General features: G+C 73.3%; 38 protein-coding genes and 1 pseudogene. 22 read left to right on the forward strand and 17 right to left on the reverse strand.

The features are described 5' to 3' along the window. Positions 1-32 precede the first annotated feature (32 nt). A complete protein-coding gene (locus tag E0W78_RS15780) occupies positions 33-293 on the reverse strand; it encodes a WhiB family transcriptional regulator (protein ID WP_049798078.1) in 261 nt (86 codons plus the stop codon). Positions 294-413: 120 nt separating this feature from the next. Here E0W78_RS15780 and E0W78_RS15785 point away from each other — a divergent pair, with 120 nt between their 5' ends. The 4 genes from E0W78_RS15785 (at position 414) to E0W78_RS15800 (ending at position 3471) form a co-directional block, all read left to right on the forward strand. After that, positions 414-1163, forward strand: a complete 750-nt coding sequence (locus E0W78_RS15785; RefSeq protein ID WP_165570541.1) for a 2-phospho-L-lactate transferase CofD family protein — start codon at positions 414-416, stop codon at positions 1161-1163. After that, the gene (locus E0W78_RS15790) at positions 1160-1831 is read left to right on the forward strand and encodes a TIGR03089 family protein (protein WP_131404897.1); all 672 of its coding nucleotides are present in this window, start codon (positions 1160-1162) and stop codon (positions 1829-1831) included. Before E0W78_RS15785 ends, E0W78_RS15790 begins: the two co-directional genes overlap by 4 nt. Before the next feature lie 70 nt (positions 1832-1901). Next, positions 1902-2753 carry an ABC transporter permease gene (locus tag E0W78_RS15795; RefSeq protein WP_131404898.1) on the forward strand — a complete coding sequence of 284 codons (852 nt, stop codon included), beginning with the start codon at positions 1902-1904 and terminating at the stop codon, positions 2751-2753. Then, the gene (locus E0W78_RS15800; RefSeq protein ID WP_131404899.1) at positions 2746-3471 is read left to right on the forward strand and encodes an ATP-binding cassette domain-containing protein; all 726 of its coding nucleotides are present in this window, start codon (positions 2746-2748) and stop codon (positions 3469-3471) included. Before E0W78_RS15795 ends, E0W78_RS15800 begins: the two co-directional genes overlap by 8 nt. A gap of 49 nt (positions 3472-3520) precedes the next feature. Here the strand turns inward: E0W78_RS15800 and E0W78_RS15805 are convergent, their stop codons facing one another. Beyond that, the gene (locus E0W78_RS15805; protein ID WP_131404900.1) at positions 3521-4975 is read right to left on the reverse strand and encodes an LCP family protein; all 1455 of its coding nucleotides are present in this window, start codon (positions 4973-4975) and stop codon (positions 3521-3523) included. 151 nt (positions 4976-5126) lie between these two features. On the opposite strand from E0W78_RS15805, the gene E0W78_RS15810 reads away from it, so the two are divergent. From E0W78_RS15810 to E0W78_RS15820, 3 genes are read left to right on the forward strand one after another with little or no spacing between them, the layout of a single operon-like run. Next, on the forward strand, positions 5127-6251 hold the full coding sequence (locus E0W78_RS15810; RefSeq protein ID WP_131404901.1) for an LCP family protein: 1125 nt from the start codon (positions 5127-5129) through the stop codon (positions 6249-6251). A gap of 43 nt (positions 6252-6294) precedes the next feature. Further along, a complete protein-coding gene (locus E0W78_RS15815) occupies positions 6295-7350 on the forward strand; it encodes an NAD-dependent epimerase/dehydratase family protein (RefSeq protein WP_131404902.1) in 1056 nt (351 codons plus the stop codon). Between the two features lie 48 nt (positions 7351-7398). Beyond that, positions 7399-8223: a hypothetical protein gene (locus E0W78_RS15820; RefSeq protein ID WP_131404903.1), complete on the forward strand. Its 825-nt coding sequence runs from the start codon at positions 7399-7401 to the stop codon at positions 8221-8223. Here E0W78_RS15820 and E0W78_RS15825 read toward each other — a convergent pair. Then, a complete protein-coding gene (locus E0W78_RS15825) occupies positions 8220-9158 on the reverse strand; it encodes a DMT family transporter (RefSeq protein ID WP_131404904.1) in 939 nt (312 codons plus the stop codon). The two genes, E0W78_RS15820 and E0W78_RS15825, sit on opposite strands and share 4 nt — an antisense overlap. 46 nt (positions 9159-9204) lie before the next feature. Here E0W78_RS15825 and E0W78_RS15830 point away from each other — a divergent pair, with 46 nt between their 5' ends. The 3 genes from E0W78_RS15830 to E0W78_RS15840 are packed head-to-tail and all read left to right on the forward strand — an operon-like array spanning position 9205 to position 10530. Next, complete coding sequence (locus tag E0W78_RS15830) at positions 9205-9786, forward strand: TetR/AcrR family transcriptional regulator (protein WP_131404905.1); 582 nt, start codon at positions 9205-9207, stop codon at positions 9784-9786. Between the two features lie 10 nt (positions 9787-9796). After that, on the forward strand, positions 9797-10099 hold the full coding sequence (locus tag E0W78_RS15835; RefSeq protein WP_131404906.1) for a hypothetical protein: 303 nt from the start codon (positions 9797-9799) through the stop codon (positions 10097-10099). Between the two features lie 26 nt (positions 10100-10125). After that, positions 10126-10530, forward strand: coding sequence for a hypothetical protein (locus E0W78_RS15840; protein WP_131404907.1), 405 nt, complete (start codon positions 10126-10128; stop codon positions 10528-10530). A 58-nt stretch (positions 10531-10588) separates the two neighbouring features. On the opposite strand, the gene E0W78_RS15845 is transcribed toward E0W78_RS15840, so the two are convergent. Continuing rightward, positions 10589-11749 carry an acyl-CoA dehydrogenase family protein gene (locus tag E0W78_RS15845; RefSeq protein ID WP_207392792.1) on the reverse strand — a complete coding sequence of 387 codons (1161 nt, stop codon included), beginning with the start codon at positions 11747-11749 and terminating at the stop codon, positions 10589-10591. A 107-nt stretch (positions 11750-11856) separates the two neighbouring features. Here E0W78_RS15845 and E0W78_RS15850 point away from each other — a divergent pair, with 107 nt between their 5' ends. The 3 genes from E0W78_RS15850 (at position 11857) to E0W78_RS15860 (ending at position 14648) form a co-directional block, all read left to right on the forward strand. After that, entirely contained in the window at positions 11857-12462 is a 606-nt protein-coding gene (locus tag E0W78_RS15850) for a hypothetical protein (RefSeq protein ID WP_131404909.1), read from the forward strand. A gap of 176 nt (positions 12463-12638) precedes the next feature. Continuing rightward, positions 12639-14150 carry a malate dehydrogenase (quinone) gene (gene mqo / locus E0W78_RS15855; RefSeq protein ID WP_242686388.1) on the forward strand — a complete coding sequence of 504 codons (1512 nt, stop codon included), beginning with the start codon at positions 12639-12641 and terminating at the stop codon, positions 14148-14150. A gap of 72 nt (positions 14151-14222) precedes the next feature. Next, on the forward strand, positions 14223-14648 hold the full coding sequence (locus E0W78_RS15860) for a VOC family protein (RefSeq protein ID WP_131404910.1): 426 nt from the start codon (positions 14223-14225) through the stop codon (positions 14646-14648). A gap of 121 nt (positions 14649-14769) precedes the next feature. Here the strand turns inward: E0W78_RS15860 and purE are convergent, their stop codons facing one another. Genes purE through E0W78_RS15885 form a run of 5 tightly spaced genes read right to left on the reverse strand, consistent with a single transcriptional unit; the run spans position 14770 to position 18816 of the window. Then, entirely contained in the window at positions 14770-15273 is a 504-nt protein-coding gene (purE, locus tag E0W78_RS15865; protein ID WP_131404911.1) for a 5-(carboxyamino)imidazole ribonucleotide mutase, read from the reverse strand. Next, positions 15266-16426, reverse strand: coding sequence for a 5-(carboxyamino)imidazole ribonucleotide synthase (locus tag E0W78_RS15870; RefSeq protein WP_131404912.1), 1161 nt, complete (start codon positions 16424-16426; stop codon positions 15266-15268). The genes purE and E0W78_RS15870 overlap by 8 nt, the downstream gene beginning before the upstream one ends. A 22-nt stretch (positions 16427-16448) precedes the next feature. Next, a complete protein-coding gene (locus tag E0W78_RS15875; protein WP_131404913.1) occupies positions 16449-17480 on the reverse strand; it encodes an adenylate/guanylate cyclase domain-containing protein in 1032 nt (343 codons plus the stop codon). Continuing rightward, positions 17467-17979 (reverse strand): PH domain-containing protein, encoded by a 513-nt coding sequence (locus E0W78_RS15880; RefSeq protein ID WP_131404914.1) that lies wholly within the window; start codon positions 17977-17979, stop codon positions 17467-17469. The genes E0W78_RS15875 and E0W78_RS15880 overlap by 14 nt, the downstream gene beginning before the upstream one ends. Positions 17980-18015: 36 nt before the next feature. Further along, positions 18016-18816 (reverse strand): biotin--[acetyl-CoA-carboxylase] ligase, encoded by an 801-nt coding sequence (locus E0W78_RS15885; RefSeq protein WP_131404915.1) that lies wholly within the window; start codon positions 18814-18816, stop codon positions 18016-18018. A gap of 49 nt (positions 18817-18865) precedes the next feature. Between E0W78_RS15885 and E0W78_RS15890 the strand changes: the two genes are divergently transcribed. Together E0W78_RS15890 and E0W78_RS15895 are read left to right on the forward strand one after the other, a co-directional pair. Next, positions 18866-20455 carry an acyl-CoA carboxylase subunit beta gene (locus E0W78_RS15890; protein WP_165570542.1) on the forward strand — a complete coding sequence of 530 codons (1590 nt, stop codon included), beginning with the start codon at positions 18866-18868 and terminating at the stop codon, positions 20453-20455. Further along, complete coding sequence (locus tag E0W78_RS15895) at positions 20452-20706, forward strand: acyl-CoA carboxylase epsilon subunit (RefSeq protein WP_165570543.1); 255 nt, start codon at positions 20452-20454, stop codon at positions 20704-20706. Before E0W78_RS15890 ends, E0W78_RS15895 begins: the two co-directional genes overlap by 4 nt. A gap of 118 nt (positions 20707-20824) precedes the next feature. Here the strand turns inward: E0W78_RS15895 and E0W78_RS15900 are convergent, their stop codons facing one another. Continuing rightward, positions 20825-23083 carry a bifunctional diguanylate cyclase/phosphodiesterase gene (locus E0W78_RS15900; RefSeq protein WP_131404916.1) on the reverse strand — a complete coding sequence of 753 codons (2259 nt, stop codon included), beginning with the start codon at positions 23081-23083 and terminating at the stop codon, positions 20825-20827. Positions 23084-23204: 121 nt separating this feature from the next. Between E0W78_RS15900 and E0W78_RS15905 the strand changes: the two genes are divergently transcribed. Beyond that, positions 23205-23801 carry a nucleoside triphosphate pyrophosphatase gene (locus E0W78_RS15905; protein WP_131404917.1) on the forward strand — a complete coding sequence of 199 codons (597 nt, stop codon included), beginning with the start codon at positions 23205-23207 and terminating at the stop codon, positions 23799-23801. 2 nt (positions 23802-23803) lie between these two features. Here E0W78_RS15905 and E0W78_RS16985 read toward each other — a convergent pair whose 3' ends face one another. The 3 genes from E0W78_RS16985 to E0W78_RS15920 form a co-directional block, all read right to left on the reverse strand. Further along, entirely contained in the window at positions 23804-24739 is a 936-nt protein-coding gene (locus E0W78_RS16985) for a methyl-accepting chemotaxis protein (protein ID WP_207392793.1), read from the reverse strand. Continuing rightward, positions 24736-25266 carry a PAS domain-containing protein gene (locus E0W78_RS15915; RefSeq protein WP_131404918.1) on the reverse strand — a complete coding sequence of 177 codons (531 nt, stop codon included), beginning with the start codon at positions 25264-25266 and terminating at the stop codon, positions 24736-24738. The genes E0W78_RS16985 and E0W78_RS15915 overlap by 4 nt, the downstream gene beginning before the upstream one ends. 86 nt (positions 25267-25352) lie before the next feature. Beyond that, positions 25353-26519, reverse strand: a complete 1167-nt coding sequence (locus E0W78_RS15920) for an acyl-CoA dehydrogenase family protein (protein WP_131404919.1) — start codon at positions 26517-26519, stop codon at positions 25353-25355. 113 nt (positions 26520-26632) lie between these two features. On the opposite strand from E0W78_RS15920, the gene E0W78_RS15925 reads away from it, so the two are divergent. Next, positions 26633-28414 carry a biotin carboxylase N-terminal domain-containing protein gene (locus E0W78_RS15925; RefSeq protein ID WP_131404920.1) on the forward strand — a complete coding sequence of 594 codons (1782 nt, stop codon included), beginning with the start codon at positions 26633-26635 and terminating at the stop codon, positions 28412-28414. 59 nt (positions 28415-28473) lie between these two features. Here E0W78_RS15925 and E0W78_RS15930 read toward each other — a convergent pair whose 3' ends face one another. The 4 genes from E0W78_RS15930 to E0W78_RS15960 all read right to left on the reverse strand — a co-directional run bounded on the left by E0W78_RS15930 (position 28474) and on the right by E0W78_RS15960 (position 34230). Then, positions 28474-28842 (reverse strand): phage holin family protein, encoded by a 369-nt coding sequence (locus tag E0W78_RS15930; RefSeq protein ID WP_131404921.1) that lies wholly within the window; start codon positions 28840-28842, stop codon positions 28474-28476. A 43-nt stretch (positions 28843-28885) separates the two neighbouring features. Next, entirely contained in the window at positions 28886-31999 is a 3114-nt protein-coding gene (locus tag E0W78_RS16655) for a SpoIID/LytB domain-containing protein (RefSeq protein WP_165570544.1), read from the reverse strand. A gap of 142 nt (positions 32000-32141) precedes the next feature. Beyond that, the gene (locus E0W78_RS15955) at positions 32142-33512 is read right to left on the reverse strand and encodes an NAD(P)H-quinone dehydrogenase (protein WP_207392794.1); all 1371 of its coding nucleotides are present in this window, start codon (positions 33510-33512) and stop codon (positions 32142-32144) included. Positions 33513-33564: 52 nt separating this feature from the next. Then, positions 33565-34230, reverse strand: a complete 666-nt coding sequence (locus E0W78_RS15960; protein ID WP_131404923.1) for a biliverdin-producing heme oxygenase — start codon at positions 34228-34230, stop codon at positions 33565-33567. 133 nt (positions 34231-34363) lie between these two features. Here E0W78_RS15960 and E0W78_RS15965 point away from each other — a divergent pair, with 133 nt between their 5' ends. From E0W78_RS15965 to E0W78_RS16660, 5 genes and pseudogenes are all read left to right on the forward strand, one after another. After that, positions 34364-35461: an ABC transporter substrate-binding protein gene (locus tag E0W78_RS15965; protein ID WP_131404924.1), complete on the forward strand. Its 1098-nt coding sequence runs from the start codon at positions 34364-34366 to the stop codon at positions 35459-35461. Further along, entirely contained in the window at positions 35458-36543 is a 1086-nt protein-coding gene (locus tag E0W78_RS15970) for an iron ABC transporter permease (protein ID WP_131404925.1), read from the forward strand. The genes E0W78_RS15965 and E0W78_RS15970 overlap by 4 nt, the downstream gene beginning before the upstream one ends. Continuing rightward, positions 36543-37349 (forward strand): heme ABC transporter ATP-binding protein, encoded by an 807-nt coding sequence (locus tag E0W78_RS15975; protein WP_165570546.1) that lies wholly within the window; start codon positions 36543-36545, stop codon positions 37347-37349. The genes E0W78_RS15970 and E0W78_RS15975 overlap by 1 nt, the downstream gene beginning before the upstream one ends. Further along, positions 37331-38389, forward strand: coding sequence for a hypothetical protein (locus E0W78_RS15980; protein WP_131404927.1), 1059 nt, complete (start codon positions 37331-37333; stop codon positions 38387-38389). Before E0W78_RS15975 ends, E0W78_RS15980 begins: the two co-directional genes overlap by 19 nt. Continuing rightward, a pseudogene (locus E0W78_RS16660) lies at positions 38382-40376 on the forward strand (hypothetical protein); the annotation flags it as partial. The gene E0W78_RS15980 and the pseudogene E0W78_RS16660, both read left to right, overlap by 8 nt.

The raw sequence follows: 40376 nt of genomic DNA on the forward strand, positions 1-40376 counted from the left end.
GGTCAGCACACCGGCAGCGCCGGCGGCGACGCTCAGGCGCGCTTCTTGAGCTTGCGCCGCTCACGCTCGGACAGACCGCCCCAGATGCCGAAGCGCTCGTCGTTCTCGAGCGCGTACTCCAGGCACTCCGTGCGGACCTCGCAGGTCGTGCAGACCTTCTTGGCCTCGCGCGTCGAGCCGCCCTTCTCGGGGAAGAACGCCTCGGGGTCGGTCTGGGCGCACAACGCACGCTCCTGCCAGGAGAGCTCTTCAGCGTCTTCCAGCGGCAGGTCCACACCCAGATCGAATGACATGGGTGAAATTACAGTCCTGCGAGACGGCCTGAGTCAAGCCGAACGCCGAAATATCACGACGACCCGCCGCAGAACCACCCCGACACGCCGGACGAGGACGTCTTTGGCACCATGGCGGCCATGCGCGTCACCGTCCTCGCCGGGGCCGAGTCGGCCCCCTTCGTGCGCGAGCTGGCCTCCCTCCTCCCCGCCCACGACCTCACCGTCGTGGCCTCCGTCGCCCGCGACCAGTGGGTGCACGGGCTCAAGCGGACGCCGGACGCCGACGCGCTGCTCGACGGCCTGCGGGCCGAGCCGTCGTCCGCGACCAGCCGGGTCGCAGAGGAGCTCGCCGCCCTGGGCGCCGAGCCGCGCTGGGCGCACGACGACGACGCCACGCTGGCCCGCCAGGTGCTGCGCACGGAGCTCTTGGCCGCCGGCTTCGGGCTGGCCGAGGTCACCGCGGCCCTCGCCGCCCGGCTCGCACTCCCGGCGACGGTCGTCCCGGTGTCCGAGCACCGCACCGAGCTGCACGTCGTGGTCACCGACGCCGGCGAGCGTCGCGCCGTCCACGTCGAGGAGCACCTCGCCACCGGCACCGCCGAGGCCGAGTCCCTGGTCGTGGTGAGCACCGACGACAGCGCCTCGGACGCCGCCCTGGCCGCGGTCCGCGACGCCGACGTGGTCGTGCTCGCCCCGGTCCGTCCCACCGTCACCCGGACGCCGCTGCTGCGGGCCGGCGGCCTGCGCGACGCCCTGGCCGCCCGCCCGGCGCCGCTGCTCGCCGCCCCCGAGGCCGACGACCCGCTCGCCGCGCTGGCCGACCCGCTCGAGCTGCCGGTCACCACGGTCGGCTCGCCCGCCGACGTCGCCGCGGCGGTGGGCGCATGACCACGCTGACCTCGCTGCTCGCCCGCCGTCGCGAGCCGGGCCGCCCCTTCGTCACCTTCTACGACCTGGGCAGCGGCGAGCGCGTCGAGCTCAGCACGGTCACCACCGCCAACTGGGTCGCCAAGACCTGCGGCCTGCTCGTGGACGACCTCGACGTCGAGCCCGGCACCCGGGTGCGCATCGGTCTGCCGACCCACTGGGAGCGCGTGGTCTGGGCGCTCGCCTGCTGGCAGGTCGGCGCCGTCGTCGTCGACACCGACGCCGAGGTCGGCGTGACCGGGCCCGACCTCGACGCGTCCGAGGACGTCCGCGTCGCGCTCTCGCTGCGTCCGCTCGGCCTGCCGTTCGAGTCCGCCCCCGCCGGCTTCGTCGACTACAACGGCGTCGTCGCCGGCCACCCCGACGTCTTCGTGCCGGTCGACGAGCCCGGCGAGGACGACCTCGCGCTCGGGCTCGGCGGCCTCGTGATCACCCACGCCGCCCTCGTCGCCGGGGCCGGCGCCGACCGGGCCCGCCGCCTGCTCGTGGACGCCGACCTGGCCGCCGAGTGCGCGGCCGTGGTGGCCGCGGCGGCCGGGGACGGCAGCCTGGTCCTGGTCACCGGCGGCACCCCCGCCGACGTCGAGCGGGTCGCCGCGCAGGAGCACGCCGAGCCGGTCCGGCCGTGACCCCATGCCCTAGACTCGCGTCGGTCCCGGCACCGTCCGGCGGCGCATCCCCTCGCACGAGTAGGAATCCATGAACCTGGCAGCGTACGCGGAGCAGCACGGCCTCGGCCGGGTCGGCGCCCGTCCCCCGCTCGGGGCCTACCTGCGCGAGACCTGGAACCGGCGCGAGTTCATGTGGCTGCTGGCCCTGTACCGCGTCCGCGCCGACAACCAGCGCAACCAGCTGGGCCTGGCCTGGGTCGTCCTCCGGCCGGTCATCAACGCGGTCGTCTACGGCACCGTCTTCGGCTTGATCATGGGCGGCGCGAAGCCCGACCGGTTCATCGAGTTCCTCATCGTCGGCGTCTTCTTCTTCGAGTTCTTCTCGCGGACGTTCACCAGCGGCGCGAAGTCGATCACCAGCAACCGGGCGCTCGTGCAGAGCCTGCGGTTCCCCCGCATCGTCCTGCCCATGGCGCGCGTGCTCGAGGAGCTCGTGCTCTTCATGCCCACGCTGGCGGTGCTGCTGATCTTCGTCACGGTCAAGGGCAACACCCCGCAGTGGCACTGGCTGCTGATCGTGCCGCTCGTGCTGCTCTACACGATGTTCAACGTGGGGCTCACGCTCATCACCTCGCGCCTGTCGGTGCACCTGAGCGACCTCAGCGAGATCCTGCCGTTCATCAGCCGGCTGCTGTTCTTCTCCACCGGCATCTTCTTCGACCTGTCCAGCCGGTTCGAGGGCAACGAGGTCGCCCTGCGCATCCTGGACTTCCAGCCGCTCCACGAGCTGCTGACCCTGGCCCGTGGCCTGCTGCTCGACGGGCAGTACACCGTCGACAACCCCTGGTACTGGCTGTACTTCGCGGTGTGGTCGCTCGTCCTGTTCGTGGTGGGCATCGTGTTCTTCTGGCAGGCCGAGGAGCGGTACGGACGTGACTGAACCCCAGCCGGGCCGCCGCCCGTCCGTCGTGGTCGAGCACGTCTCGGTCGACTACCACGTCAAGACCGGCCGCAAGGGCCCCGACGGCACGCGCGCGCCGCGCACCCGCGTCGTGAACGCGCTCAAGGACGTCTCGTTCGTGGCGTACGAGAACGACAGCATCGGCGTCATCGGCACCAACGGCTCGGGCAAGTCGACGCTCATGCGCGCGATCGTGGGCCTGACGCCGGTCTCGGCCGGCGCCATCCACGCCAGCGCGAACCCCAGCATGCTCGGCGTCGGCGCGTCCCTCATCAAGGACCTGTCCGGCGCGCAGAACATCATCCTGGGCGGCCTGGCCATGGGCTTCACCCGCGAGCAGATCGAGGCCGCCTACGACGACATCGTGGTGTTCTCGGGCCTGGGCGACTTCATCGAGCTGCCCATGCGCACGTACTCCTCGGGCATGACCGCGCGGCTCAAGTTCGCCATCGCGACGGCCCGCACCCACGAGATCCTCATCGTGGACGAGGCGCTGGCCGTCGGCGACAAGCAGTTCCGCGAGCGCAGCGAGGCGCGCATCCGCGACATCCGCGACCAGGCCGGCACGATCTTCCTGGTCAGCCACTCGATGACCTCGATCCTGGACACCTGCAACCGGGTGCTGTGGATCGAGAAGGGCGAGCTGCTCATGGACGGCGAGCCCGGCCCGGTCATCGAGGCCTACCGGGAGCGCTGAGCCGCTCCCCCGCCGGCGGTGGGTCCCGAGGGCCCGCCCGGCGCCTGCGTCAGCAGGCCTTCTCGAGGTCGTCGGACTGGTTCGCCCGGCGCGGGTCCTTGCGCGGGTCGGCCCCCTCGACGGTGATCTTCGGCTTGGCCAGCGGCGACAGCGTCGCGTTGCGGACGCCGTTGGAGGAGTAGGTGCCCTCGGACTTGGCCACGGCCTGCTGCACCATGCGGCGCACCTTGTCGAAGTCGGGGTCGCTGGTGTTCACCTGCGGCGGGACGATCGAGACCGACGAGACCTTCTCCTTGCGCGCCTTGAGCGCCAGGTCCAGGAACGCGCCCACGTCGCCCTGCGGGATGCTCGTCTCGAAGAACGACTCGGCCGAGTCGGCGATGGCGTCCAGCTTGGTGAGCACCTTCTGCGGGCTCAGCTGGCCGAGCATCTCGGTCATGATGCACTTCTGCCGGCCCATGCGGGAGTAGTCGTCGTTGTCGACGCGGCTGCGGGCGTACCAGGTGACCTGGCGGCCGGTGAGGTGGCGGCGCCCCTCCTTGATGTAGCCGGTGACCGGGGCGCCGATGCCGCCGATGGCGGTGCGCTCCTTGACGTCCAGCGTGACGCCGCCGAGGGCGTCCACGAGGTTGGCGAAGCCGTTCATGTTGATGATCGCGTAGTAGCCGATGTCCAGGCCGGTGGTCTCCTCGACCGCCTCGACCGTCGCGTCCATGCCGGGGTGCTTGGTGTCGAACAGGTCGGCGTGGTCGTTGGCCCACGTGTTGACGCCGTTGAGGTAGCAGTCGGTCTCGCACGAGAACCCGTCCGGGAACTGCTCGTGCATGACCGTGCCCTCGGGGAACGGGACGTTCTGCAGGTTGCGGGGCAGGCCGACGAGCACGGTGCGGCCGGTCTCGGCGTCGATCGAGGCGACGTTGATCGAGTCCGGGCGCAGGCCGACGCGGCCCTTGCCGGAGTCGCCGCCGAGCAGCAGCACGTTGTAGCGGCCGTCCGCCGCCGTGCCCTCGGCCGCCTTGCTGGCGGCGCCGGAGCCGGTGACCGAGCCGATGAGCTTCTGCTGGGCCGACACGGTCTGCGAGGCCAGGATCATGGTCGCGGCGACGCCGATGCACAGCGCGCCGTTGAGCCCGGCGACGACGGCCCGGTGGCCGCGGCGCAGGTCGTGCGGGGCGCCGAGGCGCCAGGCGTCGATGAGCAGCCCGGCCCAGGCCACGGCACCGACGATGAGCAGCAGGCGCAGCGGACGCATGACCCAGCCGTCGGTGAGCAGCGTGAACAGGGTGGCGCGCGAGAACAGGTAGACGATGACGGCGGCGACGGCCAGCGCGATGACCGTGAGCCAGACACGGATCGCGAGGCGCCCGACGCGGCGGTTGCCGGCCACGACCTGGGCCGAGCCCGGCATGACGAGCGTCATCGCGGTCAGGGTGAGCGCGCGGCGGAACCGGACGGCCGCCGAGCGGTCGGCCGTGTGGGCGCTGGAGCTGATGGCGTCGGGCATGGGTCCTCTGCGTGCGTGGGGAAGGTGTCGAGGTCGAGCCAGTATGGTCACGAACCCTCAACCCCGGGTCGAGGGCGCGCCGGGACACGCCGCACTTTTCCCGGGCCCGCGCTGCGCGGGGGCCCATCACCGGTCCGGTAGCCTCGGCGCCATGCCCAGCGGCCCCGACGAGAAGCGCTACGACTGGCTGTACGACGACGGAACCTCCCGTCCCGCGCCGCGTGCCGCCGACGAGCTCCCCCCGCCCGACCTGCCGCCGCCCGGCGGCCGTGGCGGCCGGGGTCGCGACCGTGACCGCGGCGACGGTGGCGGACGCCCGCGCAGGAAGCGCCGCTTCGGCGTCGGGAAGATCATCGCGCTGGTCGTCGTGGCCTGGATCGTCTTCCTGGTCGCCGTGCCCGTCTGGGCCTGGAACCAGGTCGCCCGGGTCGACGCCGACCCCGACGAGCGCCTGGCCGACCAGCCCGGCACGACCTACCTCGTCGTCGGCTCCGACAGCCGCAAGGGCCTGACCAAGGACGAGCGCAACAAGCTCAACACCGGCGGCGACTTCGGTGAGCGCACCGACACGATCATGCTGCTGCACGTCGGCGGCGGTCCGTCGCTGCTCATGTCGATCCCGCGCGACTCGATCGTCGACATCCCCGGCCGCGGCGAGAGCAAGATTAACGCGGCGTACGCCTACGGCGGCCCCGAGCTGCTGGTCAGCACCATCGAGGAGAACACCGGCATCCGGGTCGACGACTACGTCGAGATCGGTCTCGGCGGCCTGGTGAACCTGGTCGACTCCGTCGGCGGGGTCGAGATCTGTCCGAAGGAGCGCCTGCGGGACCGCGACTCGGGCCTGAACGTGAAGGCCGGGTGCCAGGAGGCCGACGGCGTCACCGCGCTGGCCTACTCACGCAACCGGCACGCGTACGCCACGGGCGACATCCAGCGCGTCCAGGCCCAGCGCGAGGTCATCGGCTCGATCGGCAGCAAGCTGCGCTCGCCGGCCACGGTGCTCAACCCCTTCCGCTACCTCTCGGTGGCGAAGGGCGGCTCGACGGCGCTGACCATCGGCGACAACGTCGGCCCGATCTCGCTGGCCCGCTTCGCGCTGTCGCTGTCGTCGGTCATGGGCGGCGACGGGCTCAACTGCACGGTCCCGCTGGCCGACTTCTCGGTGCGCTGGGACAAGAAGCGCTCCGAGGAGATGTTCGACCTCATCGCCAGCGACCGCACCGAGGACGTCGGCAGCCTCTGCACCAAGGACGGCCTGCCCGCCGGCGAGTGACCCGCACGGTTTGACGGCCCGGGGCGGCGGGCACCGCCCCGGCATGAAGATCGTCGTCACCGGTGCGACCGGCAACGTCGGCGGCGCGGTCGTCCGGGCGCTGGCCGCCGACGACCGCGTCACCGAGATCGTCGGCCTGGCCCGCCGCCTGCCCGACGCGGGCGTCCCCAAGACCACCTACGCCGTCGCCGACGTGGGCGAGGACGACCTCGAGCCGCACTTCGCCGGCGCCGACGTCGTCGTCCACACCGCGTGGCTGTTCCAGCCGACGCACTCGCCCACGGTGACCTGGCAGGCGAACGCCGTCGGCAGCGTCCGCGTCTTCGAGGCCGCGGCCCGGGCCGGCGTCGGCGCCCTCGTCCACACGTCCTCGGTCGGGGCCTACTCCCCCGCGCCGGGACGCACGGTGGACGAGTCGTGGCCCACGCACAGCCAGCCGCACGCCGCCTACGGGCGCGAGAAGGCGTACGCCGAGCGGGCGCTGGACACCCTGGAGGCAGCGCACCCGGACCTGCGCGTGGTGCGGATGCGCCCGTGCTTCATCCTGCAGCGCAGCTCGGCGTCGGCCCAGAAGCGGCTCATGGCGGGCCCGTTCGTGCCGACCGCGCTGGTGCGGCCCGGACGCCTGCCGGTGGTGCCGTGGCCGCGCGGCATGGTGCTGCAGACCATGCACACCGACGACGTCGCCGAGGCGTTCCGCCTGGTCTCCCTGGACGAGCGCGCCCACGGCGCCTACAACGTCGCGGCCGGGCCGGTCATCGACGCCGAGACGTTCGGACGGGTCATGGACGCCAAGGTCGTGCCGGTGCCGGACGTCCTGACCCGTTCGGCCCTGTCGGCGCTCTGGCACCTGCACGTCGTCCCCGCCGAGCCGGCGCTGTTCGACCTGCTGCGCAGCCTGCCCCTGCTGGACGCGTCGCGGCTGCGCTCGCTCGGCTGGTCGCCTCGGGTGCCGGCCGACGAGGCACTCCGCGAGGTGCTGCACGGCATGGCCGACCACGCCGGCGGCTCGTCGCCCTCGCAGGCCCCGGACTCGCCGTCGACGCGCGCCGACGAGGTGCGCACCGGCGTCGGCGAGGCGTCCAGCCCGCCGGAGTAGGTCGCCGGACCCGCCCGGTCGCCCCCGGGGTCGGCCTAGCCTCGCGAGATGAGCGAGGAGAGCACCGCACGCGACGCGCCCCTGTGGAGGCGGCCGTACCTGCTGGCCGCCCTGGTCTTCGGGCTCGGCTGCGTGGTCGCCGGCGGCGTCGCGGTCTTCGTCACCGACAACGAGCTCGGCTCGGCCTCCCTGGTGGCGGCGGGCGTGGCCGTGGCCGGCTTCGGCGTCTTCGGCGACCGCGTCCGCTCCGTCGAGGCGGGTGGCGTCAAGCTCGGCCTGGAGCAGCGGGCGGAGCAGGACTTCGTCGCCGCCGCCCAGGCCCGGGCGACCGGTGACGTCGAGCGGGCCGCCCGGCTCGAGCGCCGGGCGGCGATGCTGAGGACGACCGCCGCGGCGGTGGGCACGCGGTACGAGCACCTGCGGGCCTCCCAGCCGTCCGGCTGGGACCGGACCAAGCAGCTCGAGGCGGTCATGCAGAGCGCCCGCGACATGGACACCAGCGCACTCTCGCCGGCGGACGTGGAGGACGTCTTCGACACCGGCGGGGAGGGCAACCGCGTCGTCGCCCTCGCCCTGATCGAGCGCGACCCCCGGCTGGCCACGCTGGAGGTGCTCAAGCAGGCGACCGTCCACAGCCGGTCGTCCTTCGAGCAGTACCACGGCCTGTCGGCCGCGGAGGCCGCTCTGCCGTTCCTGAGTCCCGACGACCGGCTGCGGCTCCGGCGGGCGGTCGAGGCCCTGCTCATCGGCCCGTTGGGCGACAGCAGCTCGGACCGCCGCACGGTGGCGCGACGGATCCTGGACGCCACCCGGGCGGACGAGGAACGCGTCGGTGACGGCGTGGTCCCCGGCCCGCCTGAGGACCGGGGCTAGGCCGGCACCGGCTCCTGCCGCCGCCCGGTCGCCGTGGCCGCCGCCACGAGCGTCAGCGCCAGGCCGGCGACGGTCACCGCGGTCAGCGGCTCGCCGAACATGACCGCGCCCCAGACGCTCGTCACGGGCGCGACCAGGAACATGAGGCTGTTGACCGGGACGACGCCGATGCGCTCGACCAGCAGCCAGTACAGGCCGTAGCCGCCGAGCGTCGCCAGCACGACCAGCCAGGCCGTCGCGACCCAGAAGTCGCGCGAGGCCGGCGGCACGGCCGTGCCGGTCAGCACCGCGGCCGCCGTGAGCAGCACCGCGGACGTGGCCGCGTGCACGGCCAGCGCGGTGAGCGGCGGGGTGGCCAGGGCCGCCCGCCGCTCGACGATGGTGGACGCGAGCAGGCTCAGCATCCCGCCGAGCGGCACCGCGTAGGCCCAGACCGGGACGTCCCCCGCTCCCGCCGTGAAGTCCGCCCACGACACCAGCAGCACGCCGGCGAGGCCCAGGGCCAGGCCGACCCACTGCCGTCCGGACACCGCCGCGCCGAGCAGCGGGCCGACGAGCACGGCGGCGACCAGCGGCTGCACGCCGTCCACGAGCGCCGTGGTGCCGGAGCTGACCCCGAGGTCGATCGCGCCGTAGACGGTGAGCAGGTAGCAGGTCTGCGACAGGACGCCCACGACGACGTGCACCCGCACCGCGCGCCAGGACAGGCCAGCCCCGGGCCGGGCGCGACGTCGCCGTTCGAGCCACCAGGCCAGCGGCACGAGCAGCACGGCGGCCGGCAGGGCCCGCCACATGAGCAGCGTCGTCGGAGCCGCCTCGCCGGTGCCGAGCTTCGCGCCGACGAAGCCGGACGACCAGCAGACGACGAACAGCACCGCCAGCCCCGCCGAGGCCAGCCCGCCGGACGGAACAGATATACCGATCGGTCTACTCATGGCGTCGAATATACCGGTCGGTCTACCAGACGGCTATCCTGGAGCCATGACGATCGAGTGGACGCCGAAGGCGCGCGCCGTCCTGGACGCGGCGTCCGAGCTGTTCTACGCCCACGGCATCCACGCCGTCGGGGTCGACGCGATCGCCGAGCGGGCCGGCGTCACCAAGAAGACGCTCTACGACCGCTTCGGCTCCAAGGACCGGCTGGTCGCCGAGTACCTGGGTGCCCGCGACGCGCGCTGGCGCGAGCGCCTGGACGCCCGGCTCGCCGAGGCCGGGGACGACCCGTCGGACGGTCTGCGCGCGGTGTTCGACGCCGCCGCCACCTGGGCCGAGGCGGAGGGCACCCGGGGCTGCGCGATGGTCAACGCCCACGCCGAGATCGCCGAGGACCACCTGGCCCACGAGCCGACCGCCCGGCAGAAGGCCTGGACGCGCGAGCTGTTCGTCGGCCTTGCCACGGACGCGGGCGCCGCCGATCCCGAAGCGTTGGGCGAGCAGCTGATGCTGCTGCACGAGGGCGCGGTCGTGACCGCGGGCCTGCACGCGATGGGCGACCCGTTCGCCCGGGCCCTCGCCGCGGCCGAGACGCTGCTGGCCGCCGGCGGACGCGACGGCGCGCGATAGCCTGCGGCCCGTGACCGACCCCAGCGCCCCGGCCCACGACGTCTTCGCCCTCTCCCTGGAGCGGCACGAGCACCAGGGACTGCGCAAGCTGCGGCTGCTCGCCTGGTCCGCCCTCGCGCTCGTCTCCCTGGGCGCGGTCGACACCCCGTCGGTCGGCGAGTTCGTCCTGCGCCGCCGCTCCGACGGCGCCGAGGTGCTGCGCATGGACGCGGAGTCCCAGGAGGAGACGAGCATCCTTCAGCACGAGCTGGAGTCCCAGCTCCGGACCCTCACCGCCTTCGCGTTCGCCGAGCGCTGGAGCTTCGCGCTCTAGCCCGCCGGCGCTCGTAGCCTGGGTCGATGACGCGCTTCGCCATCGACGCGGCCACGCTGCTGCACGTCGTCGAGTCCGGCCTCGAGCTCTCCGCCGACCACCAGCTCGTCGCACCGCGCTCGGTGCGCACCGACGCGCTGCAGCTGCTGCTGGAGGACGTGCGGGCCGGACGCCGCACCGAGCGAGAGGCGCGGGCGTTGCACGACCCGGTCACCGAGCTGAAGTTCCGCGCCCTCGGCGACCGGGTGACCCGCGGGGTCGGCTGGCGCCTCGCCCTCGAGCACGACGGTCTCGGCGTCGCCGCCGCCGAGTACGTCGCCGTCGCCCGTCAGCAGGCCGACGTCCTCGTCACCACCGATCCGGCACTCGTGACCGCGGCCGAGGGCGTCGTCCCGGTCGTCGGCCCCGACGCCCTGCACGGCGCGACCTGACCCGGACGCACGAGGGCCCCGCGACCGGCTCGGTCGCGGGGCCCTCGTCGCGGGTGCGTCAGATCGACTGGATCCCGGCCAGGAGCTGGCGGGCCATGACGATGCGCTGCACCTGGTTGGTGCCCTCGTAGATCTGGGTGATCTTGGCGTCGCGCATCATCCGCTCGACCGGGTAGTCGGCGGTGAATCCGTAGCCGCCGAGCAGCTGCACGGCGTCCGTGGTCACCTGCATGGCCACGTCGGAGGCGAACGCCTTGGCCGCGGCACCGAAGAACGTCAGGTCCTTGTCGCCGCGCTCGGAGCGGCCGGCGGCGGCGTAGGTGATCTGGCGCGCGGCCTCCACCTTCATGCCCATGTCGGCGAGCATGAACTGGATGCCCTGGTTGTCGCTGATCGGCTTGCCGAACTGCTTGCGCTCCTGGACGTAGCCCAGCGCGTAGTCGAGCGCGCCCTGCGCGACGCCGACCGCCTGCGCGGCGATCGTCACGCGCGTGTGGTCGAGGGTCTGCATGGCGTAGGCGAAGCCCTTGCCCTCCTCGCCGATCAGCCGGTCGGCCGGGATGCGGACGTCGTCGAGGTAGACCTCACGCGTCGGCGAGCCCTTGATGCCGAGCTTGCGCTCCTTGGCGCCGAACGAGACGCCCGGGTCGGACTTCTCGACGACGAACGCGCTGATGCCCTTGCTGCGCTTCTCCGGTTCGGTCATCGCCAGGACGGTGTAGTACTCGGACTCGCCGGCGTTGGTGATCCACCGCTTGACGCCGTTGAGCACGTACTCGTCGCCGTCGCGGACCGCGCGGGTCCTCTGCGCCGCGGCGTCCGAGCCGGCGTCCGGCTCGCTGAGGCAGTACGAGAACCCTCCTTCGCCGCGGGCCAGCGCGCCGAGGTACTTGGCCTTGAGCTCCTCGTTGCCGCCGATCTGCACGGGCAGCGAGCCGAGCTTGTTCACCGCGGGGATGAGCGAGGCCGACACGTCGACCCGGGCGACCTCCTCGATGACCAGCACGGTGGCCAGCGCGTCGGCACCGGCGCCGCCGTACTGCTCGGGCACGTGCGGGGCGTGGAAGTCGGCGGCCAGCAGCGCGTCGGCGGCCTCCTGCGGGAAGCGGGCCTGCTCGTCGACGTCGGCGGCGTGCGGGGCGATCTTGGCCTCCGCGAGCGCGCGGACGGCCTCGCGGATCGCCTGGTGCTCCTCGGAGAGGGCGAAGAAGTCGGACACGGGTTCTCCCAAAAGGTAGGACGACCTAGTAATCGTATCCGCGCCGCCCACGGCGTCCGCAGCGCGTCCGGGGTGCGGGCCCGCCCGGTGGCCCGGAGGGTGGACGCATGACGCGCTCCTTCACCGGCCACATCGCCGGCCTCGGCACCACGAGCGGCACCCGGCTCGTGCTGGGCCACTGGCTGACCAGCCCGTTCGGCTCGTTCGCCGACGTCATGGTCGAGGAGCCCGACGGCATCCGGACGCTGGTGGCGCCGAGTGCGGAGCTGGGCGAGTTCGTGGCGTCCACGTACACCTTCGACCAGGTCGTCGTGGAGCCGGTCGAGGTCGTCCCCGGTCCGGTCTGGCGCGTGACGACGCCGTCGCTGACGCTGTCGTTCGCAGTCGGCGCGCGCCACCCCGTGGCCCTGCCGCTGCGGCTCGTGCCGCCCCCGGTCGGACGCTCGCAGGCCTGGGCGCGGGCGGTCGACCCGCTGGCCCGCCGGCTCATGCGCGGCGTGCGCACCTACGGCAGCGCGGGCAACGGCGACCGGGTCGAGTGGTACGCCGCCCGCGACGTGCACCGCCTGCGCTCGGCGTCCGCCCGCTGGCGCGGCACGGACCTCGGCGACCTCGCGCCGGTCGACCCGCCCGTGCGGTTCGGCTTCGGCTCGGCCCCGCGCACCCCGACGCTGACGCACCTGACCTCGTACGTCGCCGACCGGGCTCAATAGCACCTCAACGACACGGTGCGCCACCGCTAAGCGACCCAGAAGCACCCAACGCGACGAAGATCACACGCCCTCGCGGCGAGTCTTCGGGCCGATCGAGCGACACTGGAGGGGAGGGTCTGTCGTGCCGTAGCCCCGGACCCCCGCACCTGTCGTCGAAGCGGAAGTTGGTTCCCTGCGTGTCCGAGAGCGCGAACGTGCCGGCCGTCTCCACCCCCTCGTCCGTCTCGCCGGGCACCACCGACGTCCTGCTCGTCGGCGCGGGGATCATGAGCGCCACCCTCGGCACCCTGCTGAAGATGCTGCAGCCGGACTGGACGATGAGCGTCGTCGAGCGCCTGTCGCAGCCCGCGCAGGAGAGCAGCGACCCGTGGAACAACGCCGGCACCGGCCACTCCGCGCTGTGCGAGCTGAACTACACGCCGCAGAAGGCCGACGGCAGCGTCGACGTCAGCAAGGCGATCACGGTCAACGAGCAGTTCCAGCTGTCGCGCCAGTTCTGGTCGTTCGGCGTCGAGAACGGTCACCTGGCCGCCCCGTCGAGCTTCATCAACTCCGTCCCGCACGTCAGCTTCGTCACCGGCCAGGCCGACGCCGAGTACCTGCGCAAGCGCTACGACGCGCTCGCCGGCAACCCGCTGTTCGAGGGCATGGAGTACGTCGACGACTCCGCCGAGTTCGCCAAGCGCCTGCCGCTCATGGCCCAGGGCCGCGACGCCGCGCAGAAGGTCGCGCTCAACTGGAGCGACAACGGCACCGACGTCGACTTCGGCTCGCTGACCCGCCAGCTCGTCGCCAACCTCTCCCAGCGCGGCGCGGACGTCCGCTACGGCACCGAGGTCGTCAAGCTCAGCCGCGACGGCGAGGGCTGGGCGGTCACCCTGCGCGACCTGGCCACCAAGCAGAAGACCCGCGTGCGCGCCCGCTTCGTGTTCGTCGGTGCCGGTGGCGGCGCCCTGCACCTGCTGCAGAAGTCGGGCATCAGCGAGATCAAGGGCTTCGGCGGCTTCCCGGTCAGCGGCCAGTTCCTGCGCTGCCTGGACTCCTCGATCGCCGAGCAGCACGACGCCAAGGTCTACGGCAAGGCCGCCGTCGGCGCCCCGCCGATGTCGGTGCCCCACCTGGACACCCGCGTCATCGACGGCCAGCGCTCGCTGCTGTTCGGCCCGTACGCCGGCTGGTCGCCCAAGTTCCTCAAGGCCGGATCGGTCACCGACCTGCCGCGCTCGATCCGCCCGAACAACCTGTTCTCGATGCTCGGCGTCGGCCTGAACTCGTTCTCGCTGACCAAGTACCTGATCGGCGAGCTGCTCAAGGGCCAGGAGAAGAAGGTCGAGGCGCTGCGCGACTTCGCCCCGCTCGCCGAGTCCGGCCAGTGGGAGCTCATCACCGCCGGCCAGCGCGTGCAGGTCATCAAGCGCAACGGCGCCAGCGGCACGCTGGAGTTCGGCACCTCGGTGGTCAACGCCGCCGACGGCTCGATCGCCGGCCTGCTCGGCGCCTCCCCCGGCGCGTCCACCGCGGTCGCCGCGATGCTGGACGTCCTGGAGAAGTGCTTCCCCGACCGCATCGACGGCTGGCGTCCGCAGCTCAAGGAGGTCGTGCCGTCCTACGGCGTGCACCTGCGCGAGAACGCGTCGCTGCTGGCCGACCTGCGCGCCTACACCGACAAGACGCTGCAGCTCGCCTGAGCCGCCGACGAAGGGCCCCTCCCGCGCGGGAGGGGCCCTTCGTCGTCCCCGGCACCGTCTAGCGTCGGGGTCATGGACACCCGTCTGCACTTCGTCACGCTGGCCACGCCCGACCTCGACGCGTCGCGCCGGTTCTACGCCGAGGGCTTCGGCTGGGAGCCGATGCTGGTCGTCCCCGGCGAGATCGTCTTCGTCCAGGTGGCCCCGGGCCAGGTGCTCGGCCTGTTCGACGCCGCCTCGTTCGCCCGCGACGTCGGCGACCCGGTGGGCGGACCGTCCGGTCTCTCGCTCGCGCACAACGTCGGCTCGCGCGAGGAGGTCGCCGCGCTCGTCGAGCGGCTCGGCGCGTCCGGCGGCGACGTCGTGAAGCCGCCCCAGGACGGCGCGTTCGGGGGCATCTTCCACGCCTACGTCCGCGACCCCGCCGGAGCGCTGTGGGAGGTCGCCCACAACCCGGGCTGGACGATCGCCGACGACGGCACCGTCAGCTTCGCCTAGCCGCGCGACTCACCCGAGCCGGGCGCTGCCGCGAAGTGTGCCGAGTCGGACGCCTGACGGCGTCCACCCCCGTCCGTCCCGACACGAATCCCGGCGGAGCGGGCGCGAGGTGAGGGACGCGTCAGGGGCGCTGGCGGTTGCGCACGCGCTCGCCCTTGGCCCGGGCGGCGTCGGCCAGGTCGGCCTGGAACTCGACCATGCGCGCGGTCAGGTCGGGGTCGCCGGCGGCCAGGATGCGCACGGCCAGCAGGCCGGCGTTGCGAGCGTTGCCGATCGACACCGTCGCCACCGGCACCCCGGCCGGCATCTGGACGATCGAGAGCAGCGAGTCCATGCCGTCCAGGTGCTTGAGCGGCACCGGCACGCCGACGACCGGCAGCGGGGTGACCGCGGCGAGCATGCCCGGCAGGTGCGCGGCGCCACCAGCCCCCGCGATGATCACCTCGAGGCCACGGTCGTGCGCCTCGCGGCCGTAGGCCAGCATCTCGTCGGGCATCCGGTGCGCCGAGACGACGTCGGCCTCGTACGCGACGCCGAACTCCTCCAGCGCCGTCGCCGCCGCCTCCATCGTGGGCCAGTCCGAGTCCGACCCCATGACGATCCCGACGCGTGCCTGCTCAGTCATCGACTGCTCCGTTCTCGAGGAGGCGGCCGCCCCGGCGCGCCCGGGCCAGGACGTCCATGAGGTCGTCGCCGTAGGCGGTGACGTGCCCGACCTTGCGGCCCGGCTTCACCTCCTTGCCGTACAGGTGGATCTTCAGGTCCGGGTCCTGGGCCATGACGACGGCGCGCTGGGCCTCGAGGTCGGTGACCTTGCCACCCAGGATGTTGACCATGACCGTCCACGGTGCCCGCGGACGCGTGGATCCCAGCGGCAGGTCGAGCACCGCGCGGACGTGGTTCTCGAACTGGCTGGTGACCGCGCCCTCCATCGACCAGTGGCCGGTGTTGTGCGGACGCATGGCCAGCTCGTTGACGAGCAGGCGCCCGTCGTTGGTCTGGAACATCTCGACGGCCAGCACGCCGGTGACGCCGAGCTCGGTCGCGACCCGCTCGGCGATCTCGCGGGCCTGCTCGGCCAGGTGCTCGGGCAGGTCGGGCGCGGGCGCGGTGACCTCGCGGCAGACGCCGTCCTCCTGGCGCGACTCGACGACCGGCCAGGTGACGACCTCGCCGGACGGGCGACGGGCGGCGAGCGCCGACAGCTCGCGCTGGAAGGCGACGTGCTCCTCGGCGAGCAGCTGGGTGCCGGCCGCGCTCGAGCCGAGCGCCTCGAACGCGGCGTCGGCCTCGGCGAGGGACCGGACGAGCCAGACGCCCTTGCCGTCGTAGCCGCCGCGGGTCACCTTGAGGATGAGCGGGTAGCCGCCGAGCGACTCGGCGAACGCGTCGAGCTCCTGGCGGGTGCTGACCACCGCGTGACGCGGGCCGGGCACGCCGAGCCCGGCGAGCCGGCTGCGCATGGCCGCCTTGTCCTGCGCGTACAGCAGCGCGTCGGGGCCGGGACGGGCGACGACGCCCTCCTCGGCCAGCGTGCGCAGGTGGGTCGGCGGGACGTGCTCGTGGTCGAACGTGATGACCGGCGCGTCGCCGACGACGTCGCGCAGGACGTCCAGGTCGGTGTAGTCACCCACCACGTGGTCGGGCACGACCTGGGCCGCCGACACGTCCGGCGCCTCCGCGAGGAGCCGCACGCGGACGCCCAGGGCGCTGGCGGACTCCTGCATCATGCGGGCGAGCTGTCCGCCTCCGATGATTCCGAGCTCGGGCTTCGTCACCGGAACAGGGTAGCGAGGGGGTTCAGTGGGCCCGGAACGTGCGCCGCCGGCTGACCGCGACCGGCGTGACGAGGCCGAAGCCGCGCAGCGGACGGGCCGGCAGCGGACGCGCCTCGAACTGGTCGTCGGTGAGCGTCTTGGCCGTCTCCTGGTCGACCAGCACGCGGTTGGCGCGGGCCACCGCGGCCATGCGCGCGGCCAGGTTCACCGGCGGCCCGAAGACGTCGCCGAGCCGGCTGATGACCGAGCCGGTGGCGAGCCCGACGCGGACGTCCGGCAGGTCCTTGCGGGCGCCGATCTGGCGGACGAGCTCCAGCGACAGCGTGGTCGCGGTGCGCGGGTCGGGGCAGGTGAACAGCACCGCGTCGCCCAGCGTCTTGATGACCCGCCCGCCGCGCGCGGCGACGATGTCGGTGGCGTGGTTCTCGAAGCCCTGGACGACCTTGGCCAGCCCGATCTCGTCCAGCTCGTTCGACAGCTTGGTGAACCGGGACAGGTCGGCGAACCCCACGGTGACCCGCGTGCTGAGCAGCTCGGAGTCGGCCTCGCCGAGCGCCTCGACGCGGGCGGCCGACGCCGCGAGGTGGCGGCGCCAGGCGTAGCGCAGCACCTCGTCGAAGGTGGGCACGACGTCGGTCGCCACGTCCACCGCCGCCTCGAGCCGGGTGCCCGCGCGTCCCTCGCTGACCTGGCCCTCGACGGCGTCGACGATGACCGAGATCTGCCAGTCGGCCAGCCGCGAGACCAGGTGCCCGATCGCGCGGACGAGCTGGAACAGCGCGTCCGTGGGCAGGGCCTCGTCCCGCTGCAGCTTGTCGATCGCGGTGAGGACGTGGACGTCCTGCTCGGAGTAGGCGGCGGTGTCACCGGCGTCGGGGAAGCCGATCGCGCGCCACAGCCGCTGGGCCAGCTCGGGGTCGACCCCGGCCTGCTCGACGACGTCGGACCCGGTCAGCTCGCGCTGGTCGCCCAGGATGAGCAGGTTGAGCCGGCGGCGCAGGGCGTCTCGCTCGGCCGACGACAGGTGGTGGTGGTCGGGCTCAGACGGACTCATGGCGGCCGCTCGCGCTCCCCTCGGCGTGGATCAGCTCGGTCAGCGTGCGGTGCAGCTCGTCGATGCGCGGGATGTCGAGCAGCCGGAGGCCGGACTGCTCGCTGGCGTCGTGGACGACGAGCGTCCCGCAGCGCAGCACCCGGTCGTTGAGGTTCTTCTCGAACGAGACGTCGTTGACCCGGCTCAGCGGGATGACGCGGCCGTGCCGGGTCAGCAGGCCCCTCTGCTCGACGATCCGCTTGTTGGTGACGGTGTACGTCCAGGTCAGCCAGCGCAGGAACGGCAGGACCGAGCGCCACAGCACGAGCACCAGCGCCAGGCCGGCGACGACCCAGGCCGCGGTGGCCCCGGCCTGCTCGCGGGTCCAGGCGGCCAGGAACCCGCCGGCGGCCGCGACGACCAGCAGCACCACCACCGGGCCGGTCAGCACCTTCACGTGCGTGCGCGTGGACGCGACGACGTGCTCGCCGTCGGTCATCAGCCTGCGCGGGAGCGTCATGACGTCAGTCTGGCACGCAGCGACCCTGCGCCGACGTCATGCCACGGCGCGCACGTGGGTGACGTCGCCGGCGCTGACCGCCTGCCCGGCCACCACCAGGCGTCCCTCGAGGTCGACGGTCTCGGCCGTGCCCTCCAGCGTGCTGCCGTCGGGCATCTCGACCCGCACGCGGCGGCCGAGGGTCGCGCACCGGCGCACGTAGGACTCGCGGACGTTGGTCGGCTCCCCCTCGTCGGCCACCCACGCGCGGTGCAGCGCGTCGAAGGTGCGCAGCAGCTCGCGCAGCACGACGGTGCGGTCGGTGGTGGCCGCCCCCTCCAGCCGCATGGACGTCGCGGTCGGGACGGGCAGCTCGTCGGCGCGCAGCCCGGTGTTCAGCCCGACGCCGACGACCGCGGCGGGACCCTGCGGGGTCACCACGACCTCGACCAGGATGCCGGCGAGCTTGCGGTCGTCCACGAGGACGTCGTTGGGCCACTTGAGCGCGGACGGCACGTCGAACGACCGCACGGTGGCGTCGACGGCCAGGCCGGTCAGCAGCGGCAGCCAAGCCCAGCGGTGCATCGGCACCTCGCGCGGCGCGACCAGCATCGAGACGGCCAGCCCGGACGACCGCGGCTGCTCCCAGCGCCGGTCGAGGCGTCCGCGGCCGGCGGTCTGCTGCTCGGTGACCACGACGGTGCCGACCGGTGCCCCCTCGCGAGCCAGCGCGGCGAGGTCGGCGTTGGTGCTGCCGGTGCGGCCACTGACCCGGACGTCCGCCCAGCTCGTGCGCGTCAGCGCGGTGCGCAGCGCGCGCACGTCCAGGGGCGGTCGGTCGAGGTCCTCGTAGGCCATATGACTAGCCTCACACACCCCTGCGAGGGGCCCTGGATACCCTGAGGCGGTGAGCGAACAGATCGAGGTCCACCCGGAGCTGCACACCACGGCGGGGAAGATCAGCGACTTCCAGCGCCGCCAGCACGAGGCCACCGTCGAGATGGCCGAGCGTGCGAAGGAGAAGCAGCACAAGAAGGGACGCCAGAGCGCCCGCGAGCGCATCGAGCAGCTCTTCGACGAGGGCTCGTTCGTCGAGCTGGACGCCCTCGCCCGCCACCGCAGCGTCGCCTTCGACCAGCAGAGGAACCGTCCGCTCGGCGACGGCGTCATCACCGGCTACGGCACGATCGACGGCCGCCAGGTGTGCGTCTTCAGCCAGGACTTCAGCGTCTTCGGCGGCAGCCTCGGCGAGGTCTACGGCGAGAAGATCCTCAAGGTCATGGACCTGGCGCTCAAGACCGGCAGCCCGATCATCGGCATCAACGAGGGCGCCGGCGCCCGCATCCAGGAGGGCGTCGTCTCGCTCGGCCTGTACGGCGAGATCTTCAAGCGCAACGTGCACGCCTCGGGCGTCATCCCGCAGATCAGCCTGATCATGGGCTCGTGCGCCGGCGGCCACGTGTACTCCCCCGCCGTCACCGACTTCACCGTGATGGTCGACCAGACCTCCAACATGTTCATCACCGGCCCGGACGTCATCAAGACCGTCACCGGCGAGGACGTCTCCATGGAGGAGCTCGGCGGCGCGCGCACGCACAACACCAAGAGCGGCAACGCCCACTACATGGGCCACGACGAGCACGACGCGCTGGAGTACGTGAAGGCGCTCATCTCGTACCTGCCGCAGAACAACCTCGAGGAGGCCGAGGTCTACGACGAGGTCGTCGACCTGGAGCCGGGCGCGACCGACCTGGCCCTCGACACGCTCATCCCGGACTCGGCCAACCAGCCCTACGACATCCGCACCGTCATCGAGGCGACGCTGGACGACGGCGACTTCCTCGAGGTGCAGGCGCTGTTCGCGCCCAACATCGTCATCGGCTTCGGCCGGGTCGAGGGCCGCAGCGTCGGCGTCGTCGGCAACCAGCCGATGCAGTTCGCCGGCTGCCTGGACATCGACGCGTCCGAGAAGGCCGCGCGCTTCGTGCGCACCTGCGACGCGTTCAACATCCCGGTGCTCACCTTCGTGGACGTCCCCGGCTTCCTGCCCGGCACCGACCAGGAGTGGAACGGCATCATCCGTCGTGGCGCGAAGCTGATCTACGCCTACGCCGAGGCCACCGTCCCGCTGGTCACGATCATCACGCGCAAGGCGTACGGCGGCGCGTACGACGTCATGGGGTCCAAGCACCTCGGTGCCGACGTGAACCTGGCCTGGCCGACCGCCCAGATCGCGGTCATGGGCGCCTCGGGCGCGGCGAACATCATCTTCCGCAAGGAGATCGCCGCCTCGGACGACCCGGAGGCGCGTCGCCAGGAGCTGATGGTCGAGTACGAGGACTCGCTCTGCAACCCCTACGTGGCGGCCGAGCGCGGCTACATCGACGGCGTCATCCAGCCGTCGCAGACCCGCGCCGAGATCGTCAAGGCCCTGCGCCTGCTCAAGACCAAGCGCGAGACGCTGCCGCCCAAGAAGCACGGGAACATCCCGCTGTGAGCGAGCACGACGAGCGAACCGAGACGCCGGCCGCGAAGCCGGTGCTGCGGGTGGTGAAGGGCGACCTGACGCCCGAGGAGCTGGCGGCGCTGGTCGCCGTCGTCGCGGCCCGCAACGCCGCCGCGGCCCACGCAGCCGCCCGCGAGGCCGGACGCCAGCGCGTCCGCTCGGAGTGGGGCCACCCGGCTCGTGCGGTGCGTGGATCGCACCGCCACGGCGCCGACCAGTGGCGCCGCTCCGCCTGGGGCTGAGCCCCGGCCACTGCTGATCGTCCGATCCCCGAGCCCGGGGATCCAGCCAGGTCCCCGGGAAGCCTCCCGGGGACCTGCTGCTTCCCCGGCGTCCGTGCCGGGAGGGCGAAGCCGGCCCTCAGGACGGCTGGTCGGCCGTCACGTGGTCCTGGAACCAGTCGCGCAGCTCGGCGGCCGGGGCCGGCCGCGCGTGCAGGTAGCCCTGGCTGACGTCGCAGCCCAGCTCGCGGAGCGCCTCGAGCGTCTCGGCGTCCTCGACCCCCTCGGCCACGACCCGCAGCTGCAGCCGACGCGCGAGCTCGATCGTGCCGGCCACGACCGCGTGCGTCCGCGGGTCGGTCATCAGGCGCCGGACGAACGAGCGGTCGATCTTCAGCTCGTCGACGGGCAGGTCGGCCAGGTAGGCGAGCGAGGAGTAGCCGGTGCCGAAGTCGTCGATGCTCAGGCCGACGCCACGCTCGGCCAGCGACTGCAGCACCGGCGGCACGGACTCGACGTTCTCCATGAGCACCGACTCGGTGATCTCCAGGGTGAGCAGCCCGGGCTCCAGGCCGGTCGCGGTCAACGCCTCCTGCACCAGGCACACGACGTCGCCGTCGGCGAACGAGGACGACGAGAGGTTCACCGAGACCCGGTAGGGGAAGCCGGCCCGGGCCCAGCCCGCGGCCTCGTGGGCGGCCAGCCGCAGGACCCGGCGCGTCAGCGGGGCCATGAGCCCGTGCCGCTCGACCAGGTCGACGAACGCGACCGGGGCCAGCAGGCCGTGCTGCGGGTGCCACCAGCGGACCAGCGCCTCGGCCCCCACGACCTCGCCCGTGCCGGCGTCCAGCTGGGGCTGGAAGTGGACGACGACCTCGCCGCACGCCGGGTCCGGCTCGGGGGCGAGCAGGCCCCGCAGCTGCTCGACCCGCTCGTGGCGCAGGCGCTCGCGCTCGTCCTCGGCCGGATCGTACGCGGCGACCTGGGTGCCGGCCGCGCGCGCCGCGTACATCGCCGCCTGGCCGCGGCGCAGCAGCTCGGTGCCGGCCGGGGCGGGCCGCTCGTCGGGGTGGACGTGGGTGACCCCGACGTGGACGCCGAGCCGCACCACCGCGTCGGGCACGTCGAACGGCTGCGTGACGGCGTCCGCGACGGCGGCGGCGACGTCCAGCGCCCGGTGCTGGTCGGCGCCGGGCAGCAGCACCGCGAACTCGTCACCGGTGACCCGGGCCAGCACGTGACGTCCCTCCAGCAGCCCCGCGACGCGTCCGGCGACCGCACGCAGGACGTGGTCGCCGGTGTCGGGCCCGTAGCGGTCGTTGACGTGCTTGAACCCGCCGAGGTCGAGCACGAGCAGGGCGGCCTCCCGCCGGTCCCGCACGGTGCCCGGCGCGGACGTCAGCGCCGCGACGAGTCCGCGCCGGTTGGCCAGCCCGGTGAGGTCGTCCGTCCGGGCCTCCCGCCGGGCCCGGGCGAGCGACTCGAGCTCGCGCACGATGGCCGAGACCCGGCTGAAGGTGACGACGGTGGCGGCGGCACCGATCGCGGCGGCCACCCGCGTCCGGGCCAGGTCGGAGAACGCCGCCACGGCCAGGACGAGGCTCGCGCAGCCGAGCAGCACGAGCGACCAGGTCGCCGTGACCGACGGACGTGTCCGGTCGCGCCGGACCGGGAGGGCCTGCTGCAGCGCCGCCGTGGTCGCCGTGCACACGACCACGTGGCCGAGGATGCTGGCCCGCTCGGCCACCTCGTAGCCCGCCGCGGCGATCGCGCACTGCACCACGACGTGGACCGAGAACGCACCGACGACCGCCCACAGCCGGGGGTCGCCGCGCATGCCGGTGAGCAGGCCGACGACGACGCACGTCCCGGCGAGCACCGCGCCGGTGGCGAGCTGTCCGAGCCACACCAGGAGCTCCCAGCCGGACCAGGCGGCCGCCGGGGCGGCCAGCGCCTGGACGAGCAGGATGCCGCCGCTCACCGTGACGGCCACGGTGCCCAGCGCGTTGATCCAGTCGCCGACACCCGGCGTCCCGCTGCCCAGACGGTCCCAGCGCAGCACGGCCTGGAACGCGAAGACGGCGCACAGGCTGGAGCCGACGATGAACCCGACGCTCATGGGCAGGTCCGGTCCGACCGCGCGCGCGACCACGTCGGCGACGAGTCCGGCCGCCAGGCACAGTCCGGCGAGCTCGATCGAGCGGTGCGGCCCGTCGTGCTCGTACTGCCGCGCCACCCGCGCCATCCACTGCACCTGCAGGAGCAGGAGCACCGCGACGGCCAGCTGCAGGAACGGGTCGCGGCCGGGCGTGAGCGTCACCCAGGACTGGAGCGCGACGATCACGAGCACCGGCAGCAGGCGTCGGGGGACGCGGACCGGCACAGGGTCGGTGATCATCGTCGTGCGGTCCCCCGTCCTGGTGCCTGCCTCGACCCCGGGCAGGGGGCGGACCCTGTCCATCGGCAGGTCCGCCCCGGACGTGAGCGTCCCGCGCGAACAGGGCCTAGGCTGCCCAGCGATGAGACTCGTCCTCGCCTCCCAGTCCCCCGCCCGCCTCGCGACCCTGCGCGCCGCCGGCCTCGATCCCGAGGTCGTCGTGTCCGGGGTCGACGAGACGCAGGTGACGTCCACCGACCCGGCCAACCTCGCCGCGGCCCTGGCCCAGCTGAAGTGCCGCGCCGTGGCCGAGCGGATCGAGGGCGACGCCCTCGTCGTCGGCTGCGACTCCGTGCTCGCCTTCGAGGGCGCGATCCTGGGCAAGCCGGCCGACGCCGCCGACGCGACCGCCCGCTGGCGGCGGATGCGCGGACGCTCGGGCGTCCTGCACACCGGCCACTGCGTGCGCCGCGGCGACGAGGAGTTCCTCGACTCCGCGTCCACCGTCGTCCACTTCGCCGACGTCAGCGACGCCGAGATCGCCGCCTACGTCGCGACGGGCGAGCCGCTGCACGTGGCCGGGGCGTTCACGCTCGACGGGTACGGCGGCGCCTTCGTGCGCGGCATCGAGGGCGACCCGCACAACGTCGTCGGCATCTCGCTGCCGCTGCTGCGGCTGCTCGTGGCCGACGTCGGCGTCGAGTGGACGAGCCTGTGGCGGCCCCGGGACGAGGCCTGACCTCAGGCCTTGAGCCGCTCCAGGAAGCTGCGCACGTGGCTGTCCAGGCTCGACGACGTGGAGCGCAGGCTCTCGTCGTCGCTGCCGGCGATGCGTGAGTCGAGCGCGTCCACGCTGCCGCGCACGCCCTCGATGGAGGTGACGATGGCGTCCAGCGCCGCCGAGACCGCCTCGATCGCGCCCTGCGACGACCCGAGCTGCTGCTCGACCCGGCGCGAGGCGGCGTTCGTCTCCTCGGCCAGGCGCTTCACCTCGTCGGCGACGACGGCGAAGCCCTTGCCCGCCGCGCCGGCCCGGGCCGCCTCGATCGAGGCGTTGAGCGCGAGCAGCTTCGTCTGGTCCGAGACGTTGCTGATCAGGCCCACGACCTGGCCGATGACCTGCGAGGACTCGGTGAGGTGCTCCACGGACGCACCGGCGCTCACCGCGTCCTCCTGCAGGGCGGTGACGTCACGCAGCATCTCGCCGGCGGTCTGCGTCATGTCCGAGGCCGCGACGTCGACCCGCTGGGAGCTGGAGAGGATCTCGCGCTCGAACTCCAGCACGTCGCTCTCGCGCTGACGGGCGAACGCGGCGATCGCGCGCTCGCTGTCGGCCAGCGACTCACGGGCGGTGTTGATGGTGGTGGCGTGCACGCGGAACGCGCCGGGCAGGCCGCGCAGCAGGAGCCGGCGCTCGTGCCGGCCGGCGGTGGCCGCCGCCAGCGAGGCGCTGGCCTCGCGGACGAACCCGTCGGTGACGTCGATCATCCGGTTCACGTCGCGGCGCACCGCCGGGGTGTCGACCCCGTCGACGTCCGGCAACGGGCCGACCCGCTGCTCCAGGTCGCCCCGGCTCGTCGCCGCGGCGACGCGTCCGAGCTCGGCCACCACCTGGCGCAGCGCCGCGTTCTCCGCCTCCAGCGCCTGCACGGCCTGGCTCCGTCGTCCGATTATCATGCGCTCGCCTCCAGGCTCCACACCCACGCGTCGTAGTCGGTCCCCTGCTCGCGCAGCTGCTCGTCGAGCCACGCCCGGGACGCGTCGGCGGCGGCCGGGCCGGACAGGCCCGCCTCCTGCGTGCGCATCGCGGCGTAGAGCTCCTCGACGGGACGCAGCGCCGAGCGGCGCGGGGCGCGCCGCATCGAGTGGTATCCGGTGATCGCGCCGGTCCGGTCGAACGTCGGCGTCACGTGCGCGAAGACCCAGTAGGCCGCGCCGTCGTGGGCCAGGTTCTTCACGTAGGCGAAGATCTCCTGCCCCGCCTGCACCCGCTCCCACAGCAGCCCGAACACGCCGCCCGGCATGTCGGGGTGCCGGATGAGGTTGTGCGCCGTCCCCACCGCCTCGTCCTCGGTCAGCGCGCTGAAGCGCAGGAAGACGTCGTTGGCGTAGGTGATGCGCCCACGAAGATCGGTCTTGGTGACGATCAGCTCCTCCTCCTGGAGGTGCCGCTCGGCGCCCGTCGGGGCGATCGTGGGGGTCATGGTTCCTTCCGGAGGAGGACAGGGCTGGGCCGTTCCCATCGGCAACCAGCCGCGCCACCTGACCAGGAGTGACCTGGACCACAGGCCTACTCCACGGGCAGGCCGAGCCCCCGGGCGATGAGCATGCGCTGCACCTCGGACGTCCCCTCGCCGATCTCGAGGATCTTGGCGTCGCGGTAGAAGCGCGCCACCGGGTACTCCTCCATGAAGCCGTAGCCGCCGAACACCTGCGTGGCGATGCGCGTCGCCGTCACCGCCGCCTCGGACGTGTAGAGCTTGGCGATGGACGCGGCCTGCTTGAGCTCCTTGACCGGCGCACCGGCGTCCTTCATCGCCGCGGCCCGGTAGGTCATGGTGCGGCCGACCTCGGCCATGACGGCCAGGTCGGCAACCTGGAACGCGACGCCCTGCTTGGCCCCGATCGGCTTGCCGAAGGTGGTGCGCTGGCCGGCGTACTCCACGCACAGGTCCAGGCACGCCTGGACGCAGCCGACGGCGAGCGCGGCAATGGCGATGCGGCCGTCGTCGAGCGTGGCCAGGAACTGGGCGTACCCCCGGCCGCGGTCGCCGAGCAGGTGGTCGGCGGGCACCCGGACGTCCTGCAGGGTCAGCGGGTGGGTGTCGGAGATGTGCCAGCCGAGCTTGTCGTACGGCGCCTCGGCGGTGAAGCCGGGCGTGCCCGCGGGCACCATGATCGCGCTGATCTCCGGACGTCCGCGCTCGTCCGTGCCGGTGCGCGCGGTGACGGTGACCAGCGAGGTGATCTCGCTGCCGGAGTTGGTGATGAACTGCTTGGCCCCGTCGACGACCCACTCGTCGCCGTCGAGCACGGCGCGGGTGCGGGTGGCCCCGGCGTCCGAGCCGGCCCCCGGCTCGGTCAGGCCGAAGCCGGCCAGGCGACGTCCGGCCACGAGGTCGGGCAGCCAGCGCTCCTGCTGCTCGGGCGTGCCGAAGGTCAGGATCGGGTTGATGCCCAGGCCGACGCCCGCCTCGAGCGTGATGCCGATGGACTGGTCGACCCGGCCGAGCTCCTCGATCGCGACGCAGAGGCTGGTGAAGTCGCCGCCGGACCCGCCGAGCTCCTCGGGCGCGGTCAGTCCGAACAGGCCCATCTCGCCCATCTTCTGCACGACGTCGACCGGGAAGTGGTGCGCCTTGTCCCACGCGGCGACGTGCGGCGCGACCTCGCCCTCGGCGAAGTCGCGGACGGCGTGACGGAAGGCCTGGTGCTCGGCGGACAGCTCGAAGGACATGCCCGCAGGTTAACGCACGTTAACCGCGCACGGAAGGCACCCGGGTTACCTACCTCACACGGTGCCGCGAGAGGGGCAGGCCTAGACTCGGGACGCCTGTCGACACCGAGGAGATTTCCGTGAGCAAGCCGCTGTCCAAGGTCCTGATCGCGAACCGCGGCGAGATCGCCGTCCGGGTCGTCCGCGCCTGCAAGGACGCCGGCATCGCGAGCGTCGCGGTGTACGCCGAGCCCGACCGTGACGCCCAGTTCGTCCGGCTCGCCGACGAGGCCTACTCGCTCGAGGGCGCCACCCCGGCCGACTCCTACCTGTCGATCGAGAAGATCATCGCCGTCGCCCAGCGCAGCGGCGCCGACAGCGTCCACCCCGGCTACGGCTTCCTGGCCGAGAACGCCGCCTTCGCCCAGGCCGTCCTCGACGCCGGGCTGATCTGGATCGGTCCCCCGCCGGCGGCCATCGACGCGCTGGGCGACAAGGCCAAGGCCAAGCAGATCGCGCAGAAGGCGAACGCCCCGCTCGCGCCCGGCACCAAGGAGCCGGTCAAGGACGCCGACGAGGTCGTCGCGTTCGCCGACGAGGTCGGCCTGCCGATCGCCATCAAGGCGGTCTTCGGCGGTGGCGGCCGCGGCCTCAAGGTCGCCCGCACCCGCGAGGAGATCCCCGAGCTGTACGAGTCGGCCGTCCGCGAGGCCGTGTCGGCCTTCGGTCGCGGCGAGTGCCTGGTCGAGAAGTTCCTCGACAAGCCGCGCCACGTCGAGACCCAGTGCCTGGCCGACAGCCACGGCAACGTCGTCGTCGTGTCGACCCGCGACTGCTCGCTGCAGCGCCGCCACCAGAAGCTCGTCGAGGAGGCGCCCGCGCCGTTCCTGAGCGACGACCAGGTCGAGCGGCTCTATGCCTCGTCCAAGGCGATCCTCAAGGAGGCCGGCTACGTCGGCGCCGGCACGTGCGAGTTCCTCGTCGCCCGCGACGGCACGATCAGCTTCCTGGAGGTCAACACCCGCCTGCAGGTCGAGCACCCGGTCTCCGAGGAGGTCACCGGCCTGGACCTCGTGCGCGAGATGTTCCGCATCGCCGCCGGCGAGGAGCTGGGCTACGACGACCCCGAGATCCGCGGCCACTCGATCGAGTACCGCATCAACGCCGAGGACGGCGGCCGCGGCTTCCTGCCCGCGCCCGGCACCCTCACCCGCTGGAACCCGCCGTCGGGCCCCGGCGTCCGCGTCGACGGCGGCTACACCGAGGGCGAGACCATCCCCGGCTCGTTCGACTCGCTCGTGGCCAAGCTGGTCGTCACCGGCGCGACCCGCCAGCAGGCGCTGGAGCGCTCGCGCCGAGCGCTGGCCGAGTTCGAGGTCGACGGCATGCCCACCGTCATCCCGTTCCACCGCTCGGTGATCGAGGACCCGGCGTACACCGCCGAGGGCGGCTCGTTCGACGTCTACACGACCTGGATCGAGACCGACTACGACAACCAGATCGAGCCGTACTCCGACGGCGCCGCCGAGGGCGAGGACGCCGGCGAGCGCGAGCGCGTGACCGTCGAGGTCGCCGGCAAGCGCGTCGAGGTCGTCCTGCCCGCGGGCCTCGGGGCCAGCGCGGCGCCGGCCGCCGGCGCGAAGAAGGCCAAGCGCAAGGCCGGCGGCGGCGCCGGAGCCGCGGCCAGTGGCGACTCGCTCACCTCGCCCATGCAGGGCACCGTCGTGAAGATCGCCGTCGAGGAGGGCCAGACCGTTGCCGAGGGCGACCTGGTCGTCGTCATCGAGGCGATGAAGATGGAGCAGCCGCTCAACGCCCACAAGGCGGGCGTCGTGACCGGCCTGAGCGCCGAGATCGGCGCCACCCTCGGCGCGGGCGCCGTGGTGGCCGACATCAAGGACGCCGAGCCGGCCTGACCCGCTCACGCACGAAGGGCCCCCGACCGCTCGGTCGGGGGCCCTTCGTCGTCCGGTGCTCAGACGCGCTGCGGCGCCTGGTCGTCGATCTCGCCGTAGGCGATGCCGGCCGCCCACACCACGAGGGTGACGCCGATCCAGGTGCCCCAGCCCTCGATCTCGAAGCCCTGGTGCGACGAGACCCAGTCGGTCAGCAGCAGCGCGACGAAGGTCAGCAGCAGGCCGCCGGGGACCGTGTAGGCGCGCACGTAGGGCACCCGCCAGCGGCGGACGGCGTAGCGCATGCCGACCCACAGCGCGGTGAACAGCACGACCGCCAGCACGAAGCCGCCGACGCTCATCGAGACGCCGAACAGCCACGCGGCCAGGCCCAGCGAGAGGGCGTTCACCAGGGCGGACGCGAGGGCGGAGGTCAGGATCGGGCGCACCCGAGCAGTATCCCAGAGCCTCCACCGGCCCGTCGCGCTCGGATCAGGCGAAGCCGAACCAGGTCGACTTCAGCCCGACGCCGAAGCGCACCTTGTCACCGGTCAGCGTGGCGCCGCCCTTCGTGCCGGTCAGGACGACCGTGGTGGCGCGTCCGCCCCAGGCACCGCCGCCCACGCGCTTGGTCACCTGGACGGTGCGCAGGGTGCCGATCGACGGCGCCAGCTTCTCCAGCGCGGTGCGCTGCACCGTCGCCTTCCAGGTGTTGTTCGGGTTGCTGCTCCAGGCGTCGTACTTGTCGTCCTGGTTGCGCAGGTACGGCATCGAGCCGGACGCCTGACGGCCACCGGTCGACGACGAGAACTGCGTCAGCGCGGCCGCGCCCTGGTAGGTCAGGAACTGCCCGACCGTCGCGTTGACGGCGTTGCGTCCCCGCTCGGTCTCGGCCGCGTAGCCGCCGTACACCTGGCACGAGGTCGTGTCGCACACGTCGTAGTAGCGCGAGCTGCTCATGGAGCGCACCGCGTACGTGCGGGCCGCCACCGCCTGGGCGCGCACCGCGTTGCCGTGCCAGCTCGTGGGCATCTCGGCCGGCACGACGCCGAGCAGGTACTGCTCGAGCGACAGCACGTTCACGGTCTGCCGGTCGGTCGAGGAGAGCAGGCCCGAGCGCAGCGCGCCGCGGTAGACCTTCTCCTTGCCGCCGGGCAGCACCAGGGTGACGGTGCCGTCGGTCGAGTACAGCTGCACGTGACCGGTCAGCCCGGTGCGCTCGTCCGTCCACGACCCGGTGGACGTCTTGCGCTGCAGGGTCGTGGCCGCCGCCCCGTCGCGCAGCAGGCGGAACTCGGACTGGCCGGTCGGCAGCGTGGACGTGGTGCCACCCACCGACAGGCGCAGGCCCGACTCGGCCTTCACCCGCACGTCGGAGGTGGTGTCGGCGTCGAGCCGCACCCGGATGTCCGTCGACCGCTTCGACAGGCTCGTGCCCGGGTAGTAGTAGGCCAGGATCTGCTGCCACGTCTGGGCGTGGTTCTTGGCCGCGTTGTAGGCGCCGTACTGGCTCATGCCGATGCCGTGGCCGAAGCCGCGGCCCGAGAAGACGACGCTCGTGCCGCTGACCGTCACCTTGTCGGCGGTGGCCGACGGGTTCGACGGGGCCGGGGTGGACGGTGCCGGCGAGGAGGTGTTGATCGGCGCCACCGCGGGGGCCGGGGAGCCGGCCGTCGGACGGGGCCAGCCCCGGCTCACCGAGGGTCCCGAGCGGCTCTTCAGGCGCTTGCCGGACTTGTCGTACGCCCGGGCGGTGCCCGTGCGGACGTCCAGGTCGATGCGTCCCTTCGAGAACGTGACGCGGTACGTCCGCGACGACAGCTTGCGCAGCGACGAGCGCGGGTAGCCGAGCTTGCCGCGGGTCTCCTTGAGCGAGCGGTACAGCTTCTCCGACGTGCCCCAGACCGCGTAGGCGGACGAGCGCGAGGTGCGCTGGTAGATCGTGCCGCCCTCGAAGCGCTGGTAGCGGCCGGACTTGGACATCGTCTTGGTGCGCGGGTAGCCCATGACGCCGCTGTCGCGGCCCAGGCCGGCGTAGCGCTGCAGGATCTTGCCCTCGACCAGGCGGGTGCCGCGGCCGCTCTTGGAGTAGACGTCGCCCTTGGTGAAGATCGTGCGGTAGCCGCCGCCGACCTGCGTCTCGCCGTAGTAGACCGAGCCGGTGCGGCCGCCGCCCAGGCGCGAGGCGTAGCGCTTGACCGCGGTGTTGTAGCCGGCCACGTAGGACGCGACGCGGTCGCGCAGGCCGCCGGACTGGGTCAGCCACGCGTACCCGTAGCGGCCCGGGCAGGCGGTCGCCTTGACGTCGCGGTGGCCCATGATGCGCTGGTACTTGCGGCCGCCGATGGTGACCGTGCCCTTGGCCGGGATGTAGTGGGTGGCCATGCGCCAGCCGATGACCTTGACCACGGCGTTCTTGAGCGGCTCGGTCAGCGGGGCGGTGTCGTAGTTGCCCATCATCGAGACGCCGACCGTGTACTGGTTCACCGCGGTGACGCCGGCGTGCGCGCCGCGCACCATCTTGGCGACGCCGCCGGAGCGGCCCTCGAAGACCTGGCCGTACTTGTCGACCAGGATGTTGTAGCCGATGTCGCACCAGCCCAGGGCGTCCATGTGGTACTTCTGCGCGCTGCGGACGATGCCCGCGGACTGCGCCTTGGTGTAGCTGTTCGAGCCCGCGGTGTGGTGCAGCACCACGCCCAGCGTGCGGCTCGCGACGTTCGGGGAGTCGCAGCGCTTGGCCGCCTTCGCGCCCCAGCCGGCCCGGCTGATGATCCGCGGCGGCGGGGTGAAGCCCGGACGTCCGTCATAGTTCGCGGCGACGAGCTCGAGCGGCTCGGCGTCGACGGCGTCGGGGTCCTCCTGGGCCTCGTCCGGGAGCGCGGGCTCCTCGGGCGCGACCACGTCGGGCTCGACGACCGCGTCGGTGTCGCCCGGGTCGACCATGCTGACCGCGAGGTCGTCCGGCACGACGCCGTTGCTGCTGCGGAAGCGGGCGGCCACGCCGTCGGAGTCGCCGACCCAGATGCCGTCGGTGCCCTCCGTGGCGGCGGTGCCACCGGTCTCGACGTCGACGCTCTCCCAGTCGCCCCACGCACCGTCCTGGTGCGTGCGGACGTCGACCACGACGTCCTCGGCACCGCTGCCGCCGGCCCAGGTGACGCCGACCATCGAGAAGCCCTTGACGTCCTCGCGGACGACCTCGGCCACGACCGGGCTGGACGAGCCCGAGCCGGGGGCGGCGGCCGGCTTGGCCGGCACGGGGACCGAGCGCATGCGCGGCTCCTCGGCCGGCGCGGCCTCGACCGCGGCCTCCTCCTCGACGACCTCGGGCTCCGGCTCGGCGGCCGGCTCCGGCGCCATCACGGCGGGCTCGGGGTCGGCGGCGGGCTCGGGCTCGGGCGCCTGGCTGGTCTCGGGTGCCTGCGGCGTCGGCTGCTCGGCCGGCGCGACCGTCTCGGCCGGAGCGGGCGTCGTGGGCTGGACCTGGGCGGGCACGTCGCCGGCGACGGTGTCGTCCGGGGGGCTCGAGACGACCGCCACGCCCACGACGGCGAAGACGGCGGTGGTCACGGTCAGACGACGGGCGAAGCGCCAGGCCTGCATGGGGGAAGTCCAATCCTGGAGGGCATGCGACAGGTGTTGCGTATGTGACAGAAGTTGCCACGGAGGATTATGCCTGTGGTATCGGCAGGCGTGAACCCCATCTGAGCCCTCTCCTGCGGCGATCTCGCCGCACGGGACCGGGTCAGAGCGTCGTGTGCAGGTGTCGCGCGGCCTCGGCGACCGAGCCGGAGAGCGACGGGTAGACGGTGAACGCGCCCGCCACCTGGTCGGCGGTGAGCGACGACGAGACGGCCAGCGACAGCACGTGGACCAGCTCGCTGGCCCGCGGCCCGACGATGACGCCGCCGACGACCGTGCCGACGCCGCGGCGGGCGAACAGCTTCACGAAGCCGTCGTGGATGCCCTGCATCTTGGCCCGCGCGTTGGACGCCAGCGGGTAGCTGGCGACGTCGACGAGCATGCCCTGCTCCTGGATCGCCTTCTCCGAGAGGCCGACGGTCGCGATCTCCGGGGACGTGAAGATGTTGCTCGACATCTTGCGCAGGTCCAGCGGGTGCACCGCGTCGCCCAGCAGGTGCGACATCGCGATGCGGCCCTGCTCGGCCGCGACGGACGCGAGCATGAGCACGCCGGTGCAGTCGCCGGCGGCGTAGATGCCGCGCGCGTGGGTGCGCGAGACCTTGTCGACCTTGACGAAGCCGCCGTCGTCCAGGCGGACGCCGGCCTCCTCCAGGCCCAGGCCCGCGGTGTTCGGGATCGAGCCCAGCGCCAGCAGGCAGTGCGAGCCCTCGACGGTGCGCCCGTCGGTGAGCGTCACGGTGACGGTGTCGCCGTCGCGGACGACCGACTGCATGCGCGAGCGGCCGAGGACCTCCATGCCGCGGCGGCGGAAGACGTCCTCGATGAGGTTGGCGGCGTCCTCGTCCTCGCCGGGCAGGACGCGGTCGCGGCTGGAGACGAGGGTGACGCGGACGCCCAGGCCGTTGTAGGCGCTGGCGAACTCGGCGCCGGTGACGCCCGAGCCGACCACGACCAGGTGCTCGGGCAGGGTCGTGAGCCCGTAGAGCTGTTCCCAGGTGAGGATGCGCTCGCCGTCGGGCATGGCGTCGGGGCTGACCCGCGGGTGGGCGCCGGTGGCGACCAGGATCGCGTCGGCGTCGATCGTCTCGCGGGTGCCGCCGGACTCGACCTCGACCTGCGACGGGCCGGCCACCACGGCGGTGCCGTCGACGACCCGGGTGCCGGCCTCGCGGACCTTCTGCGCGATGTCGCCGGACTGGGCCTCGGCCAGCGAGGTGACGCGGGCGTTGACCGCGGCCATGTCGGCCTTGATCTCGCGCGGCACCTGCACGCCGAGCTCGGCGGCGCCCGCCACCTCGGTGAGGAAGTCGGACGTGGCGATGAGCGTCTTGCTCGGGACGCAGTCGGTGAGCACCGTGGAGCCGCCGATGCCGGTCTTCTCGACCAGCGTCACGTCCGCCCCCAGCCTGCGGGCGACGAGCGCCGCCTCGTAGCCGCCGGGTCCGCCACCGATGATCGCCACGTGAGTCACGTGCGCCATTGTCCCGCAGCCCGTGCCCGGCTGGCGAACCGGCTCGACCGGCTCAGGCGGCGCGGTACGTGTCGAGACGCGCGGCGAGCTCGGCGAAGAACGCCGTGTTGAGCGCGAAGCCGGCCCGCACCTCCTCCAGGACCCGGGCCTTCTGGCCCTCGTCGAGCGGCATCGCGTCGAGCCGGGCGCGGTAGGCGTCCTTGTAGGGCTTGGGCTTCTCGATGCCGGGAAAGGCGTAGAAGGCCAGCGCCTCGGGACCGGCACCGTAGGTGCGCCCGACGATCCGGCCGATGGCCAGGCCACCGGACAGGTCGCCCAGGTAGCGCGTGTAGTGGTGGGCGACGTAGAGCCCGCCCCACGCGGACGCGGCGCGGATGCGCTCGGCGTAGGCCGCGGTCGCGTCGCTCACCAGGCCCGGGGTCGCGTGACGGCCCCAGTGGGCCAGGTCGGCGTCGATGGCGCCGAGCCGCTCGAGGGCGACGTCACGCACCGCGTCGACGAGCGGGTCGCCGGCCAGGTCGGCGCCGACCTGCTCCAGCGCCTCGTAGACCGGGCGCAGGCCGGTCAGGTAGTCGGCGTAGGCCTGCTCGGTGAGACGTCCCTCCAGCAGCTCGGACATGAAGGACGTGCCCTCGGCCTGCTCGTGCGCGGCCTTGGAGCCCTCGCGCACGACCACGGAGAGCGGCTGGGCGACGAGCTCGGTCTCGACGACGGTCATGCGGACTCCTTTTGGTGACTTGCTGTCAGAAACATGATGACACAGCGTCACCTGATGGTCTACATTTTGGCCAGGCTGCCCTAACTTAGGCTAGCCTCACCCCTCGACGGGGGTCAATGACGAAAGGAACGTCGTGCGCCTCGCCCGTGCTGTCATCGCCGCCTCGGCCCTGCTCGCCCTCGCCGCCTGCGGGGCCCTCCCCGAGCGTGGGCACGCCACCGACGGCGACACTGCCTCGGTCGCGCTGGCCGACGCCACGGCGCTCGACGACCCGCGGTCGTACACCGGGCCGACCCACGCCGGGCTCGGCGAGCTCGCGATCGAGCCCGTCGCCCAGGACGTCGAGCCGGCGCTGCCGGTCACGGTCACCGACAGCCAGGGCACGAAGGTCACCGTCACCGACGCCAGCCGCATCCTCGCCCTCGACGTCTACGGCACGCTCTCGCAGACCGTCTTCGAGCTCGGCCTGGGCGACCGGGTCGTCGGCCGCGACGTCTCGACCCAGTTCGCCGAGGCCGAGGATCTGCCGCTGGTCACCAGCAGCGGCCACGACCTCAGCGCCGAGAAGATCCTCGAGCTGAACCCGTCGGTCATCCTCACCGACACGTCGCTGGGCCCGTGGGACGTCGTGCTGCAGATGCGCGACGCGGGCATCCCGGTCGTGGTCGTCGACGGCGAGCGCGGCCTGGACAACATCGACGACCTCACCCACCAGGTGGCCGAGGCGCTCGGCGTGCCCGAGCAGGGTGACGCGCTCGCCGACCGCACGCAGGCCGAGGTCGAGCAGGTCCGCGCCGAGATCGCCAAGGTCGCGCCGGCCACCACGCAGGGCAAGCTGCGCGCCGCCTTCCTGTACGTGCGTGGCAACGCCGGCATCTACTACATGTTCGGCGAGGGCTCGGGCGCCGACGGCCTCATCGACGCGCTCGGGCTCTACGACGTCGCCGGCGAGATCGGCTGGAAGGGCATGAAGCCGGTCAACGACGAGGGCATCGTCGCCGCCCAGCCCGAGCTGCTCATCCTCATGACCAAGGGCCTGGAGTCGGCCGGCGGCGTCGACGGGCTGCTCGAGCGCCTGCCCGCGCTCGCGCAGACCCCGGCCGGCCAGAACCGCCGCATCGTCGACATGGACGACGCGTTCGTGCTCGGCTACGGCCCGCGCACCGCCGACGTGCTCAACAGCCTCGCCGTCGCCGTCTACGCCCCGGAGTCCGTCGAGGCCGCCGAGTGACCGCCGTCCTGGACTCGCACCCCGAGGCGCCCGCCCTCCCCCGCGCCCGCACGGCGCGCACGTCCGGGCTGTTCCTCGCGCTCGGTGCGCTGCTCGTCGTCATGGTGCTGGTCGCCGCCGGCCGCGGGCACCTGGACGTCCCGCCGATGCAGGTGCTCGGCTCGATCCTGCACCGGGTCGGCCTGGACGTCGGACCGCTGCCCGAGCACCCGCAGGGCGACGCGACGCTCTGGAACGTCCGGTTCCCGCGAGTGGCCCTGGCCGTGCTGGTCGGCGCCTCGCTAGCCACCGCCGGCGCGCTCATGCAGGGCGTGTTCGGCAACCCGCTCGCCGAGCCGAGCGTCGTCGGCGTCTCGACCGGCGCCGCGTTCGCCGCGTCCGTCTCGATCGTCTTCTCCCTGGCCTTCGCCGGCAGCTGGACGACGCCGCTGCTGGCCTTCGCCGGCGGCCTGGTCACGACGCTGCTGGTGTACGTCATGTCGCGCTCGGACGGCCGCACCGAGGTGGTCACGCTCGTGCTCACCGGCATCGCGGTCAACGCCGTCTGCAGCGCCGGCATGGCGCTGATGCTCTTCCTCGGCGACACCGCCGCCCGCGAGGAGATCGTGTTCTGGCAGCTGGGCAGCCTCAACGGGAGCCGCTGGCAGCACGTCGGCATCGTCCTGCCGTTCGTCGTGGCCGGCCTGGTCGGGGCGGCGGTCATCGCCCGCCGGCTGGACGTGCTGGCCCTCGGCGACCGCGCCGCCCGTCACGTCGGCATCGACGTCGAGCGGCTGCGCCTGGTGGCGATCGTGCTGGTCGCGCTGCTGACCGCCGCCGCCGTCTCGTTCGCCGGCATCATCGGCTTCGTCGGACTCGTCGTGCCGCACCTGGTGCGCATGGTCGTCGGCCCCGGGCACCGCGTGCTCGTGCCGGCCAGCGCGCTCGGCGGCGCGGTGCTGCTGCTCGCCGCCGACCTCGTCGCCCGCACCGCCGTCGAGTCCGCCGACCTGCCCATCGGCATGCTGACGTCGCTCGTCGGCGGACCGTTCTTCTTCTGGCTGCTGCGCCGCACGCGCCGCAGCGCCGGGGGGTGGGCGTGATGCTGCGGGTCCAGGACGTCGTCGTCGCCTACGGCGAGCGCCGTGTGCTCGACGGCGTGAGCCTCGAGGTCTCCCCCGGCGAGCTGGTCGCCCTCGTCGGCCCCAACGGCGCCGGCAAGTCGACGCTCATGGGCGTCATGAGCGGCGACGTGAAGCCCCAGCGCGGCCACGCCTCAGTCGACGGCGTCGACGTCGCGGCCTGGCGGGCCAAGGACCTGGCCCGCCGCCGGGCCGTCCTCACCCAGGAGCAGCGGCTCGCGTTCGGCTTCAGCGCCGTCGACGTCGTGCGCATGGGCCGGGCCCCGTGGGCGCGCACCGACCGCGAGGACGAGGACGACCGCGTCGTCGCCGAGTCGATGCTGCGCACCGACGTCGTCCACCTCGCCGCGCAGCCGTTCCCGACGCTGTCGGGCGGCGAGAAGGCGCGCACGTCCTTCGCCCGGGTCCTGGCCCAGGAGACCGAGCTCGTCCTGCTGGACGAGCCGACCGCCGCGCTCGACCTGCGCCACCAGGACCAGGTGCTCGCCGAGGCGCGCGCGCTGGCCCTCGGCGGACGCGCGGTCGTCGCGGTCGTGCACGACCTCAGCGTGGCCGCCGCCTACGCCGACCGGATGGCCGTCCTGCACGGCGGGGCCGTCGTGGCCGACGGCGTCCCCCGCGACGTCCTGCGGCCCGACCTGGTCGGCGAGGTGTACGAGCACCCGGTCGACGTCGTCGAGCACGGCGGCCGGCTGCTGGTCGTCCCGCACCGCCTGCACACCACCCCCACGCCCCAGGAGGAGACCCCGTGGTCGTCCGCTCGTTGATCTGCGCCGCCCTCGTGGCGGGCTCCGTCGCCGCCGGCTCCGCGCCGGCCCAGGCCGCGTCGCGCGTGAGCGTGACCGGGGCCGGCGACCGCACCGCGATCTCCGCGGAGGGGAGCACGACGCTGACCCTGCGCGGCAGCGGCTTCCAGTCGGTGGAGGGCGGGCACGGCGGCATCTACGTCATGTTCGGCACGGTCGACGGCGCCTGGCAGCCCAGCCGCGGCAGCGGCAGCTACGCCTACGTCGCCGACAGCGAGAGCCGGTCCAACGCCGGCTACCAGCGCTTCGTCGCGTTCCCCGGCTCGGACACGTCCGCCGAGGCGAACGGCGGCACCCTCTCGGCCAAGGGCTCGTGGTCGACCCGGCTGACCGTACCCGGCGCCACGTTCACCGCGGTGAACCGCAAGGGCGAGAGCGTGCAGGTGGACTGCCGGACGCAGCAGTGCGGCGTCATCACCATCGGCGCGCACGGCGTGGTCAACGCCAACAACGAGACCTTCACCCCGGTCTCGGTCGCCTCGGGCTCCGGCGGCACGACCGCGCCGAGCGCCAGCTCGACCGCCCAGCAGCCCGCCGCGACGCCGAGCACCGCCGCCCCGGTCGTGGGGTCGCGCAAGCCCAAGGCCGCGATCGACCCCGCCACGGCCGTCGAGGGCCACGTGCTGACCTTCACCGCCACCGGGTTCCGCCCGCAGGAGCAGGTCGTCGTCTCGCTGGACGGCGGCGTGGCCGCGGTCGGCCCGCTGACCACGGGCGCCGGCGGCGAGCTGGCCGGCGTCCTGCAGCTGCCGGCGACCGTCGAGGCCGGCACCCATGTGCTGTCCCTGACCGGCGCGCTGTCCGGCGCCGCGCCCGCCCTCAACTTCCCGGTGAGCCGCGGCTCCGTCACCGACGTCGCCCCGGCGGCCGAGGAGGACGAGGGCCGCACCTGGCTGCCGGTCGCGTTCGCCGTGGTCAGCGCGGTGGTGCTGCTGGGGGCGGTCGGCTTCCGTGCCGTCCGGTTCCTGCGCCGCCCGGTCGAGGAGCGCAGCCGTGCGTGAGCGTCACGTGACGCGCCTGCGGCTCGGCGTCGCCGGGGTCCTGGCGGCCGTCGGGCTGGTCGTCCTGCCCTGGCCCGCCCCCAGCGCGCAGGCCGCGGTCGAGACGGTCGACGACGCCTCGTTCACCTGGGCGATCAGCGGCTACGCCCAGAAGGGCATCTTCGGCCCCTGGGAGATCAGCGGCCCGTCCGGCGACGCCCGCACGGTGACCACCACGGCGTCCGAGCTCGACCTCTCCCCGGTGCCGGCGACGTCGCTGCCGTCCGGCACGTCCACGGTCCACGCGGTGCGCTTCACCGGGGGCGACGGGACGATCGACCGGGCGACCGGCGAGGCGTCGCTGCGCTGGAGCGGCCGCTACACGGTGAACGCCTACCCGTCCTCGTTCGGCGCCCCGGCCGAGGTCTACTCCGACCCACGGCTCGACGTCGCGGCCGACGGCTCCGGCACGCTCACCATGGAGCTCACGCTGGCCGCCGGCCAGGACATGAGCGGCAACCCGACGCCGCCGCGCTCGTTCGGCCGGCTGCCCCTCGTGACGTTCTCCGCCGGCTCGATCACCGGGCTGGACGACGACGGCTTCCGGCTCGTCCCCGACTACCGCGGGGTGAGCGTGACGCTGCCGTCCGGCGCCACCGCGCAGACCCGCAGCTGCTCGACCTCGGGCGGGGCGACGGGCTGGTGGGGCGCGTGGCCGCAGGACCTCCTGACCGCCGTCGGTGACACCAGCATCGCCGCGCACTTCTACTCCACCGGCTGCGCCGGCATGCAGGACAACAAGCCGCCGCTCCCGGTCGACGTGTCGTTCGGCGCGCCCGACGAGCCGACGACCCCGACGCCCACCACGCCCACGCCGACCACCCCGGCACCCACGACGCCGACACCGTCCCCCTCGACGCCGCAGCCGGACGACCAGGACGACGCGGACGCCTGGACCGTCGACGACGCGCGGCTGCGCTGGGGCGTGAACAACGAGTCGAACAACCGCTCGCACGCGCCGCAGCGCTACAACTTCCTGTCCGCCGGCAGGCTCCCCGACCCGGGCAAGGGCGGCCAGTCCGTGACCGCGGCGCAGTGGCGCCAGTCCGCCGGCGACGTCCGCGTCGAGAAGTACGTCGACGGCAAGGGCTACGTCCCGGCGACCTGGAACGGACTGAGCACCGGGTCCGACGGCGCCCTGGACACGTCCCCCAGCGACGGCGTGTTCACCCGCCACCAGGTCGTGCTCGACGGCGGCACCGGACGCCTCGACCCGGCCACCGACAGCGGCACGATCCGCTGGAAGGGCTCGTTCAGCGTCGTCCTCTACTCCGGCCTCACGTTCTTCCACGTGAGCGACCCGACGCTCGTCGTCCGCGACGGCCGCGCGCGCGTCACCGCGACGCTGAGCGGCTACGGCTCGGACCAGGCCGACCAGTCGGTCTGGCGGGCCATCCCCGCGCGCACCGTCACTCTCGCCGATCTCGGCCGGGTCGACCTGAAGGGCGACTCCGGCTTCACCGTCAGCCCCGCGTACGACCGGGTGATGGTCGACGTCGGCGACGGCACGCCGCAGATCCGCACCGGCAGCGGCTGGGGCTCGTTCCCGCAGTCGTTCGTCGACTTCCAGCGCGAGGTCGGCACCGCCGCCTTCTGGTACTCCAGCGGCGGCGCGACCGACGCGGCGAAGAAGGCGCTGCCGCTGAGCGTCAGCTACGACGCGGACGCCCCGGTCTCGCCGGTGGTGCCCGACGACGCCGCGGCCCCGGCCGCGACGAGCCCCGGCACGTCCGCCCCCGGCACGACGTCCGCGCCGACGCAGGTCACCGCGCCCGCCGCGGCCGCCCCCGTCCCGGTCCCGGCCGGCACCCCGGTGCCGCTCGCGTCCGGGCCGGCCCGGACGCTCGCCGGCGCGCCGGCGGTGCGACCCGCGTCGTCGACGGCGTCGGGCCTCCTGTCCGGCGACCGCGGCTGGTGGGTCGGCGGCGGGCTGATGCTCGCCGCGGCC

Source organism: Aeromicrobium sp. IC_218, from assembly GCF_004336805.1.
Classification (GTDB): Bacteria; Actinomycetota; Actinomycetes; order Propionibacteriales; family Nocardioidaceae; genus Aeromicrobium.

What these genes read in the sequence shown, in the direction of transcription:
- E0W78_RS15780 (WP_049798078.1), bottom strand. Translation starts at nt 293, where the DNA reads ATGTCATTCGATCTGGGTGTGGACCTGCCGCTGGAAGACGCTGAAGAG.
- E0W78_RS15785 (WP_165570541.1), top strand. Translation starts at nt 414, where the DNA reads ATGCGCGTCACCGTCCTCGCCGGGGCCGAGTCGGCCCCCTTCGTGCGC.
- E0W78_RS15790 (WP_131404897.1), top strand. Translation starts at nt 1,160, where the DNA reads ATGACCACGCTGACCTCGCTGCTCGCCCGCCGTCGCGAGCCGGGCCGC.
- E0W78_RS15795 (WP_131404898.1), top strand. Translation starts at nt 1,902, where the DNA reads ATGAACCTGGCAGCGTACGCGGAGCAGCACGGCCTCGGCCGGGTCGGC.
- E0W78_RS15805 (WP_131404900.1), bottom strand. Translation starts at nt 4,975, where the DNA reads ATGCCCGACGCCATCAGCTCCAGCGCCCACACGGCCGACCGCTCGGCG.
- E0W78_RS15810 (WP_131404901.1), top strand. Translation starts at nt 5,127, where the DNA reads ATGCCCAGCGGCCCCGACGAGAAGCGCTACGACTGGCTGTACGACGAC.
- E0W78_RS15815 (WP_131404902.1), top strand. Translation starts at nt 6,295, where the DNA reads ATGAAGATCGTCGTCACCGGTGCGACCGGCAACGTCGGCGGCGCGGTC.
- E0W78_RS15820 (WP_131404903.1), top strand. Translation starts at nt 7,399, where the DNA reads ATGAGCGAGGAGAGCACCGCACGCGACGCGCCCCTGTGGAGGCGGCCG.
- E0W78_RS15825 (WP_131404904.1), bottom strand. Translation starts at nt 9,158, where the DNA reads ATGAGTAGACCGATCGGTATATCTGTTCCGTCCGGCGGGCTGGCCTCG.
- E0W78_RS15830 (WP_131404905.1), top strand. Translation starts at nt 9,205, where the DNA reads ATGACGATCGAGTGGACGCCGAAGGCGCGCGCCGTCCTGGACGCGGCG.
- E0W78_RS15840 (WP_131404907.1), top strand. Translation starts at nt 10,126, where the DNA reads ATGACGCGCTTCGCCATCGACGCGGCCACGCTGCTGCACGTCGTCGAG.
- E0W78_RS15850 (WP_131404909.1), top strand. Translation starts at nt 11,857, where the DNA reads ATGACGCGCTCCTTCACCGGCCACATCGCCGGCCTCGGCACCACGAGC.
- E0W78_RS15860 (WP_131404910.1), top strand. Translation starts at nt 14,223, where the DNA reads ATGGACACCCGTCTGCACTTCGTCACGCTGGCCACGCCCGACCTCGAC.
- purE (WP_131404911.1), bottom strand. Translation starts at nt 15,273, where the DNA reads ATGACTGAGCAGGCACGCGTCGGGATCGTCATGGGGTCGGACTCGGAC.
- E0W78_RS15875 (WP_131404913.1), bottom strand. Translation starts at nt 17,480, where the DNA reads ATGAGTCCGTCTGAGCCCGACCACCACCACCTGTCGTCGGCCGAGCGA.
- E0W78_RS15880 (WP_131404914.1), bottom strand. Translation starts at nt 17,979, where the DNA reads ATGACGCTCCCGCGCAGGCTGATGACCGACGGCGAGCACGTCGTCGCG.
- E0W78_RS15885 (WP_131404915.1), bottom strand. Translation starts at nt 18,816, where the DNA reads ATGGCCTACGAGGACCTCGACCGACCGCCCCTGGACGTGCGCGCGCTG.
- E0W78_RS15900 (WP_131404916.1), bottom strand. Translation starts at nt 23,083, where the DNA reads ATGATCACCGACCCTGTGCCGGTCCGCGTCCCCCGACGCCTGCTGCCG.
- E0W78_RS15905 (WP_131404917.1), top strand. Translation starts at nt 23,205, where the DNA reads ATGAGACTCGTCCTCGCCTCCCAGTCCCCCGCCCGCCTCGCGACCCTG.
- E0W78_RS16985 (WP_207392793.1), bottom strand. Translation starts at nt 24,739, where the DNA reads ATGATAATCGGACGACGGAGCCAGGCCGTGCAGGCGCTGGAGGCGGAG.
- E0W78_RS15915 (WP_131404918.1), bottom strand. Translation starts at nt 25,266, where the DNA reads ATGACCCCCACGATCGCCCCGACGGGCGCCGAGCGGCACCTCCAGGAG.
- E0W78_RS15920 (WP_131404919.1), bottom strand. Translation starts at nt 26,519, where the DNA reads ATGTCCTTCGAGCTGTCCGCCGAGCACCAGGCCTTCCGTCACGCCGTC.
- E0W78_RS16655 (WP_165570544.1), bottom strand. Translation starts at nt 31,999, where the DNA reads ATGCAGGCCTGGCGCTTCGCCCGTCGTCTGACCGTGACCACCGCCGTC.
- E0W78_RS15960 (WP_131404923.1), bottom strand. Translation starts at nt 34,230, where the DNA reads ATGACCGTCGTCGAGACCGAGCTCGTCGCCCAGCCGCTCTCCGTGGTC.
- E0W78_RS15975 (WP_165570546.1), top strand. Translation starts at nt 36,543, where the DNA reads ATGCTGCGGGTCCAGGACGTCGTCGTCGCCTACGGCGAGCGCCGTGTG.